This is a genomic window from Pseudomonas paraversuta, from assembly GCF_904063065.1.
Lineage (GTDB): Bacteria > Pseudomonadota > Gammaproteobacteria > Pseudomonadales > Pseudomonadaceae > Aquipseudomonas > Aquipseudomonas paraversuta.
This window is the reverse complement of record NZ_CAJFCL010000005.1, coordinates 112438-170108: the sequence shown is the minus strand read 5'-3', so window position 1 is coordinate 170108 and position 57671 is coordinate 112438. Positions and strand designations below refer to the sequence as shown.

Sequence of the window (57671 nt, the reverse complement as noted above, 5' to 3'; positions counted from 1 at the left end):
AAGGCCTGTGCGGTCAGGTCTAAAGCGACTTTCAAGGTTAAAGCACTCATGGTTGCCGTCCTTATTTTGTTATTGGAAAGCCTTTCGCGCGCCTCTATGGGCGAACTCAATACAACCAATAGAACACAATAAATAATTTATTTGTATACAATTTTTAAATGGAAAACCCTAAATCATTAGGCCTTGCGCCCTATTACAAGGGGGATCGGCTATTACAAACTGATTCTACAAAACCCATTGACCTGCGCACCGGAGCATGAATACACTCGCCAAACAGCCACTTGTATACAATTATAAAACGTAAGAGGCACAAAACGATGAGCAAAATGAGAGCAATCGAAGCCGCCGTTCTGGTGATGCGTCGCGAAGGTGTCGATACCGCATTCGGTATCCCGGGCGCCGCGATCAACCCGCTGTACTCTGCCCTGCAAAAGGTCGGCGGCATCGATCACGTCCTTGCTCGCCACGTCGAAGGCGCCTCGCATATGGCCGAGGGTTATACCCGCACCAAAGCCGGCAACATCGGCGTGTGCATCGGCACCTCCGGCCCCGCCGGGACCGACATGGTGACCGGCCTGTACAGCGCCTCTGCCGACTCGATCCCGATTCTGTGCATCACCGGCCAGGCCCCGCGTGCGCGGATGCATAAAGAAGACTTCCAGGCCGTGGACATCACCAGCATCGTCAAGCCCGTGACCAAGTGGGCAACCACGGTCATGGAGCCGGGCCAGGTGCCTTATGCCTTCCAGAAGGCCTTTTACGAAATGCGCTCCGGGCGTCCCGGACCGGTGCTGATCGATCTGCCGTTTGATGTGCAAATGGCAGAAATCGAATTCGATATCGACGCCTACGAACCGATGCCGCTGTCCAGGCCGACGGCGACCCGGATCCAGGCCGAGAAAGCCTTGCACCTGCTCAACCAGGCCGAGCGCCCGCTGCTGGTCAGTGGCGGTGGCGTGATCAACGCTGACGCCAGTGAACTGCTGGTGGAGTTTGCCGAGCTGACCGGGATCCCGGTCATTCCAACCCTGATGGGCTGGGGCACCATTGCCGACGATCACCCGCTGATGGTGGGCATGGTCGGCCTGCAAACCTCCCATCGCTACGGCAACGCCACCCTGCTCAAATCCGACCTGGTGCTGGGCATCGGCAACCGCTGGGCCAACCGCCACACCGGCTCGATCGATGTCTACACCGAAGGCCGCAAATTCATCCACGTCGACATTGAACCGACCCAGATTGGCCGGGTATTTACTCCCGACCTGGGCATCGTTTCCGACGCCGGCTCGGCGCTCAGGATGTTCCTTGAAGTAGCCCGGGAATGGAAAGCCGCCGGCATCCTGAAAAACCGCAGCGCCTGGCTACAAGACTGCCAGCAGCGCAAAGCCACCCTGCACCGCAAGACCCACTTCGACAACGTGCCGGTCAAACCGCAACGGGTGTACGAAGAGATGAACCAGGTGTTCGGCAAAGACACCTGCTACGTCAGCACCATCGGTTTGTCGCAGATTGCCGGTGCGCAATTCCTGCACGTGTACAAACCGCGCCACTGGATCAACTGCGGTCAGGCCGGCCCGCTGGGCTGGACCATTCCGGCAGCCCTGGGGGTGGTCAAGGCCGATCCGCAGCGCAATGTCGTGGCCCTGTCCGGCGACTACGACTTCCAGTTCATGATCGAAGAGCTGGCCGTCGGCGCACAGTTCAACTTGCCGTACATCCATGTGGTGGTGAACAACTCCTACCTGGGCTTGATTCGCCAGGCACAGCGCGGGTTTGAAATGGACTACTGCGTGCAGCTGTCTTTCGATAACCTCAATGCTCCGGAGCTCAACGGCTATGGCGTCGACCACGTAGCCGTCGCCCAGGGCCTGGGCTGCAAGGCACTGCGGGTCTTCGAACCGAACGACATCCAGCCGGCACTGCGCAAGGCTCAAGAGCTGATCAAGGAGTTCCGCGTACCGGTGGTGGTGGAAATCATTCTGGAGCGTGTGACCAACATTTCGATGGGCACTGAAATCAACGCAGTCAATGAATTTGAAGACCTGGCGCTGGTAGGCAACGACGCGCCGACCGCCATTTCGATGCTTGACTGACTGACTGCGCCCCTCTCACTTCGGGGAGGGGCATCCCCTTTTCACAGGAGTTCACCATGCCGCGTTTTGCCGCCAACCTGTCCATGCTGTTCACCGAACAGGATTTCCTTGTCCGTTTTCAAGCGGCTGCCAATGCTGGTTTCCACGGCGTTGAATACCTGTTTCCTTACGACTACAGCTCCGCCGAGATCAAGGCCCAGCTCGACGCCAACAAACTGACCCAGGTGCTGTTCAACCTGCCGGCCGGTGACTGGGCCAAGGGCGAGCGCGGCATTGCCTGCCACCCGGACCGGGTTGAAGAATTTCGCGCGGGGGTCGATCTGGCCCTCGCTTATGCACAAGTCCTGGGCAACGACCAGATCAACTGCCTGGCCGGAATTCGCCCCCAGGGCGTGGCCGAGGCCGAGGTCGAAAAAACCCTGGTCAGCAACCTCAAGTACGCCGCCGACAAGCTTCAGGCGGCGGGGATCAGGCTGGTGATGGAGTCGATCAACACCCTCGACATCCCGGGCTTCTACCTGAACAACACCAAGCAGGCACTGGCCATTCAGGACAAGGTCGGCAGTGCCAACCTGTTCCTGCAATACGACATCTATCACATGCAAATCATGGAAGGGGATCTGGCCCGCACGATGCAGGCGCACCTGCCGCAGATCAACCACATCCAGCTGGCCGACAACCCGGGGCGCCACGAACCCGGCACCGGCGAGATCAATTATCGCTTCCTGTTCGAGCACCTTGACCGTATTGGCTATCAAGGCTGGGTCGGCTGCGAATACAAGCCGCTGACCAGCACCGAAGCCGGTCTTGCGTGGCTCAAAACCCATAACGCGGTTTAAGCGCGACTACGGGTCTTTTGTGGGAGCCGGCTTGCCAGCGACTGGATCACCCGGCGAAAACGGAAACATCGCATCGCTGGCAAGCCAGCTCCCACGGACCTGCATCAGCTGCAAATAAAAACAAGAGGATTTGTCATGGCTAAAATCGGATTTATCGGCACCGGCATCATGGGCTCACCCATGGCCAGCAACCTGCAAAAGGCCGGGCACAGCCTGTTCCTGTCCACCCACCACGGTGCAGCTCCTGCCGATCTGGTGGCCGCTGGCGCGGTCGCCCTGGCCAGCCCGCAAGAAGTCGCCCAGGAGGCCGAGTTCATCATCGTCATGGTCCCGGACACCCCCCAGGTCGAGGACGTGCTGTTCCGCGAGGACGGCATCGCTGCCGGCCTGAGCCCGAACAAAGTGGTGATCGACATGAGCTCGATCTCCCCCACTGCGACCAAAGCCTTCGCTGCAAAGATCAATGCCAAAGGCGCGCAATACCTGGACGCACCGGTCTCCGGTGGTGAAGTCGGGGCCAAGGCAGGCACCTTGAGCATCATGGTCGGCGGCGACGAAAAGACCTTCGCCCGCGCCCTGTCCCTGCTCCAGAGCATGGGCAAAAACATCACCCTGGTCGGCGGCAACGGCGACGGTCAGACTGCCAAAGTGGCGAACCAGATCATCGTCGCCCTGAACATTCAGGCGGTGGCTGAAGCCTTGGTGTTTGCCGCCAAAAACGGCGCTGACCCGGCCAAGGTTCGCGAGGCCCTGATGGGCGGTTTTGCCTCTTCGAAAATCCTCGAAGTGCACGGCGAGCGCATGATCAAAGGCACTTTCGATCCGGGCTTCCGCATCAGCCTGCACCAGAAAGACCTCAACCTGGCGCTGGCCGGTGCCCGCGAGCTGGGGATCAACCTGCCCAACACCGCCAACGCACAACAAGTGTTCAGCACCTGCGCCGCCCTGGGTGGCAGCAACTGGGATCACTCGGCACTGATCAAGGGCCTGGAGCACATGGCCAACTTCTCGATCCGCGACAAATAAACCTGACGCTGACGAGGCACGAAGGCAGCGATGCGGGCCGCAGGACCGCGCTTGGCGGTTAGCAGTTAACCGCTAACCGCCAAGCGCTCGCAGCCTTCGTGCCCCGGCCGCGACTCCCCCCCCCCTCCGCGTGCCACGGAACTCCTCATGGGCTCAAACCAACTCAGTCCTGCATGCCCTGACTGGGCCACCGCTCTGTGCGCGGGGTTCAGTCAGATCTTCCTCCAGCGCCAGCCGCTGTGCGGGGTTTTGTGCTTGCTGGCAATTCTGGTCAGTGCCCCGGGCCTGCTCAGTGGCGCGTTGCTGGGAGGGATTGCCGGGCTCTTGACTGCGCAACGCCGTGACTATCCCAAGGCCGAACGCCAGGCAGGCCTCTATAGCTACAACGGCATTCTGTTGGGCATGTTGCTGAGCCACCAACTGCAATGGTCGGCCCTGTTGCCGCTGCTGATCATCGCCAGTGCCGGCCTGAGTACCATGCTGATTCACCAGTGGCTCAAACGCGCGGCAGACGGGCAAAGCCTTCTGGCCTATACCGCGCCCTTTGTCGGGCTGGGCTGGATCCTGCTGCACCTGCACAACCCGCCGGCCCAACCCCTGAATCACGACCTGCCACTCAATGGCCTGACCCTGGGTCTGGCCGTGCTCAAAGGCATTGGCCAGGTCATGTTGCTGCAACACCCCGTGGCCGGATTGCTGATTGCGCTCGGGCTGTGGCTGAGCAGTTGGCGGGCCGCAGGCTGGGCATTGGCGGGATCGCTGGCAGGCCTTTTATTCAGTCTGTATCAACAGGACACCAGTGCCGCACTGAGCGGGCTCGGCGGCTACAACCCGGTGCTGGCCGCCCTGGCCCTGAGCCAGCAGCGACGTCGACCCTGGCTGCCATTGATCGGTATCGTCGTGACCCTGATCCTGACCCCCGGATTCATTGCCCTGGGGCTGCCCCTTTTAACCGCTCCATTTATTCTCGCCTGCTGGCTGGTGCATTCCAGTGTGCGGGTACTCAGACCCGCCGCGGCGAAATCCGAAGAGCAATGCAGGTTGCGCATTGAGCGTTAATCCTTGAACCTTCTGTCATTTAAGGCTCGAGCAACCTACATGAATAACAAGGATTGGCGTCAACGCCTGTACGTCATGGTCTTTCAGGCTGACACGCCTGCCGGGCGGCGCTTTGACACCACGCTGTTACTGATCATTCTGTGCAGCCTGGTGGTGGTGGTGCTCGACAGCATCAACAGCATTCACCGCGACTACGCCGATCTGCTGGCTTACATCGAGTGGGGTTTCACCTTTGTCTTTGCCGTGGAGTACGGCCTGCGCCTGTATTGCTCACCCAGGCCCCTGCGCTATGCCTTCAGCTTTTACGGGCTGGTGGACCTGCTGGCGATCGTACCCGGCATTCTGGCGATTTATTACAGTGACGCGCAGTACCTGCTGATCATCCGCATCATCCGCATGCTGCGCATCTTTCGGGTGCTCAAGCTGGTGCCGTACCTCAGCCAGGCCAACTACCTGCTCTCGGCCCTGCGGGGCAGCAAACAGAAAATCATCGTTTTCCTGGTCGGTGTATCGACCCTGGTGACCGTGTTCGGCACCTTGATGTATGTGGTTGAAGGCCCGGAGAACGGCTTTACCAGCATTCCTGTGAGCATCTATTGGGCCATCGTGACCCTGACCACTGTGGGTTATGGTGACATCGTGCCGCAAACCGTCCTCGGGCGAGTCATCTCGGCCATGGTCATGATCACGGGCTACTCGATTATCGCCGTGCCAACCGGTATTTTTACCGCCGAACTGGCCAACGCCATGCGCGGCGAGCAACTGCAGCACGACTGCCCGGCGTGCAAGAAACAACGTCACGAACAGTCCGCCTCATTCTGTTCACGCTGCGGCAATGCTCTATATGCTAAAAATGCATAACCAAAGTGCTTTTTAATCTTTTAAGACCTATGCGGCAGCGACTATAGTCGCTGGCAATTTGCCCCTATTGCTCCCTATAACAAGGAATGCGCAGTGAAAAAACTTTTTAGTGCCTCAATCCTGGCCGCTGGCCTGGCCCTCGGCAGCATTGCCCATGCAGCCACCCCGCCGCCATTGCTAAACGTGTCCTACGATGTGATGCGCGATTTCTACAAGGACTACAATGCCGCGTTCCAGAAACACTGGGAAGCCGAGCATGGCACCAAGCTCAATGTGCAAATGTCCTTTGGCGGTTCGAGCAAACAGGCCCGATCAGTGATTGATGGCCTGCCGGCTGACGTGATCACCATGAACATGGCCACCGACATCAATGCCCTGGCGGATAATGGCCAGCTGGTTCCGCAAAATTGGGTGACCCGCCTGCCGGACAACAGCGCGCCTTTCACTTCGGCCACCGTGTTTATTGTGCGCAAAGGCAACCCCAAAGCCCTGAAAGACTGGCCGGATCTGCTAAAGGATGGCGTGCAAGTGATAGTGCCAAACCCGAAAACCTCGGGTAACGGCCGCTACACCTTCCTTTCGGCCTGGGGCTATGTTCTGAAGAACGGCGGCGATGAAACCAAGGCCAAGGAGTTCGTCGGCAAACTGTTCAAGCAGGCTCCTGTACTGGACACCGGCGGCCGTGCAGCCACCACCACCTTTATGACCAACCAGATCGGCGACGTGCTGGTGACCTTCGAAAACGAAGCGGAAATGATCGCCCGCGAGTTCGGTCGCGACCAGTTCGAAGTGATCTACCCGAGCGTGTCGGCCGAAGCCGAGCCGCCAGTGACCGTAGTCGACAAGGTGGTGGACAAAAAAGGCACCCGCGCAACGGCCGAAGAATATCTGAAGTACCTGTGGTCCCCTGAAGGTCAGGAAATCGCCGCCAAAAACTACCTGCGTCCACGGGACCAGGCAATCCTGGCCAAGTACAACGACCGCTTCCCGAAAGTCGATTTCCTGTCGGTTGAGAAAACCTTCGGCGACTGGCGCGACGTGCAGAAAAAGTACTTCAACGACGGTGGCGTGTTCGACCAGATCTACAACGGTCAATAACCCCCACCCACGAACTTGTCTGTAGGAGCGAGCTTGCTCGCGAGCTTTTTCAACGCCACAACGAAGAGCTCGCTCCTGCAGGTTGGTTCGCAACCACCTCAAGGCTGTACAAAAACACAGTAAAAACAGTTGCCCTTCAGCCATTCTCTGCCATGCTGTGCACCTTCTGTGCGGCATGATGAATGAGTGGAGCTATGCGGCTGTTTCTGTGCGAAAAACCTTCCCAGGCCAAAGATATTGCGGCCGTGCTCGGTGCCAGCCGACGCGGTGATGGCTGCTGGGTGGGCCCCGCTGTCACCGTCACCTGGTGCATCGGTCACTTGCTCGAAACCGCCCCGCCCGATGCCTACGACGAGCGCTACAAGCGCTGGGTGCTGGCCGATCTGCCGATCATTCCCGAAAAGTGGAAAATGCGCGTCAAGCCCAAGACCGCCAGCCAGTTCAAGGCCGTCAAACGCCTGCTCGGCGAAGCCAGCGAACTGGTGATCGCCACCGACGCCGATCGCGAAGGTGAAATGATCGCCCGTGAACTGGTCGAGCACTGCCGCTATCGCGGGCCGATCCAGCGCCTGTGGCTGTCAGCCCTGGATGACGCGTCTATTCGCAAGGCCCTGGCCGCCCTCAAGCCGGGCAGCGAAACCTTTAACCTCTATCACTCGGCCCTGGGCCGCTCGCGGGCCGACTGGCTGATCGGGATGAACATGAGCCGCCTGTTCACCCTGCTCGGGCGCCAGTCCGGCTATCAGGGCGTACTGCCGGTGGGCCGGGTACAAACCCCCACCCTGCGACTGGTGGTCGACCGCGATCGCAGCATCAGCGACTTCGTACCCGTGGCTTACTGGGCCATCGACGTGCAGCTCAAACACGACGGGCAGTTGTTCACCGCTCAGTGGCGGGCCGATCCCGACACCTGCGACGAACAGGATCGCTGCCTCAATCAGGCCCATGCCCAGCAGGCGGCCGACGCCATCAACAGCGCCGGCAGTGCCCGGGTGAGCAAATTGCGCACCGAACGCATGCGGGAAGTCGCGCCACTGCCATTCGACCTCGGCACCCTGCAAGAAGTGTGTTCGAAAAAGCTCGGCCTCGGCGCCCAGGAAACCCTGGACATCGCCCAGGCGCTGTACGAAACCTACAAGGTGGTCACCTACCCGCGCAGTGACTGCGGTTACCTGCCGCAAAGCCAGCACAGCGAAGCAGCATCGATTCTGGCCGCCCTGCAGCAAGCCGACCCGAGCCTGGCACCGCTGGCCGGACACCTCGACCCGCAACGCCGCTCCCGGGCCTGGAACGACGCCAAAGTCAGTGCTCACCACGGCATCATTCCTACGGCAGCGGCGAAAAACCTGGAACGCCTGACGGGCAAACACCGTGCGGTGTATACCCTGATTCGCGCACGCTATCTGGCGCAATTCCTGCCCAACCACGAATACGATCGCACCCAGGCCGACTTCGATTGCGCCGGCCAGGCCCTGCGCGCCGTGGGCAAACAAATTGTCGAAGCCGGCTGGAAACGCGCCCTGCCCGAGGCCCTGGCTCCGGCCAGGGGTCGCGAAGCTGCGGCCCCGCAACCATTGCCGATTTTGCGCGAGGGTCTGGACTGCGCCATTGCCAACGTCCACCTCAAAGACCTGTGGACCCAGCCACCCAAGCCTTTCACCGAAGGCGACCTGATCAAGGCAATGAAAAACGTCGCCAAACTGGTGCAGGACCCGCTGTTAAAACAAAAGCTCAAGGACACCACCGGCATCGGCACCGAGGCCACCCGCGCCAGGATCATTCAGGGGCTGCTGGATCGTGGCTACCTGATCAAAAACGGCAAGGCCCTGGCCGCCACTGCGCCGGCCTTCAGCCTGATCGATGCGGTGCCCCGCGCCATCGCCGACCCCGGCACCACTGCCATCTGGGAACAAGCGCTGGACATGGTGCAAAGCGGTGAAATGACCCTGGAGACCTTCGTCGCCAAACAGGCGGCGTGGATGAGCAAACACATCTCCCGCTGCAGTGGCATGACCATGACCATCAGCGGCCCGGCCAGCCCGGCGGGCATGGCGCCGGCGTGGAAGAAAAAACGTAAGGCAGCGCCCGCCAGGGCAAAGCCGAAGCGGGCGGTGAAAGCTAAAAGCACTTGAGCCGGCGGCTGCCGGTCAAAGCGTCAGCGAGCCGTTGATGCAGGTCACTGCGGCACCGCCGACCCAGATATCGGCGCCGACTTTCTCAATCGATACCCGCCCTTCCCGGCCCATGGCCGTGCCCTGGCTGGCCACATAGCGCGACGGAGCAATACCCTCGCCAATCAACCATTGCGCCAGCCCGGCATTCAGGCTGCCGGTCACCGGATCTTCCGACATGCCGTCACCGGCAACGAAGGCACGGACTTCAAATTGCGCTTCAGTGCCGTCGCGCTCGGGGTTCCACGGGGCGACTACGCCGACCACCCGATTATGCAACTGTGAAAAGTCCGGCTTCAGCGCCAGCACCTGTTCGCGATCGCGCAGCAGCAACCCCAGCCAGCCGGGACCATTGTCGATCCAGCGGGCCTGCACCACCGCCCGGGTGTCGATCCCCAGGCCACTGCAGATGCGCTGCAGCAGGTCGTCATCCAGGGCTTCGTCGCGCAGCAGAGGCGGTGCAGTGAAAGCCAGCTGTCCATTCTGGCGACGAACCCGGATCAGGCCCACGGCGCATTCCTGGATGATTTCTTCACCCCGCGGCTTGCCACCTGCTTCCAGCCAGGCATGGCAACTGCCCAACGTCGGGTGCCCGGCAAAGGGCAGCTCCCTGAGGGTGGTGAAAATCCGCAGGCGATAATCTGCTTCCGGGTTTTGCGGTTTGAGGACGAAAGTGGTTTCACTGAGGTTGGTCCAGCGCGCAAAGTCGGCCATTTGCTGATCGGTCAGACTGTCCGCGTTCAACACCACCGCCACCGGGTTGCCTTTGAGGGCAACCGTGCTGAAAACATCCACTTGTTTGAATTCAAATTGGCTCACTGCGACCTCCTGTTTTCGAATAAATCGCAGCCTACCATGGCCCCCCGCACTGTAGGAGCGGGCTTGCCCGCGAGCTTTTTGTTGCTGCGTTGAAAAAGCTCGCGAGCAAGCTCGCTCCTACAGGGTCAATGGCAAACCGGTATCATCGCTGCAGATTTAACTCAGGAGCACAGCATGACTGCACGTACCTTCCTCATCACTGGTGCCAGCAAAGGTATCGGTCGCGCCCTGGCAACCTGGCTGGCGCAAGCCGGGCATACCGTGGTGGGCATCGCCCGCAATGCCGATGACCCGAGCTTTCCCGGCACGCTGGTGGCGCTGGATCTGGCCGACCGCGAACGTAGCGCCCAGGTGCTCGGGGAACTCAGCGAACGCTTTGCGTTTGACGGGCTGGTGAATAACGTAGGGCTGGTTCGCCCTCAAGCACTGGGTGAGATCGATCTGAATGCGTTTGATGACGTAATGCGGGTCAACCTGCACTCGGCGCTGCAAGCCACCCAGGCTTTGCTGCCGGGGATGCAGGCACGGGGCTGGGGCCGGATTGTCAATATTTCCAGCCTGACGGTGCTGGGCATCGCTCAACGCACCGCCTATGCCGCGGCCAAAGCTGCACTGGTCAGCTTCACCCGTTCGTGGGCACTGGAGCTGGCGCAAAGCGGGATCACCGTGAACGCCGTGGCCCCGGGCCCTACAGAAACCGAACTGTTCCGTGCCAATAACCCGCCGGGTTCGGCAGGCGAAGCCCGCTATCTGGCCGGAGTGCCGATGGCACGTCTGGGACAACCCGAGGAAATTGCCTCGGCAATTGCCTTCCTGCTCTCGGAGAACAGCGGCTTCATCACCGGCCAGACCCTGTTTGTCGACGGCGGTGCCTCGGTAGGCAAGGCCGCGTTTTAATGCGCATGCGGGCAAGCGCACGGCACTTGCCCGCACCACCGAACGATTTACACCAGGTCGGTACCGTCACGTCTGGCCTTGCGCATATCGCGGTACACGCTGACGCACAGGGTGATCATCACGCCCGCCGCTATCACCGGCCAGATCATTACATAAAGGGTTAACGCGTAGCTGGACATGGGGAATCTCCTTGTTCAATTGCAGGTTTATCCGAGGTTTCGGGCACAGGGTTGTAGTGGAAGGCCACCACACGCTCATTGATGCAGTCGAAATCAAAGTTTTCGTTGGACAGCAAACTCACCAGTACACAGACCACGGTGCTGATGCCGTAGGCAGTGAGTGAACTGAGCAAAACCGGGTAGTCGCGCAAGAAGCCAAAGGCAAAGGGTGCAAGCACCAGAAACGCCAAGCCGCCCAAGGTGAATCCGACCTTGCGTCCGAAGAAACCAAAGGCCATCAAACCTATGACTACCCCGCCACCGACCGATGCAAAGAGTTCGAAGAACAGGGCCACCACTCCCTGCAGTTCCAGCAGTTCGAAGCGCGCCACCAGAAACATGACAAAACCGGCAATGGCCGCACTGGTGAAGGCGGCATTGGTGATGCGCCCCCAGTACAGGCTGGCGATTACCGGGAACACGATGGCTCCCCACAGTGCGCCGACAAAAATCAGCATGGTCAGGATGTCCAGCTTGAGACTGGCGAAAACCACCGCGAGCATCGTCGCCACCACCATGGTCATGCGCCCGACGAACAACATGGTTTTAGGATTGGGTTTGCCCTTGGCCATATTTTTGCCATAGACGTCGGTCATCACCAGCGCCGACAACGCTGACAGATCCGAATCGGCAGTGGACGACAGCGAGCCAATCACCATGATGAAAAACAGCCCGACCGCAAAAGGTGGCAAGTAGGTCGAGGCCATCTGCGGGATCAGGTTGTTAAGGTCGCCGTCCACCGGTTGCACACCGGCCAGTAAAGCCAGAAAACCCAGCATGCCAAGACCGATCACGATCGAGGCATAGCCGATGGTAGCCGTGACAAAGGTCGATTTCATCAGGTCTTCACGCACCGCGAACAGCCGCTGGGCGATGGTCTGGTTACCAATGGCATACGCCAGCACCGCGACAAAATAGGGGGCGCCCTGCTCCAGAATCGCGGTTTTCGAGTAAAAACTCGCTTGTTCGGCAGAAATATTCGGCATGCCCCGGGCAAATAATTCCGGGCCGCCGAGCTGGAAGAAAATAATCGGAATAATCACCACGGCCGCGAAGATCATGGCGATCAACTGACCGAAATCCGTCAGCACCGAAGAGCGAAAACCCGACCAGATGGTGTAGCCCAGAATCCCGAAGCCTGCGATCAAGACCCCGTGGATAAAGCTCAAGGGCGAGAGTACGGCCACCAGCGCCCCGGCGGCGGTGAAGTTGACCATCAGGCTGATCATGCTCCCGACAATATTGGAGCCCGCCAGAATCATCTGGCTGGAGCGCCCGTGCCGGGCATGCATGATTTCCGCCAGGGTATGAGCCTTGGGTGCCAGCTCGCGAAAACGCCGGCCGAAGGGGTAGATAAACAGAATCATCAGCGCGCCCCAGAAGCCGTAATGCAGCGCCCCCGAAAGACCGAACTTGTAGCCTGAGCTGGCAGCGGCATAGAACGAGGCCGCCCAGATCCAGGTGGCGGTCATGCTGGCAGCCGCCATGCCGAAGCCAATGGAATTATTGGAGACCATATATCCATCGACGTTTTCGTCCTTGCGCCCGACGCGCAACGACACCAGAAAGGTCAGGCCATAGAAACAGAACAGAAGCAGCAACACGGTGGGGGTGGAAAGTTGAAACATTCCTTTCTCCTTTTTATGTGCGCCACAGTCGTCACAGTCGCAACGAAAGGCCGATAAAGGCAGGCGCAAAACAACCCGGGTTTCCTGACAGGCAGGCAGCGACGGACAGCGGTCCGCTGGGTTGTTTTCATGAAGGCTGACAAGGGACGGGACGCAAAGGGCGACCCAGGTCCAAAGGTAAAGCGTGCGCCAGCACGTTGAACCCTGTGCTTGCAGCAATGGCCGGCAAGAGCCGGAAGATGAGTCGGTATCCAAGGCACAAGGCCTGACACCGACAGCCGGGAATTATAACAGGCTTGGGGCGGGGATTGCCGCTTGCAGTCCCATAAACAAAAACGGCGACCCGAGGGCCGCCGTTACTACATCACTTGAACTGCCGGCTCAACCCCGGCGGAACACCGCTGGTGTCGGTCTCTTCCCACGGGCCATTGGGGCTGACTGCCCGGCTCCAGCCATTGTCCCAACGGTAGTAGGCACGCTGGCGATAGAAGATGTTGGTCTGGTCATCCAGCACATAGACCCCCATGCGCGCATCCCAATGGCTCGGGCCACCGGGTGGCGGCGCGAAGGTGGCCGAAGTCCGCGGCAGCGGCTTGGGCGGCTTGGGGATGGGCATGTCCGGCAACGGCTGACCCGAAGGCTGCGGCGCCGGTTGCGGAGCGGGCGTCGATGGCGCCGAGGGTTCATAGGGCTGATGAACCGCACAGGCACTGAGGCCTAAAACCAGACTGAGCACAGTGATGCGTACAAGGACGGCCATGGATAATTCTCTTGTCATTGATTGCCCTGCAGGAGCGAGCTTGCTGGCGAGCTTTTCGTTGCCGCTTTGAAAAAGCTCGCTCCTGGGGGTTCCCGGTTATTTGTCCGGACTGTCGATGGTCAGCTGTTGCAGCTGCGTGGTGCTGCTGGACAGCGGTTTGCCCCGCCCTATCCACTCGCCGGCTGTTGGCTGGCCGGCGCGGGAGATGCGTGCCATGAGTTGGACTTCAGGAAAGTTGGACAGTTTCAATTGCGGCATCATTGCGTCGACATCACCCAGTTCAACGGTGATCGGCAGGTCGGCCACGGTCACGCGCTTGACCGCCAGGGGTGCCGGCGGGCCTGAGACTGCACGGGCGAAGATGAAGACGCTGTCACCCGGCAGGACCTGGGCCTTGACTGCATCAGCCAGATCGACACTGACCTTGATCGAAGCCCGGGCCTTGGCCGCAGGGGCCTCTTCGACTTTGCCACCACTGGCCAGCAACTGCTGACGAGCACGTTCGATGCCGCCTTCCAGCGCTTCACGGGACTTGTCACCCTGGGGCAGCTCGTTGAGCAGACGCTGCCAATAGGTGATGGCTTCCTGATAACGCTTGCCTTCAAAGGCGGCGATACCCAGCAGACCGAGGCTGGTGACTTCTTTCGGATCGGCCTTCAGGGCTTCATCGGTCAGCGCCTGGGTCTTGTCGCTCCACTGTTTGTCATCGGCAAAGTACTGCGCCTGGGCCCACTGACCCAACAACTCCGGCTGACGGCCGGCCAGGGCCACGGTGCGCTCAAACACTTTGGCGGCGTCGGCCGGGCGGTTTTGCGCCATATAGGCACGCCCCAGGAAATACAGGCCTTCGGCCGAGTCCGGCTGCGCTGCCGCAGCACGCTCCAGGCGCGCGACCATCTCTTCAAGGGATTGCGGCGGTTGCGAGAATTCGCGGGTCAGCTCGACTTTATCGCTGGAGCCATAGTGCAGGTACAGGCCCAGACCCAATACCGGAACCATGATCGCTGCCAGCAGTGGCAAGGCTTTGCCCAGGCTGGAAACCCGCGCCGGGGCCACGCCTTCAGTGTCTGCCAGCAATTCCCGGGCGGCTTCGGCACGCCCGGCTTCCAGCTGCCCGGCGTTCAATACGCCCTCTTCAAGCTGCTGCTGCAATTCAGCCAGACGCTCCTGATACAACGCCACGTTGAGCGCGGTACGGTCTTCTTCACGCTGGGCACGACGCCCGCGCAGTACCGGAATCAATAAAAAACTGAGGGCAATGAGTAGCAGCAAGCCTGCTGCGAGCCAGAAATCAATCATCTTTGGTTTTATCCAGCAAAGTGTCGAGGCGCTGACGCTCTTCGACAGAAAGTGTGTCCGAGCCTGCAGCCTGCGGGGCTCGACGACGGCGACCGACAATCACCCCGATCAGCACCAGGCCACCGAGCAGCAAGGCGAACGGGCCAAACCAGAGCACTGCGGTCTTGCTGGTCAGGGCCGGCTTGTAGAGCACGAAATCGCCGTAGCGCGCGACCATGAAGTCGAGGATTTGCTGGTTGTCCTTGCCCTCGCCCAGCATGCGGTAGATCTCGCGCCGCAGGTCGGTGGCGATCGGTGCATTGGAGTCGGCAATGTCCTGATTCTGACACTTGGGGCAACGCAGTTCCTGGGTCAGCTCACGAAAACGCGCGCGTTCGGCATCATTGGCAAACTCATAGGTGTCGATGGCCCCCTGGGCCACGCCGCTCAGGGCCAGGCCCAGGGCTGCTGCCGCTAACCAGCGCTTCATGGCTTGGCCTCGTCAACCAGCGCCTGATAGCGGCTGGCCAGTTGTTCGCGCCAAACGGTTTCATCGATCACACCGACAAACTTGTGGCGAATGATGCCCTTGCTGTCGATCAGGAAGGTCTCGGGCGCACCGTACACCCCGAGGTTCAGGCCCAGCGAGCCGTCTGCATCGTTGATGTCCAGCTGGTAGGGATTGTGAAAGTCCTTGAGCCATTTTTTGGCGTCGGCATTCACGTCCTTGTAGTTGACGCCGTAAATCACCACACCCTGCTCGGCCAGTTTGGTCAGCACCGGGTGCTCGACCCGGCACGAAATGCACCAGGTGGCCCACACGTTGACCAGCGCCGGCTTGCCCTTGAGGTCGGCCTCGGTCAGGGTCTTGTCGCCCTCGACCGCTGGCAGGCTGAAGGCCGGGAACGGTTTGTCGATCATTGCCGAGGGCAATTCGGTGGGGTCCAGGTACAGGCCTCTGTAGAGAAACCACGCCATGCCCAGAAATACGGCCAGCGGAACCAGCATCAACCAGCGCTTCATACGGTGGCTCCTGTCATGCCCAATGCTTCACGCACGCGGCTTTTAACCTTGACCCGATAACGCCGGTCTATCGCTGCCAGCAAACCGCCAAAGCCTGTGAGCAGGCCGCCGAACCAGATCCAGCGCACGAACGGTTTGACATGCACCCGTACGGCCCAGGCACCGTTATCCAGCGGTTCACCCAGTGCTACATAGAGGTCACGGGTAAAGCCGGCATCGATCCCGGCTTCGGTCATCATCGAGTTCTGCACCGTGTACAAACGTTTTTCCGGGTGCAGCACGCTGACTTCCTTGCCGTTACGGATCACCCGTACCGTGCCTTTGTCCGATGTGAAGTTGGGGCCCTGGTAATGCTTGGCACCTTCAAAAATGAAGTGATAACCACCCAGTTCCATGGACTCGCCCGGCGCCAGACGCAAGTCGCGCTCGGCACTGTTCTGGCTCGACAACACCACGCCCAGCGCGCAGACCGCAATCCCCAGGTGGGCGATCTGCATGCCCCAGTAGCTGCGGGTCAGGCTGCGCATGCCTTTGATCAGGCCTTTGTGACGGGTTTTGTCGCCAATGTCGCGCACCCCGGCCAGCAACACCCAGGCCGCCAGCATAAAGGTGGTGATCACCGCCCAGTTGAAGTCGCCATAGGCTACGCCGGCAATCGCCGCCAGCGCCGCACTGCCCAGCAGCACCGGGGTCAGCATGCTCAGCAGCCATTTGACCGGAGTGTCTTTCCAGCGCACCAGCATGCCGACGGCCATTACCACCATCAGCAAGCCCATCAGTGGAATGAACATGGCGTTGAAATACGGCGGGCCGACCGACATCTTGGCGCCACTGATGGCATCCAGAATCAGCGGATACAAGGTGCCCAGCAGAATCATCGAAGCGGCCACCACCAGCACCAGGTTATTGCCCAGCAGCAAGGTTTCGCGGGACCACAGCTTGAAGCTGACGTGGCTCTTGACCACCGGTGCACGCAACGCAAACAGGGTCAGCGAACCGCCTACGACAAACAGCAGGAAAATCAGGATGAACACCCCGCGCTCGGGGTCGGAGGCAAACGCGTGGACCGACGTCAGCACGCCGGAACGCACCAGGAAGGTCCCCAGCAGGCTCAACGAAAAGGCGGCAATCGCCAGCAACACGGTCCAGCTTTTGAACACTCCGCGTTTTTCGGTCACGGCCAGCGAGTGAATCAGCGCAGTGCCCACCAGCCATGGCATGAACGAGGCGTTTTCTACCGGGTCCCAGAACCACCAGCCGCCCCAGCCAAGCTCGTAATACGCCCACCACGAACCCAGGGTGATACCGATACCGAGAAAGGCCCAGGCAACGATGGTCCACGGACGCGACCAGCGGGCCCAGGCAGCATCCAGCCGACCGCCGAGCAAGGCGGCAATGGCGAAGGCAAAGGCCACCGAGAAACCGACATAGCCCATGTACAGCATCGGCGGGTGAACGATCAGACCGATGTCCTGCAGCAGCGGGTTAAGGTCATTGCCGTTTGCAGGAATTTGCGGAAGCAGACGTACGAACGGATTCGAAGTCATGATCAGAAACAGCAGGAAGCCGATACTGATCATGCCCATGATCGCCAGCACCCGGGCCAGCATCACTTGCGGCAACTGGCGCGAGAAGATCGACACGGCGAAGGTCCAGCCCCCCAGAATCATCGCCCACAACAGCAGCGAACCTTCGTGGGCGCCCCACACGGCGCTGAACTTGTAGTACCAGGGCAGCGCGCTGTTGGAGTTGCTCGCCACGTACGCCACCGAGAAATCATCACTCATAAAGGCGTAGGTCAGGCAACCGAACGAAAACAGCAGGAAGGCAAACTGGCCCCAGGCGGCAGGTTGCGCCAGGCTCATCCACAACTTGTCGCCGCGCCAGGCACCCAGCAGCGGCACGATGGCCTGCACGATGGCAAAGCACAGGGCCAGAATCATGGCCAGCTGGCCCAATTCAGGAACAAACAGTCCAAACGTCATTACTTAACCCTCTTTAGCCGGTACAGGCGCGGACTGGCCACTTTCATTCAACGCTTTGGTCACTTCGGGCGGCATGTATTTTTCGTCGTGCTTGGCCAGCACTTCATCAGCCACCACCACACCCTGGGCGTTGAGCTTGCCCAGCGCGACGAGGCCCTGCCCCTCACGGAACAGATCCGGGAGGATGCCGCGATAAGCGATGGTTACAGACTTGTTGAAATCGGTGACCACGAACTGCACGTCCAGCGAGTCGCCAGAGCGTTTCAGCGAACCGGCTTGCACCATGCCGCCGGCACGAATACGGGTGTCCAGCGGGGCTTCGCCATTGGCGATCTGGGTCGGGGTGTAGAACAGGTTGATGTTCTGCTGCAGGGCACTCAAGGCCAGGGCAACGGCAATGCCTACCCCCACCAGAATTGCCAGGATGATGATCAAACGTTTTTTGCGCAGCGGATTCACTTCGAGTTCTCCCGGCGCAAACGACGCGCCTCTTGTTGCAGATAACGCCGGCGCGCCACAATCGGCAGCGCTACGTTCAACCCCAGCACTGCCAGGCAAATGCCATAGGCCGACCAGACATATACCGCGTGATGGCCCATGGCGATAAAGTCGCCGAAAGACGCAAAGCTCATCGTCCACCCTCCAGCGCTTTCAATACCAGGGCCTTGACCCAGCTACTGCGGGCCTCGCGTTTGAGTACTTCGAGGCGCATGCGCAACAACAGCACGGCGCCAAAGAAGCAATAAAAACCCAGCACCGTCAGCAGCAATGGCAACCACATTTCCATCGGCATGGCCGGTTTTTCGGTCAGGGTGAAGGTCGCGCCCTGGTGCAGGGTGTTCCACCACTCGACCGAGTATTTGATGATCGGGATATTGATCACGCCGACAATCGCCAATACCGCGCAGGCCTTGGCCGCGCTGTCGCGATTGGTGATGGCATTGCCCAGGGCAATGAGGCCGAAGTACAGAAACAACAGGATCAGCATCGAGGTCAGGCGAGCATCCCACACCCACCACGAGCCCCAGGTCGGTTTGCCCCAGATAGCACCGGTGAGCAGCGCCACGGCGGTCATCCAGGCACCGATGGGCGCTGCGCACTGCAGGGCCACGTCGGCGATTTTCATCTTCCAGACCAGGCCAACCACGCCGCACACCGCCAGCATCACATAACAGGACTGGGCCAGCATCGCCGCCGGCACATGGATATAAATGATCCGGAAGCTATTGCCCTGCTGGTAGTCGGGCGGCGCAAATGCCAGACCCCAGACTACCCCGCAGGTAATCAGCAACGCTGCCGCAATGCTTAACCAGGGCAGCAGGCGCCCGCTGATGGCATAGAACCATTTGGGCGAGCCGAGTTTGTGAAACCAAGTCCAGTTCATCACGCTGTTTCCATCACGGTGCTTTGCCACGCCCGAGGGTCGTTGACAAAGCCAGGGTCTTTACTGGCCCCATGGGGCCAGACCTCATTATTCGCCGACGCTGATTTTCAGGCCGGCGGCTATAGCAAAAGGTGTCAGGGTTACTGCCAGGGCGGTCAGGCTTGCAAGCCAAAGCAGATAACCCGTCGCAGGCATGCCTTGCAAGGCCGCCTGCAACGCGCCGCTGCCAAGAATCAGCACCGGGATATATAAAGGCAGAATCAGCAGGGCCAGCAGCAGGCCACCCCGTTTGAGGCCCACGGTCAGCGCCGCGCCAACAGCGCCGAGCAGGCTCAAGACCGGCGTACCCAGCAACAACGACAGCAGCAAGACCGGCAGGCAGGCCACCGGCAACCCCAGCATCAAGGCCAGCAGCGGCGACAGGATGACCAGGGCCAGACCGGAAAACGCCCAGTGTGCCAGCACTTTGGCCAATACCAGTAGAGGCAGGGGGTGCGACGAAAGGACCCACTGCTCCAGTGATCCGTCCTCGAAATCACTGCGGAAAAGCCCGTCCAGCGAGAGCAAAACCGATAACAGGGCAGCTACCCAGAGCAGCCCCGGAGACAAGGTTTGTAACAACTGAGTCTCGGGTCCGACAGCCAACGGGAACATGGCGATCACAATTGCGAAGAACACCAGAGGGTTGGCCAGTTCCGCCGGACGGCGAAACAGCAAACGCGCTTCACGTGCCACCAAGGTTGCGAACACACTCATACAGCCCAATGCCCCAGGTCGATATCGCGGTAACCGGCCGGCATCCGGGTCAGGTTGTGGTGAGTGGTCAGTACCACCATGCCACCGCGTTCGCAGTGACTCGCCAGGTGCTCTTCGAGCTGGGCCACACCCTGTTTATCGAGCGCGGTAAACGGCTCATCGAGAATCCACAACGGCGGGCTGTCCAGATGCAGCCGCGCCAGAGCCACACGCCGCTGCTGACCTGCGGACAAGGTGTGGCACGGTACATCTTCAAAACCCTTGAGCCCCACTGCAGCCAGCGCTGCCCAGATAGCGTCACGGGAGGCCGGGCGATGCAGGGCGCAGAGCCAGGCCAGGTTCTCTTCCGCGGTGAGCAAATCCTTGATACCGGCAGCATGGCCGATCCAGAGCAGATTACCGGCCAATTGCGTTCGCTGACTGCTCAACGGCAGGCCATTGAGCCGGACTTCACCCGCCGTCGGCTGCATCAGGCCCGCCAACAAACGCAACAGGCTGGTCTTGCCGCTGCCGTTGGGCCCGCTGATTTGTAACATGTCGCCGCTGGCGAGTCGCAATTCGAGATTCTCGAACAGCATCCGCCAGTCGCGCTCACAGGCGAGTGCTACGGCTTCTAAAAGAGGGCTGGTCACGTAATTGAGGCCTTCACGGTTCAAGTCGGCTGAGGCGCGGCCGTTAAAATGATGCAGGATAAATGCTTTGGCGACCTGTTTCAGAGAGCTGGGTCAAACAATAGCGATGTTTTCACCCGCTCTGAACGACGGGGCAGCATTATACATGCCATGCCCTACTCTAAATGAGCCAATTTCGACAGGCTGTTACGATGAAAGGCGACATGACAATTCCACCCGTCCTGCCCGCTGCGCCGACCGCCGTACGTCCTGGCATTACGGGCGGTGAAACGCTCAAATTGCTGCAGCCTCTCCCGGGCCTGATCGGCCCCGGCCAAAGTGCACAGGCACAAGTGTTATCACTTAAACAGGGGGATGCGGCCTTCCAGCTGCTGCTCCGATTGACCCTCGATAGCGGGCGCCAGACCAATGTGCAAGTCAGCAGCCTCCAACCCCTGCCCCTGGGCACCCTGCTCGCCGTGAGCCAGCCCGGCCCCGGCAGTCTGGCCATCAGCCTGCAGCAAGCCCTGAGCTTCGGCGTGGCCAGCCTCACCCGGCTTGACCCGCAACAATTGCCGGCGGGCAGCCTGCTGCAGGGCAAAGTGCTGACCACCCAGCTGCTGGCCCAGAGCGCTGGTCAGCCTGCGGTCTATCGCTCAATGGTCACACTGCTCAACAGCGCCCTGAACGGCAGCACCCTGACTGTGGACAGCCCCCAACCCTTGCGCGTGGGCAGCTTGCTGAGTGCACAGGTGCAGGATGCACAGACCCTGAATTTTGTCCCGCTGAGCGGTCGTCAGGATCAACTGGCGGTGGCGCAACAACTGGCCATGCAGCAAGGTCGCCAGGCTTCACTGGAAGGCCTGCTCAGCGCCCTGCAAAAACTCCCGGCCAGCAACAACATGCCCGACGCGTTGCGCGCCTCCATCGACAAGCTGTTGGCAGGCTTGCCTACGCCAGCAGAGTTGAGTAACCCCAAAACATTAGGAGCGGCCCTACTCAACAGCGGCGCTTTTCTGGAAGCCAGACTGCTGAACGGCCAAACCCAGGCCCTGGCTCCAGACATGAAAGCCACATTGCTGCGCCTGATCGCGCAGATCTTGCCGGGCGTACCTGCAAACTCCGCTTTCACCCCCGCCATGGCCGCCAGCAGCCAGGCCCAGGCCATGCCGACCTTTGTCCGCAATGCCCTGGGGATGCTCGGCCAGGTCAGCGCCAAACCCCAGCCTGGCGGCTTTCCGCTGCCCAAACGTGGACTGCCCGGTGGCGAAGACGAAGACAGCCTGGAACATTTGCTGAAACTCGCAGCGGCGGCCATTTCGCGCCTGCAAAGCCATCAACTGTCCAGCCTGGAGCAAAGCGGACGAACCGCTGATGGCAACCTGCTGACCACCTGGCAACTGGAAATACCGATGCGCAACGCCCACGACGTAGTTGCGCTGCAGATCAAGTTTCAGCGTGAAGATCCGGGTGAGAAACAAGCCCAAGACACGGCCGAAAGCCGTGAAGTCAAAGATCAGCTGTGGCGGGTGGAACTGGCCTTCGACCTGAGCCCGCTGGGCCCCTTGCATGTACAGGCGCAATTGCTTCGCGGCAACCTGTCGGGCCAGCTCTGGGCGCAACGGGCCAGTACCGCAGAACTGATCGCCAGCCAGCTGGGCACGTTACGCCAGCGTCTCAACGATGCCGGGCTGAGCGTGACCGATCTCGATTGCCACCAGGGCATCCCGCCGCAAGGTGGCCACACCCCACTGGAACAACGCTGGGTCGACGAAACCGCATGAGCACAGAGCCCGAAACGCGTCAGGCGATTGCCCTCAAATACGACGGCAAACAAGCGCCCACCCTCACCGCCAAGGGTGACGATGAACTGGCCGAAGCCATTCTCAAACTGGCCCGCGAGTACGAAGTGCCAATTTATGAAAATGCCGAGCTGGTGAAATTACTGGCGCGCATGGAACTGGGGGACAGCATCCCGCAGGAGTTGTACCGCACCCTGGCGGAGATCATTGCCTTTGCCTGGCAGCTTAAAGGCAAATTCCCGGAGGGATTCGATCCCGATGCCGGGCCGGTGGAACGGGATATAACCCCGCCGAAATAAGCCAGATCACAAGGCACCTGTAGGAGCGAGCTTGTCTCGCGAGCTTTTCAACCAAACCCCAAGAGCTCGCGAGCAAGCTCGCTCCTACAGGGGTTGTGCTGTGCAGAAATGCGGCAGATCGCAGACTTCACCGTCCAGGCCGTAAGGCACCCCATGCAGGAAGCTGCAACCGCATCTGTAAGAGCGAGCTTGTCTCGCGAGCTTTTCAGCAAAACCGCAAAGAGCTCGCGAGACAAGCTCGCTCCTACAGGGGTTGTGCTGTGCTGAAATGCGGCAGATCGCAGACTTCACCGTCCAGGCCGGCAGGCACCCCATGCAGGAAGCTGCAATTGCACCTGTAGGAGCGAGCTTGTCTCGCGAGCTTTTCAACCAAGCCCCAAGAGCTCGCGAGCAAGCTCGCTCCTACAGGGTATGGCGGTTCAGCCTTTATGCATCTTGCTCATCAATTCGGCCTCGGCCTGGGTCAGGCCGCAGGACTGGGTCAGTTCGTCAACGCTGGCACCCATGCCCACCAGACGCGCTGCCTGGTTGAACGACAGGCTGGTGGGGTCGCGCTGTTCCAGCTGGGTCAGCTTCTCGGGCAGCGGCGCTACCACGGCGCGCAGTTCGTGCAGGTCTTCGCCCATCTGCACGCTGCCGTTCTGGTAGGTGTCCAGCCGCCGGGTCAGTTCCTTGAGGCGCCGGTCACGCAGTTCGTCCGCCCCCGCCTGCTGTGCGGCACTCACGCGCTGGCGGCGGATATAGGTCACCAGCACCCACAGTGTCGCCACCCAGAGCAGGCCCAGGACGATTACCGCCGCCTCAAGGATCAATCAGATGTTCTCCAGGTCCGACCACTCTTCTTCGGTCATCATCTTGTCCAGCTCAACCAGAATCAGCAGCTCGCCGTTCTTGTTGCACACACCCTGGATAAATTTTGCCGACTCGTCATTGCCCACATTGGGCGCCGTTTCGATTTCAGACTGACGCAGGTAAACCACTTCCGCCACGCTGTCGACCAGAATCCCCACCACTTGCTTGTCGGCTTCGATGATGACGATCCGCGAGTTGTCAGTAATCTCGGCACCCTGCAAGCCAAAACGCTGACGCGTGTCTATCACCGTCACCACATTGCCGCGCAGGTTAATGATGCCCAGCACGTAAGACGGCGCACCAGGAACCGGGGCGATTTCGGTATAACGCAGTACTTCCTGCACCTGCATGACGTTGATGCCGTAGGTCTCGTTGTCCAGCTTGAAGGTGACCCACTGCAGGATCGGATCTTCGCTGCTCTGTTGTGCCGCTGCCTTGCTCATACCCAAACCCCTGAAGAAATACCGTCGATGCGGTGTGTACTGTCTGACCGCGGCCAAAGGCCCGGTGGTTTATTTGTCGGTTGCCCCGGCGGCGGCACTGGCCATGTGCTTGACCGCACCACTGCTGATCAACTCTGCCAGCTGCGCCACGTCCAGCAGCGCACACATGTGTTCAATCACAGTGCCCGCCAGCCACGGTCGCTGCCCGCGCCGGGTCCGCCATTTGATCTGTTCGGGGTCCAGGCGCAGTGAGCGGCTGACTTGATGCACGGCCAGCCCCCAGTCATAACCCTGGACCGAAATAACGTATTGCAGGCCCTCGCGAAAATCATCGCGATAGCGGTCGGGCATCACCCAGCGCGCGGTGTCCAGCACATTGAGGTTGCCACTGTGGCTCGGCAGAATGCCCAGGAACCACTCCGGCTGACCGAACAGGGGAGTCAATTCCCGCCCCTGCAGTGAATAAATCGAGCCCAGGCACACCAGCGGCACCGCCAGCGTCAGCCCGGCCACGTCAAACAGCAGACATTCGAAAGGCTCGTCGGCCCAGGCCGGGCGGCCGTCGGTCTGCGCCGGCAATGGAGCCGCCGCGGCGCGCGGCCGGTGCACCTGCACCAGAGGGTGGGCGAACGCTTCGGTGGCCACCCCCACGTCTGCCAGCTCCAGCGGCATGGCAACCGCCGGTTCTTCAGCCTGCACCTGCCCGTCAAGGGCAACTGCGGACAGCTCGTCCGGCTGTGGTTCAACCTGCTGCAACCCTTCTGTGGCATCGAACAGCAAGTCGTCGAGATAGGACTGCAAAGCCAATTGCGGGCCGTGGGAAAGCGCTGTCGCCTGTTTCATAAAGTGCCCCACTCAACTGCCTCGCGACTGAGGCCTTGAGACGTTATCGGCCGCACCCGGCGGCTACTTGAATGCACGCGCACCTCAGACCGCCTGCGGCGCGAGCTGGCGGGTCAATACATGCTTGAGCAAGGCGCGATAGGCGATCACCCCACGGCTTTTTTCATCGAACTGCGAGGGCGTCTGCCCTGCCCGGCTGGCATCACGCAAACGCGTGTCCACCGGGACAAAGCCCTGCCACAGGGTGTCGGGGTACACATCGCGCAAAACCCGCAAGGTGCTCATCGAGGCCTGGGTACGGCGGTCGAACAAGGTCGGCACGATGCAGAACGGCAGTTCCTGCTGGCGCGAGCGGTTGATCATGCGCAGGGTGTGAACCATGCGTTCCAGGCCCTTGAGGGCCAGATGCTCGGTTTGCACCGGGATGATCAACTGCTGGCTGGCCGCCAATGCATTGACCATCAGCACCCCCAGGATCGGCGGGCTGTCGATGATGGCGTAGTCATAATCCTGCCACAGCTGCGCCAGACTGCGGGCGATGACCAGACCCAGGCCGCTCTGCCCCGGCGCCTGACGCTCCAGGGTTGCCAGCGCAGTGGTGGCTGGCAACAAGGCAATGTTCGGATGGCTGGTGGACAGCAGTAATTGCGCAGCCAGGCCTTGCGGCACCTGGCCCTGGTGCAAAAACAAGTCGTAAACGCTGTGCTCGAGGGCGTCCGGGTCGTAACCGAAATAGCTGGTCATGGAACCGTGCGGGTCGAGGTCGACCACCACCACGCGCTTGCCCGCCTCAGCCAGCAAACCGGCCAGAGCGATGGATGTGGTGGTCTTACCGACTCCACCTTTTTGATTGGCTACTGCCCAGACTCTCATTTTGTTGTTCCTCCCGGCTGCGGACGTGCCGGCCGAGAATTGACATGCACTTATAGGAGCGGTGACGGGGAATTGACGGCATTCCCACGAACCGGCGGCTTTGTTGGAGGCGGTGCAGTTTGTGTGCCAGCCCGCTTCAGGGCGGCATCCGGTGTTGCGTGAGCGGTGCCCACGCCGGTCAGGCTGCGCCTTACTTCCAGATTGCGCGACACCACCAGTACCACCCGGCGATTGAGGGCGCGCCCCTCAGGCGTGGCGTTATTGGCCACCGGTTGAAACTCGCCGTAGCCCACCGACGCCATGCGCCCGGGGTTGACCCCCTGCATCGCCAGCATGCGCACGATGCTCGCCGAGCGTGCCGACGACAGCTCCCAGTTGGTCGGATACTGCGCGGTACGTATCGGCAAATCGTCGGTAAAGCCCTCGACGTGAATCGGGTTGTCGAAGGGTTTGAGGATCGCCGCCACCTTGTCGATGATACTGAACGCCATATTGCTGGGCATGGCGTCGCCGCTGCCGAACAACAGGCTGGAATTGAGTTCGATCTCGACCCACAACTCATTACCGCGCACCGTCAATTGTCTGGACGCGATCAAGTCGCCGAAGGCGGTGGTGATGTCATCGGCAATGGTTTTAAGCGGATCATCAGGAGACTGCCCCAGACCGGCGTCGGTGTGTTCGCTGTCTTTGATCAACGGCTCTGCCGGGGTCGTCGTCAGTGGCCGCTCATCGCCGACGGGGATTGGCTTGACGCTACGCTCGCTGTCATTGAAAACCCCGACCAGGGCCTGGGAAATCACCTTGTACTTGCCTTCGTTGATCGACGAAATCGAGTACATGACCACAAAAAAGGCAAACAGCAGCGTAATGAAATCCGCGTAGGACACCAGCCAGCGTTCATGATTGACGTGCTCATCGGCGGAGCGGCGACGGCGACTCATAGTTAACCCACAAAGCCCTGGAGCTTGAGTTCGATGGAGCGCGGGTTTTCGCCTTCGGCAATCGACAGGATGCCTTCGAGCATCATCTCGCGGTACAGCGACTGGCGCAGGGCAATCGCCTTGAGTTTGCTGGCAATGGGCAACAGCAACAGGTTGGCACTGGCCACCCCGTAAATGGTCGCCACAAACGCCACGGCAATGCCGCTGCCCAGTTGCGCCGGGTCGGCCAGATTGCCCATCACGTGGATCAGGCCCATCACTGCACCGATGATGCCGATGGTCGGCGCATAGCCGCCCATGCTTTCAAAGACTTTGGCGGCCTCGATATCGCGACTTTCCCGGGTCATGTAATCGACCTCCAGCACGCTGCGAATGGCTTCGGGCTCAGCGCCGTCCACCAGCAATTGCAGGCCTTTGCGCGAATAGCTGTCGGGCTCGGCATCGGCCACGCTTTCAAGGCCCAGCAGGCCCTCCTTGCGCGCGGTAAGGCTCCAGTTGACGACCTGGTCGATGCCGGCAGCCATATCGATGCGCGGCGGAAAGATAATCCAGACCAGGGTTTGCATCGCCCGCTTGAACGCACTCACGGGCGACTGCAGCAACGCCGCGCCCACTGTACCGCCCACCACAATCAAGGCCGCCGGGCCATTGACCAGGGCGCCCAGATGGCCCCCTTCCAGGTAGTTGCCGCCGATAATCGCGACAAAGGCCATGATGATGCCGATCAGACTGAGCACATCCATCAGTGACAGGCCTCCACCAGGTACCGGCCGACATCATCGAGGCTGTACACCGCATCCGCCAGGTTGGCTTTGACGATGGCCATGGGCATGCCGTAAATCACACAGCTGGCCTCGTCCTGGGCCCACACCGTACTGCCGCTCTGCTTGAGCAAACGAGCACCTTCACGGCCATCCGCGCCCATGCCGGTCAATACCACCGCCAAAACTTTGTCGCCGTAGGACTTGGCAGCTGAACCGAAGGTGATATCCACGCACGGTTTGTAGTTCAGACGTTCATCGCCTGGCAGGATTCTTACCGCACCACGCCCGTCAATCATCATCTGCTTGCCGCCCGGAGCCAGCAACGCCAGGCCGGGGCGCAAGATATCGCCGTCTTCGGCTTCCTTGACGCTGATCCGGCACAGCTTGTCCAGACGCTCGGCAAAGGCTTTGGTAAAAGCCGCTGGCATATGCTGGACCAGTACGATCGGCGCCGGGAAATTACCCGGCAACTGGGTCAGGACCCGTTGCAAGGCCACCGGACCGCCAGTTGAGGTGCCGATGGCCACCAGTTTGTAGGCTTTGCGCTTTGGCCCGGGGGACGTCGCTGGCGCGGCCGTACGACTGGCAATCGGCGTGGTGCGTGCCGGAGCCGGGATGGCTGCAGGCGGCGCAAAACCGCCCGCTGCCGGCCGGCTGACAACAGGCGCCGGTATGCCGGGGGCTGGTGCGCTGTAGCCGGACAAGCGACGGTTGCTGCGGGAGATGCTGTGCACCTTTTCGCACAGCAATTGTTTGACCTTGTCCGGATTACGCGAGATGTCTTCAAAGTTTTTCGGCAGAAAATCCACCGCCCCGGCGTCCAGCGCATCCAGGGTGACCCGGGCGCCTTCGTGGGTCAGCGAAGAGAACATCAGTACCGGAGTCGGACAGCGCTGCATGATATGGCGCACCGCCGTAATGCCATCCATCAACGGCATCTCGTAGTCCATGGTGATCACATCGGGCTTGAGCGCCAGCGTCTGATCAATCGCCTCCTTGCCGTTGGTGGCGGTACCGATCACTTGAATTGTTGGATCAGCCGACAGAATTTCCGAGACGCGGCGGCGGAAAAAACCGGAATCATCCACCACCAGGACCTTGACTACCATAAACACTCCGTTAGGCGGTATGAGGTGCAACCGCCGGTGCCACCAGAATCAAATACGCCGCGAGGCGTAGTGCTTGAGCATGCTCGGAACATCCAGGATCAGGGCAATACGGCCGTCACCGGTGATGGTGGCGCCCGACATGCCTGGCGTGCCCTGGAGCATTTTGCCCAACGGCTTGATCACCACTTCTTCCTGGCCCACCAGTTGATCGACCACAAAGCCGATGCGCTGGGTGCCCACCGAAAGAATCACCACATGCCCTTCGCGCTGCTCTTCATGGGCCGCCGAGGCCACCAGCCAGCGCTTGAGGTAGAACAATGGCAACGCCTTGTCCCGCACGATCACCACTTCCTGGCCGTCGACCACATTGGTGCGCGACAGGTCGAGGTGGAAAATTTCGTTGACGTTGACCAGCGGGAACGCAAACGCCTGATTGCCCAGCATCACCATCAGGGTCGGCATGATGGCCAGGGTCAGCGGCACCTTGATCACGATTTTCGAACCGCGACCCAGGGTCGACTCAATGCTCAGCGAGCCATTGAGCTGGGCGATCTTGGTTTTCACCACATCCATGCCCACGCCACGCCCGGACACATCGGAAATCTCGGTTTTGGTGGAGAAGCCCGGGGCAAAAATCAGGTTGTAGCAATCGTTTTCGCTCAGGCGATCGGCTGCATCCTTGTCCATCAGCCCTTTTTTCACTGCAATGGCGCGCAGCACATTGGCGTCCATGCCTTTGCCGTCATCGGAGATCGACAGCAGGATATGGTCGCCTTCTTGCTCGGCCGACAGAATTACCCTGCCGCAGCGCGGTTTACCGGCTGCTTCGCGCTCTTCGGGGGTTTCACACCCGTGGTCAACCGCGTTGCGCACCAAGTGCACCAGCGGATCGGCCAGTGCCTCGACCAGATTCTTGTCGAGGTCGGTTTCTTCGCCCACCAGCTCCAGGCTGATTTCTTTTTTCAACTGGCGCGCCAGATCGCGCACCAGACGCGGAAAACGGCCGAAGACTTTTTTGATCGGCTGCATCCGGGTCTTCATGACCGCGGTCTGCAGGTCGGCGGTCACCACGTCGAGGTTGGACAATGCCTTGGCCATCGCTTCGTCGTGGCTGTTGAGGCCCAGGCGCACCAGACGGTTACGCACCAGCACCAGCTCGCCGACCATGTTCATGATGTCGTCCAGCCGCGCAGTATCGACCCGCACCGTGGTCTCGGCTTCAGAAGCCTGGGGCTTGTCGGCGCTGGCAGCCGGGGCCCGGGGGGCCACTGCACGGGCGGCCTCGGGCGCACTGGCTACCGGAGCTGGAGCCGGGGCCGCAACAACGGCTGCAACCGCAGGACTCTGGACAGAAAACTGGCCCTTGCCGTGCAGCTCATCGAGCAGTGCTTCAAATTCGTGATCGCTGATGTGATCCGGGCTGACAGGCTCGCCAGCCTGGTCTGCCGGCACAACCGGGGCTGCGCCCAGCGCATCGGTATTGAATGAACCTTTGCCATGCAACTGATCAAGCAAGGCTTCGAATTCGTCGTCGGTGATTTCATTGCTCACCGCCTCTGTCATCACAGGTGCCGACTCTGGCGCCACGCTGGAGGCCGTGTCGGGGCGAAACTGCCCCTTGCCGTGCAACTGGTCGAGCAGCGACTCGAATTCGGCATCGCTGATTTCATCACTGCCTGCAGGCGCTGCAACTGCCTGCACGGGCTCGGCAGCAGCAGCCTTGACTGCATTCAGGGAGTCCAGCAGCAGTTCAAATTCGTCATCGGTGATATCGCTGCTGTCGCCGGCCACAGGTTCGGCGACCGCCACCGCAGCGGCGACTGTCGGCACCGAAGCTGGCTCGGCCAGACGTGCCAGCGCCGCCAGCAGCTGCGGGGTTGCCGGCGTAACCGGGCGGCGCTCGCGCACCTGGGTAAACATGGCGTTGACCGCGTCCAGGGCCTCAAGAACCACGTCCATCAATTCCGAGTCGACGCCACGCTCACCCTTGCGCAGGATGTCGAAAACGTTCTCGGCGATGTGGCAGCACTCCACCAGCTCGTGGAGCTGGAGGAAGCCGGCGCCCCCTTTTACAGTGTGAAAACCGCGAAAAATTGCATTGAGCAAGTCCGCATCATCCGGTCGGCTTTCAAGCTCGACCAGCTGTTCGGACAGCAGCTCTAGAATCTCGCCGGCTTCAACCAGGAAATCCTGAAGGATTTCTTCATCGGCGCCGAAGCTCATGTACGTGCTCCTTGAAGTAGGACCTTTCGACGCCGGGACGGGTAACCCTTACCGCGCGCCTACTCAGTACCTAGAAACCTAAACTGGAAAGCAAATCGTCTACATCATCCTGGCCGGACACGACATCATCACGTTTATCGGCATGAATCTGCGGACCTTCACCCTTAGTCAGGTTTTTTTGCGAATTATTTTCTGCGAGCAGTGCCGCACGGTCGTGTTCGATCCCGGCAAAGCGATCGACCTGACTGGCCATCAGCACCAGCTTGAGCAAATTGCTTTCCACATCGGTCACCAACTGGGTGACACGCTTGATCACCTGACCGGTGAGGTCCTGGTAATCCTGGGCGAGCAATATGTCAGTGAGGTTGGCAGACACCACATGGTTGTCGGCTTCGCTGCGCGTCAAAAAACTGTCAACCCGCCGCGCCAGTTCGCGAAACTCCTCGGCGCCTACTTCGCGCCGCATAAAGCGGCCCCAGTCTGCGCTCAGGGCTTTAGCCTCGCTGCCCAGGCCATTGACCAGCGGCGTGCTGTTTTCTACCAGATCCATGGTTCGATTCGCCGCAGCTTCCGTGAGCTTCACAACATAAGCCAAACGCTCGGCTGCATCGGTGATCTGCGACACTTCTTCAGCGCGCGGCATGTTCGGATCGATGTGAAAGTTGACAATCGAGCTGTGCAACTCACGGGTCAGCTTGCCGACTTCCTGGTACAGGCCGCGATCGCGAGTCTGGTTCAGTTCATGAATCAGTTGCACGGCGTCGCCAAACTTGCCTTTCTCAAGGCTGTCGACCAATTCGCGGGCATGTTTTTTCAGGGTCGACTCAAACTCGCCCTGTGTCGCTTCTTGATGCTCCATAGCGCCCCCCGGGAAACCGTTCAACCGATGCGATCAAAGATTTTTTCGATCTTGTCTTTGAGTGCAAGGGCCGTGAACGGCTTGACCACATAGCCGTTGACCCCGGCCTGGGCCGCCTCGATGATTTGTTCGCGCTTGGCTTCAGCGGTCACCATCAGCACGGGCAGGTGCTTGAGTTTTTCGTCGGCACGCACATGGCGCAACAACTCGATACCGGTCATGCCCGGCATGTTCCAGTCCGTCACCAGAAAGTCGATGTGCCCCTGGTTGAGGATCGGCAACGCCGTGGTGCCGTCGTCCGCCTCCACCGTGTTGGTGAACCCGAGGTCACGCAACAGATTTTTAATGATCCGTCGCATCGTTGAGAAATCATCAACGATGAGGATCTTCATGTTCTTGTCCAATTCGACCTCCAAGCAGTCTTAAACGCGTTCAGTCTCTGGACGCGCCATTCAATCAATTCGATTTCGCACACGCCATAAATCAACTGTGGGAGCGGGCCTGACGCGATGCAGGCAACGCCGGTTAACTGATCCACCGCGTCGCGCCCATCGCGGGCAAGCCCGCTCCCACAATGAATCAGCGATTGCCCGCTGTTTTCAGTTCGCCCGCCACTGCCCCAGGCGTGCCCGCAGGCGGGCGGCGCACTGGCTGTGCAGCTGGCTGACACGGGATTCGCTGACCCCCAGCACCTCGCCGATTTCCTTGAGGTTCAGTTCTTCGTCGTAATACAGCGCCAGGACCAGTCGCTCACGCTCCGGCAACAGGCTGATCGCGTCGGCCAGTGCTGTCTGGAAGCGTTCATCTTCCAGGTCCCGCGAGGGTTCCGGGTGAGCACTGGCACCATCCTCATGCAACCCTTCGTGCTCGCCGTCCTGCAACAGGTCGTCGAAACTGAACAGGCGGCTGCCCAGGGTGTCATTCAAAATGGCGTAATAATCATCAAGGCTTAACTGGAGTTCGGCCGCAACCTCGTGATCTTTAGCGTCACAACCGGTTTTTGCTTCAATTACCCGAATTGCGTCACTGACCATGCGGGTATTGCGGTGCACCGAGCGCGGTGCCCAGTCGCCCTTGCGCACTTCATCGAGCATCGCACCACGAATGCGGATACCGGCGTAGGTCTCGAAACTCGCGCCCTTGGTCGCGTCGTATTTGGTCGACACTTCGAGCAGGCCGATCATCCCGGCCTGGATCAGGTCGTCCACCTGCACGCTGGCGGGCAAACGCGCCAACAGGTGATAGGCGATACGCTTGACCAACGGTGCGTAGCGTTCGATCAGCTCATACTGGCTGTCACGCGACGCTTTGCTGTACATGCGATAGCCGCTGGCGGTCATCAGGGACGCCCTCCGCCTGCCTGTTGCACCAGGCGCTCGACAAAGAACTCCAGATGCCCCCGGGGATTGGCCGGCAGCGGCCAGGTGTCAACTTTCTGGGCGATGGCCTTGAACGCCAGGGAGCACTTGGAACGCGGAAATGCCTCGTACACGGCGCGCTGTTTTTGCACCGCCTTGCGCACACTCTCGTCGTAGGGCACGGCGCCCACGTATTGCAGGGCGACATCCAGAAAACGGTCGGTAACCTTGGTCAGTTTGGCGAACAGATTGCGCCCTTCCTGCGGGCTCTGGGCCATGTTGGCCAGCACCCGGAACCGGTTCATCCCGAAATCGCGGTTCAGCAGCTTGATCAGCGCGTAGGCATCGGTGATCGAAGTCGGTTCGTCACACACCACCAGCAGGACTTCCTGGGCGGCGCGCACAAAACTCACCACTGAGTCGCCGATCCCGGCTGCGGTATCGATCACCAGCACGTCGAGGTTATCGCCCAGGTCACTGAAGGCCTGGATCAAACCGGCATGCTGGGCCGGGCTCAGGTTGACCATGCTCTGGGTGCCCGACGCCGCCGGTACGATCCTGATCCCGCCAGGGCCCTGGAGCAGTACGTCGCGCAGCTCGCAACGCCCCTCGACCACATCGGCCAGGGTGTACTTGGGGGTCAGCCCGAGCAGCACATCGACGTTTGCCAGGCCCAGGTCGGCATCCATCAACATGACGCGTCTGCCCATTTCGGCAAGCGCGATAGACAAGTTGACTGACACGTTAGTTTTACCGACGCCACCCTTGCCGCCGGTCACTGCGATCACCTGTACGGGATGCATGCTGCCCATGATCATTTTTTACCTTGTCTTTCTTAGACGCGGCTACAAAGGTTGGCTGCACGTGCCCCACTGGCACAACACCTTGCAGACCATCGATGTAGGTACATTGCTACGTAACCTTGAGTACCTCAGCCGACCTGTTTGGGAGGGCTTTGATAGATATCAGCGAACATGTCGGCCATGGCCTCTTCACTGGGTTCTTCCTGCATTTGCACACTCACGGCCCGGCTCACCAACTGGTGACGACGGGGCAAGTGAAGATCATCGGGGATCCGCGGACCATCCGTGAGGTAAGCCACCGGCAGCCCGTGCTGGATCGCCAGGCTCAGCACCTCCCCCAGACTCGCGGTTTCATCCAGCTTGGTCAGAATGCAACCGGCCAGCCCGCATCGTTTGTAACTGAGGTAAGCCGCCGTCAACACCTGTTTCTGACTGGTGGTCGCCAGTACCAGATAGTTGCGTGCCTTGATCCCGCGCCCCGCAAGACTTTCAAGCTGCAGGCGCAGTGCCGGATCGCTGGCCTGCAGGCCGGCGGTATCCACCAGCACCACGCGCTTGCGTACCAGCGGCTCAAGGGTCTGGCCCAACGACTGGCCAGGCGCAACGTGGGTCACGGGTACATTGAGAATTCGGCCCAGGGTCTTCAGTTGTTCCTGGGCACCGATACGAAAGCTGTCCATGCTCACCAGGGCAATATTTTGCGCGCCGTACTTGAGGACGTAACGCGCTGCCAGCTTGGCCAGGGTAGTGGTTTTGCCCATGCCCGCAGGCCCCACCATGGCAATCACACCGCCCTCTTCCAGGGGTTCAAGCTCCGGGGTCGCGATCATTCGCGCCAGATGGGCCAGCAACATCCGCCACGCCTGACGCGGTTCTTCAATTCCAGCCACTTGCGCCAGCAGATCCCGCGACAGCGGCCCGGACAAGCCAATGCGCTGTAAACGGCGCCACAAATTGGCTTGTGCAGGCTTGGCAGCCTGCAACTGGTTCCAGGCCAGCGAACCCAACTGCACTTCGAGCAGTTCGCGCAGCACATTGAGTTCCGAGCGCATGTTGTCAAAGGCGCGCTGGTCCATCGACGGCGCGGCCACAGGAGCAGGACGCGCCGGTTCCTGCGGCGCCGGCTCGGTCAACGGCTCGGCGGCGGTCAGCGGCAGACCGGCAAACAACTGGCGGCTGACATCGGCATCGCCATCCCCGCGCAAACTCAGTTCGGCCCGGGCCGAAACAATGCTGGACTGGGTTTTGCGCAGCTCTTCTTCCAGTTCCATATTCGGCACCCGCGGTGCCAGCGCCGACAGCTTGTAGTCCAGGGCGGCAGTCAGCTCCACCCCACCGGCGATCCGGCGGTTACCGATAATGGCGGCGTCGGCCCCCAATTCATCACGAATCAGCTTCATGGCCTGACGCATGTCGGCGGCGAAAAATCGCTTCACTTGCATAAATCAAACCCTCAGCCGTTAGGGCCTACTGTCGCAACAATCGTGACTTGCTTGTTATCAGGAATTTCCTGGTACGAGAGCACATGCAGGTTAGGCACCGCCAGGCGTCCAAACCGCGAAAGCATTGCACGTACCGGGCCTGCCACCAGCAAGATCACCGGGTTGCCTTGCATCTCCTGACGCTGGGCGGCGTCGATCAGCGAGCGCTGGAGTTTTTCCGCCATGCTTGGCTCCAGCAACACGCCCTCTTCCTGGCCTTGTCCGGCCTTTTGCAAACTATTGAGCAATATTTGTTCCAACCTTGGTTCCAAGGTGATCACAGGCAGCTCGGAGTCAACGCCTACAATGCTTTGCACGATTGCGCGGGACAGTCCGACCCGGACCGCAGCAACCAGCGCGGCAGTATCTTGACTCTTATGGGCATTGTTCGCGACGGCTTCGGCAATGCTTCGAATGTCGCGTACCGGTACCTGTTCTGCCAACAAGGCCTGCAACACCTTGAGCAACTGCGACAGGCTCAACACCCCCGGCACCAGCTCTTCGGCCAATTTGGGCGAGGCCTTGGCCAGCAGCTGCATCAACTGCTGCACTTCTTCATGACCGATCAGTTCATGGGAGTGCTTGTACAGAATCTGGTTCAAGTGGGTCGCAACTACAGTGCTGGCATCCACTACGGTATAGCCCAGCGATTGCGCCTGACTGCGCTGACTGATCTCGATCCACACGGCTTCCAGACCGAAGGCCGGATCTTTGGTGGTAATACCGTTAAGTGTGCCGAACACCTGCCCCGGATTGATCGCCAGTTCGCGATCGGGGTAAATCTCGGCCTCGGCCAGAATCACCCCCATCAAGGTCAGGCGATAGGCGCTGGGGGCCAGATCGAGGTTGTCGCGGATATGCACGGTGGGCATCAGAAAGCCCAGGTCCTGGGACAGTTTTTTGCGCACGCCCTTGATCCGTGCCAGCAGCTGGCCGCCCTGATTGCGGTCCACCAGCGGGATCAGGCGATAGCCGACTTCCAGCCCGATCATGTCGATGGGCGTTACGTCATCCCAGCCCAGCTCTTTGCTCTCCTGGGCACGGGCCGGCGATGGCAGCAACTCTTGCTGACGCTGCACCTCTTGCAGGGCCTGGACCTTGACCACATTCTGCTTTTTCCACATCAGATAGGCCACGCCACCCGCAACGGCGGCCAGACTCAGGAAGGAGAAGTGCGGCATGCCCGGCACGATCCCCATGACCGCCATCAAACCGGCCGACACCGCCAGCGCCTTGGGCGAGGCAAACATCTGGCGATTGATCTGCTTGCCCATGTCTTCGGAGCCGGACGCGCGGGTCACCATGATCGCGGCAGCGGTGGACAGCAACAGCGATGGCAACTGCGCCACCAAACCGTCACCGATGGTGAGCAAGGCGTAGACCTTGCCGGCCTCGCCAAACGTCATGCCGTGCTGGAAAATACCGACGGCCATGCCACCGATCAGGTTGATGAACAGAATCAGCAAGCCGGCGATGGCATCACCGCGCACGAACTTGCTGGCGCCGTCCATCGAGCCGTAGAACTCTGCCTCCTGGGCAACTTCCTGACGGCGCTGCTTGGCCTGGGGCTGATCGATAAGACCGGCATTGAGATCGGCGTCAATTGCCATTTGCTTGCCGGGCATGGCGTCGAGGGTGAAACGGGCGCTCACTTCGGAAATACGTCCGGCACCCTTGGTCACCACCACGAAGTTGATGATCATCAAAATCGCGAACACCACGATACCGACTACGTAGTTACCGCCGATCACCACTTCACCGAAGGCCTGAATCACCTTGCCGGCGGCCCCGTGGCCTTCCTGGCCGTGAAGCATGACCACCCGGGTCGAAGCCACGTTGAGCGCCAGACGCATTAACGTGGCGACCAGCAAAATGGTGGGGAACACGGCAAAATCCAGCGGCCGCAGGGCATAGACACAGACCAGCAACACCACAATCGACAGCGCGATATTGAAGGTGAAAAACACGTCCAGCAGAAAGGCCGGGATTGGCAGCATCATCATTGCCAGCATCACCAGCAATAACAACGGCACGCCCAACTGTCCATGCCCCAAACCGGCCAGACCGTTGCGTGCGGTGTTGATTAACTGAGAGCGATCCAATGACATTGCGACAAACCTTTAGCAAACTTTTGACGCCATATGCGCCGTAAAGCCTGCCTGTGCAAGAAGCCTTCCAACTTTGGCAAATGGCCATGTCTATATTTCGGGGCTGCCGGGCGGCAGCCATATATACATACCCCTGCAGGAGCTAGCTTGCTCGCGAGCTGTTTGTCTGCAGATTGAAAAGCTCGCTCCTACGGTCAAACGGGGCGCCGGTACTCAGTTCCAGCGCCACTCCCCAAGGTCGATCACCAGACACGCGCTGCTGCTGGAGCGGAACACCACATCCAGCTTGCGATTGGGCTCGTAGCGCTCAGATCCGCGACCACCGATCAAAATTGCACCACAGCGCCCATCGCCGATGTGCGGGCGCTCTTCCCACACCGGCACGCTGTCCAGCTGCAACTGGCGTATCAGCTTGTAGAGGATGAAACTGCGCACGCAGCGGCCATTGATGCCTTCGAAACTCAACGACTTGCGCAGAAAAGACATGATGGAGTCCCGCTCTTTGTAGCAGCGCTCCATGATCCCGGCGTAGTACTGCTCCCGGCCCAGGCCGTGGGGCACGGTGGGCAACGAGATCACCGCCAGCAAGTTCGAGCCCGCGGTACTGAAGCCGACAATATGCCGCCCCTGCAATTGTTCCAGCCAGAAAATGGCAAAGGTGCCGTCCAGAGCAGGGAATTTCGGAAACAACCCTTCGAGATCGACGTGAGCAATGTCACTCGAATCACTTAGCGCATAGGTTCTGATCGAACTTTCAGGAATAAGGGTTAACTCAATCGGCATAGCACTCTCCATTGCCTGCGCGCGAACTAAAAAGACATCGCATTCCAAGTTAAGCAGGTTTGGGGCAAGCCTCTACTGATCACGCCGTAAATCCGCCGGAATCGGCAAATCCTTGAGCGGATCCGGGCGCTTGCCCCGGCCCGCCTGATACTGGCGTATCTGGTACACATAGGCCAGAACCTGGGCCACGGCCAGATACAACCCGGCAGGAATCTCCTGATCCAGCTCCGTGGAGTGGTAGATCGAGCGCGCCAGGGCCGGAGACTCCAGCAGCAAAATATTATGCTTGGCACCAATCTCGCGAATCTTGAGTGCCAGAAAATCGCTGCCCTTGGCCAGCAGCATGGGCGCCGCGCCCTTCTCCGGATCGTATTTCAACGCCACGGCGTAGTGCGTCGGGTTGGTGATAATCACGTCGGCGTCGGGAATGGCACTCATCATGCGCCGCTGGCTCATTTCCCGTTGCAGTTGGCGAATCCGCTGTTTGACCTCGGGCCGACCTTCCTGATCCTTGTGCTCATCACGCACTTCCTGCTTGGTCATGAGCAGTTTTTTGTGGCTTTCCCACAGCTGCACCGGAACGTCCACCGCCGCAATCAGGATCAACCCGCAGGCCATCCACAGCGCACTCCAGGCAACCACTTGCACACTGTGGATTACCGCCAGCTCCAAAGGCTCATGGGCGATTCGCAGCAGGTCGTCGATGTCGGACTGCAACACCAGCAAGGCCACGATCAGGATGATGAAGAATTTGGCCAGCGCCTTCAGCAGTTCCACCAGCGCCTTGGCCGAGAACATGCGCTTGATCCCGGCAGCGGGGTTCATGCGGCTGAACTTGGGCGCCAGGCTGCCGGCAGCGAACAGCCAGCCGCCCAGGGCAATGGGCCCGACCAGGGCAGCAATCAGCAAGATCACCAGAACCGGCTGCACGGCAATCAGCGCAACCTTGCCCGAGTGCAGCAAAAAAAGGCCCATGGAATCGGGATTGAGCAGGGTTTCGCGACTGATGCTGAAGTTGTAGCGCATCAGATCCATCATGTCCCGCGCCAGCGCGCCGCCAAAAATCAGCAGTCCGATAGAACCCGCCAGCATGATGGCCAGGGTATTCAGCTCTTTGGAGCGTGCGATCTCGCCCTTTTCCCTGGAGTCCTTTTTTCGTTTCTCCGTGGGGTCTTCTGTTTTATCGGCACCGCTCTCGCTTTCTGCCATGGCTATCGCGCCTGTGCCAGCTCACGTAAAAACTGCAAGGCCTCGGAGGCCAGCGGTTGATACTGATTGAGAATATCCGCCAGGCCGATCCACAGGATCACCATGCCCAGCACCAGAGTCAGCGGAAAACCGATCGAGAAGATATTGAGTTGCGGCGCCGCCCGGGTCATCACACCAAAGGCGATGTTGACCACCAGCAATGCAGTAATGGCCGGCAGCACCAGCAACAATGCGGCACCCAGCACCCAGCCCAGCTTGTTGGCGATTTCCCAGTAGTGATTGGTCAACAAGCCACCGCCCACCGGCAAGGTAGTGAAGCTCTCGGTGAGCACCTCGAAGACCACCAGATGGCCGTTCATGGACAGAAACAACAAAGTCACGAGCATGGTGAAGAACTGCCCGATGACCGCCACGTTGACCCCGTTGGCCGGGTCGACCATGGACGCGAAGCCCATGCCCATCTGGATCGCGACAATTTGCCCGGCCACCACGAACGCCTGGAAAAACAGTTGCAGCGAGAAGCCCAGCAATGCGCCGATGATGATTTGCTCGGCAATCAGCATCAGGCCACTGAGGTCCAGCGGGTTGACGGCCGGCAGCGGCGGCAGGCTGGGCAGGATTGCCAGGGTGATGGCCAGCGACAGAAACAGCTTGATGCGCTTGGGCACCAGGGTCGTGCCGATGATCGGCATGGTGGTCAGCAACGCGCCCACCCGGAACAGCGGCAGCATGAAGCTGGCGACCCAGGTGCTGATCTGCGCGTCCGTCAAAGCGAGCAGCGACATTTAGCCGATCAACTGCGGAATGCTGCCGTACAACTGCAGGATGTATTCCATAAAGGTCTGCACCAGCCAGGGCCCGGCAACGATCAGGGTGACCAGCATCACCAGCAACCGCGGAAGGAAGCTCAGGGTCTGCTCGTTGATCTGGGTAGCCGCCTGAAACATGGCCACCAACAGCCCGACCAGCAAACTGGGCACGACCAGCACCGCGACCATCACCGTGGTCAGCCACAGCGCGCTGCGAAACAGGTCAACCGCGACTTCTGGGGTCATTGCGCATTACTCCCGGTCATGGGGTCAAACTCCGCCGAAACTGCTGGCCAGGGTGCCGATAATCAACGCCCAGCCATCCACCAGCACGAACAGCATGATTTTGAACGGCAACGAAATGATCAGCGGCGAGAGCATCATCATGCCCATGGCCATCAGCACACTGGCCACCACCAGGTCGATGATCAAAAACGGGATGAAGATCATGAAGCCGATCTGGAATGCGGTTTTCAGCTCCGAGGTGACGAAGGCCGGCACCAGAATGGTCAGGGGCGCGGCATCCGGAGTGGCGATGTCGGTGCGCTTGGACAGGCGCATGAACAGTTCAAGGTCGCTGGTGCGGGTTTGCGCCAGCATGAAGTCCTTGAGCGGCACTTGCGCCTTGAGAATGGCGTCCTGGGCCGAGAGTTTTTCTGCAAGGTAAGGCTGCAAGGCGTCCTGGTTCACCTTGTCGAATACCGGCGCCATGATGAACATGGTGAGGAACAGCGCCATGCCGGTGAGAATCTGGTTCGACGGCGTTTGCTGCAACCCCAGGGCCTGGCGCAGGATCGAAAACACAATGATGATCCGCGTGAAGCTGGTCATCAGCATGACGAACGCCGGAATAAAGCTCAGCGCGGTCATGATCAGCAAAATTTGCAGGCTGACCGAGTACTCTTGCTGGCCGTTGGCCCCGGTGCCCAGGGTGATCGCCGGAATCGACAGCGGATCGGCCCCGAACGCTACTGGTGCGAGCAACGTCAACAACAGCGCGACGACTAAACGCATTACGGCTTGTCCTTTTGCTGACCCAATACTTCCATCAATCGTTTGGCAAACTCGGGGGTCGCCGACTGCGTGGTACCCGGCACCTGCACCGGCTCCTTGAGCACGTGCAAGGGGGTGATACGCCCGGGCGTCAGGCCAAGCAGAATCTGCTCCTCGCCCACTTGCACCAGCACCAGCCGGTCGCGGGCACCCAGGGCCCGCGAACTGATCAACTCAATCACCTGCCCCTGTCGCGACCCGGTTTGCTGTACCCGGCGCAGCAGCCAGGCCAGGGCAAAGATCAGCCCCAGCACCAGCAACAAACCCAGCACCAGCTGTGTCAGCTGCCCGCCGATGCCACTGCCGATCACAGGTGCAGCGACAGGGGTGGCGCTGGCCAGCGGCTCGGCCGCCAGCACGCTCAGGGGTAAAGCCAGTAAACCGCCGAGAAGCCGCTTCACTTAACGCAGCTTCTTGATGCGTTCGCTTGGACTGATCACGTCAGTCAGGCGGATGCCGAACTTTTCGTTGACCACCACCACTTCACCATGGGCAATCAGGGTGCCGTTGACCAGCACGTCCAGCGGCTCGCCGGCCAGACGATCAAGCTCGATGACCGAACCCTGATTGAGTTGCAACAGGTTGCGGATGTTGATGTCGGTGCTGCCCACTTCCATGGAGATGGAAACCGGAATATCCAGAATCACATCCAGGTTGGGACCATCCAGGGTGACCGGTTCGTTATTGCGCGGCACGCTGCCGAACTCTTCCATTGGCAAGCGGCTGGAGGCCGGCTTGGTGGCTGCATCGGCCGCCAGCAAGGCGTCGATATCCGCCTGCCCGACGTCGCCGGTTTCTTCCAGGGCCGCAGCCCATTCATCAGCCAGGGCCTGGTCTGCAGCACTTGTATCGTGTTCGGTAGCCATCGGGGAGTCCTCGGCGAGCAGTCAATCATTAACACAGCAATTTGGGGTGGACCGACGCCTAGCGCCGTCCGATGGGCTCGATCACTTGCAAGGCCAGATTGCCTTTGTGCGAGCCCAGTTTGACCTTGAACGCAGGCACGCCGTTGGCGCGCATCACCAGTTCGTCTTGTAGTTCGACGGGAATCACATCACCCGGCTGCATGTGCAAAATGTCCCGCAGACGCAATTGCCGGCGGGCCACGGTGGCGCTCAGTGGCACGCTGACATCCAGCACGTCCTCGCGCAAAGCCTTGCTCCAGCGTTCGTCCTGATCGTCGAGGTCGGACTGAAAACCGGCATCGAGCATCTCGCGTACCGGCTCGATCATCGAGTACGGCATGGTGACGTGCAGGTCTCCGCCACCGCCATCGAGCTCGATGTGAAAGGTTGACACCACGATCGCTTCGCTGGGGCCGACGATATTGGCCATTGCCGGGTTCACTTCCGAGTTGATGTACTCGAAATTGACTTCCATGATCGCCTGCCAGGCCTCCTTCAAATCGATGAAGGCCTGCTCCAGCACCATGCGCACCACCCGCAGTTCGGTGGGGGTGAATTCACGGCCTTCGATCTTGGCGTGACGGCCGTCACCGCCGAAGAAGTTGTCCACCAGCTTGAACACCAGCTTGGCATCGAGGATAAACAGCGCAGTGCCGCGCAACGGCTTGATCTTGACCAGGTTGAGACTGGTGGGCACGTACAGCGAGTGCACGTATTCACCGAATTTCATGACCTGTACCCCGCCCACCGCGACGTCCGCAGAGCGGCGCAGCATGTTGAACATGCTGATGCGGGTGTAACGGGCGAAACGCTCGTTGATCATTTCCAGGGTCGGCATGCGGCCCCGGACAATCCGGTCCTGACTGGTCAGGTCGTAACTTTTGACACTGCCGGGTTCGGCAGCTGCTTCGGCCTGTACCAGGCCATCATCGACACCATGCAACAGCGCGTCGATTTCATCCTGGGACAGCAGGTCTTGCACGGCCATGTCGTGATCCTACTGCAATACAAAGTTAGTAAAGAGCACCTGATCGACAACCACTTTTCCGAGTTCTTTCTGCGCCACTTCCTGAACGCTGGCAGTAGCTTTCTGACGAAGTATTTCCTGCCCCACCGGCGTCGCCAGGTCATCGAAGGTTTGCCCGGAGAACAGCATCACCAGATTGTTGCGGATCACTGGCATATGCACCTTGAGGGCGTTGAGGTCATTCTGGTCGCGCGCCTGCAAGGTCATGCTCACTTGCATATAGCGCTGGCGGCCATTGGCGTTGAAATTGACCACGAAGGCCGGCGCCATGGGTTCATAAATCGCCGGGAGCTTGATGTTTGCGTCAACCACAGGTGCGGACTCGCTCTTGGGGCCGCTCAGGAAATACCAGGTGGCGCCCACAGACAGGCCGATCGCCAGCAACACTGCCACTGCGACCAGGATGATCAGCTTCAATTTGCCTTTCTCGGCAGGGTCCTTCACTACGTCGCTCGTCGCCATGCCAATAATCCGTCGCTTTTCGGTTTTCACAGATGCTTGGGTAGGCAGAGCAAGTGTTATGCCAGAAGTGTCGGGATGTGGCAGAACACTGTAAGAGCACACCTGTGCAGGCGTGAGCCTGTTCGCCTGCACATTGAAAAAACCCGCGAGCAAGCTCGCCCCTAGAGGGGGAGCGAGGCTGTGGCTCAGGCGTAGTAATCCACCGCGCTGGAGCCGATAACCACGCTCGGCGCTACGCTGCCGGTGGTCGCGATTGCCGGCTCATCTTCGCCGGCACCTTCAAGCCGGTGACCACCTGAGGGGTTCTGCGCCTGCTGCTCCTGGCCCTGCCCCTGCCAGTTGCGCGACTGGTCCGACACGTTGACGTCGACCTGCCCCATGCCCTGCTGGGCGAACATTTCACGCAAGCGGTGCATCTGGTTGTCCAGCGCCTCGCGCACCCCGGCGTGGGCACTGACGAAGTTGACCTGCGCGCTCTGGTCGGGGGCGATGTTGACCCGGATATCCAGCCGCCCCAACTCCGCCGGCTGCAACTGGATATCTGCCGATTTCAGGTTGGCGCTGGACAGGTACATCACACGATTGACCACCTCTTCGGTCCAGCCGCTCTGATGCATGGCCAAAGGCTGGTTGACCGGCAATGCATTGGCGGTTTTGGGTACCGCCGCCTGGGTGAGTGCAGCCAGGCGACTGGCGAAGTCATCCACCCGGGTATCGCTGGACGCGCTCTTCAGGTCTTTGAGACCATCATCGAGCAGCCCCTTGAATGCCTCCTCCCCCCCCTCGCCGGACGCTGAACCGTCGGCTTTCGGGTCGATCAGCATGGCAACCGCAGCAGTTTGCCCCTGAACAGTGGCCGGGGAATTCTCCAGTGCCGCATTTTTCCCCGGCGTCTGGCTACCGGCCGAGACATGCCCGCCCTGCTCCATGGCCAGGCGCACCGCAGGCATATCGTCCAGGGGATCGGCCTCAGGATCGAAACTGTCATCCTCCACCGGTAGCGGCTGCAGCTGTGCTTGCGCCGCAGCGGCCAGTTGCGCGGCTTGCACCTCGGGCTGCGCCGGCTCTACCGGCACTGCAGCTTCAGCCGCAGGCGGCGCTACCACTGCCTGCACCGGCACAGTCGCCTCGTCGCGCACCCCGTCAGCGGCATCTTGCTGACTTGCGCTGCCGGTGTCTTTGGTCTTGCCAGCAGGCAAGGTCTTGCCGCTATCGGCAACCGCCGGCGGTCTTTCAGACGCCTGATCGCTGCCCTGATTACGCCTGGCGAGCGCTCCCGCAGAGGGTTCCCGCACATGACTCAAGGGCTTGGTTTCAGACGCTTTCGCATACACCCTGGAAAAGGGTTCAGCTCCGGATTTAGCGGGCTCGGTGCCAGACAGGGGAGTTTTGACCGCAGGCGTTTTGGACGCAGCAGTACCGGAGGTCTGAAGAAAGGGATTGGCGGCAAGGGGCATTAACAGGTCTCCACTGTACGGCTGGCATAGGTACAGGTGGATGAGTCAGAGCAAGGTTCGGGCCAGCTTTGGCCGAATCAGCCGGAGGCAAAGTTCGACGGGTTGAAACGCTGGCGCTCGGCACGATAAAGACGACGCACCATCTGGTATTCATCGTCGATTTTGACGACCAGCTCCTTGATGCCGGCCAGCGGCTTCTTTTGCGCCCGTTCTTCAAGCAGGCCGCACAGATGCGCCAAACGAATGGCACCCATGTTGCTGCTGCTGCCTTTGAAGCTGTGGGCGACCAGACTCAGGTCGTGGGCTTCGTGTGTGCTGCGCAGTTGATCCAGGCGCTCTTCGGAATCAGAAAGAAAGGTGTCGAGCAAATCCTCAAACCCGCCTTCCATTACGTCCCGCAACGCACTGACTACCTTTGGATCCATATGAATGTCGGACACTTGTTCACTCCTTGATCAAGAATGATCGGATTATGCCAGAGCCTCCCATGAAAACTCTACGGTCGCACTGCGACCATCGGCGGACCATTGCGCTGCAGGGCACAGTTGGCGTACCAAACTCACCCCACGCCCCGACAGACGGTTCAGGTCCAGCGGTCTGGACAGCACTGTTGCAACATCAAAACCCTCACCACTGTCGTCTACCTGCAGCAATAAGCGCCCGCCCCGTGGCACAGGTTCGACCTGCACCCGCACCCGCACAAACCCGCTTCGCAGCGCTGCCAGACGTTCATTACGCAACTGGTAATAGCGGGCAAACCCCCGGGCATCTCGCTTGAGCCGTGAATCAAGACCCAGAACGCCGTGCTCCAGAGCATTGCTGTAAAGCTCGGACAGTACCGCATGAATCACTGCACCCCGGGCCCGCAAGCCGTGAACCTCCATCAGCAGTTGCAACAGATAGGGCAGCGGATTGAACCGTTGCAGCGTGGCCCCGCGGAATTCAAAGCTGGCCGACCAGTCCAGCGGGCTGCACTGGTCACTGTCGGAATAAGGCATGACCGGCACATCCAGAGGCTGCGGCAACTGTGACGTGATCTGCACCATGCTCACATCATCACGGGAATGGCCCTGGAAATCGTGCAGGGCCTGTTCGACCTCGGCAATCAGCATGTGCGGCTGGCGATTGGCATCCAGTACCTGCTGCAAGCGCTCAACTCCGAACAGCTGCTCATCCGGGCCGCTGGTGTCGATCACACCATCGGTCAGTAAAAACAGTTGGTCACCGGGCAGCATTGGCCATACACGGGTGGAGTGATCGAAGGCTTCGGCACGCAATATGCCCAACGGCAGGTGCTGCGAGGTCAATGCCCTGCGCTGCCCCGTGGCCCGGGCTTGCAGATAGCCATCGGGCATGCCGCCGTTCCAGACTTCGACACTGCGCCGCTGGGCACTGACGCACAGCACCGTGGCGCAGCAAAACATGTCGACGGGCAGGATGCCCTGGAGCTTGGCGTTCATTTCCCGGAGCATTTCGGCCAGCCCGTAGCCTTTGGCCGTCATGCTGTAAAACACTTCTGCCAAAGGCATGGCACCAATCGCAGCCGGCAGGCCGTGCCCGGTAAAGTCGGCCAAAAGAAGATGGGTATCTCCGGTCGGGGTGTAGGCCGCCAGCAATAAATCACCATTGAACAAGGCATAGGGCGATTGCAGGTAACTGATATTCGGCGCACTCAGACAGCCCGCGTGTGCCACCCGGTCAAACACGGCCTTGGCCACCCGCTGCTCGTTGAGCAAGTAATCGTTATGCCGAGCGATCTGGTCACGCTGTTGCAGCACGGTTTCCTGCAGACGCCGCATCCGGTCCATCACGGTGATTTTCGCCGCCAGCAGCATGGGGTTGTAAGGCTTGCTCAGCACGTCGTCGCCGCCGACCTCGAGACTGCGGGCCAGGGCATCGGCCTGATTCAGGGACGTGAGAAAAATGATCGGTACCAGCACCTCGCCCGCCAATGCTTTGATCTGGCGCGCGGCCTCGAATCCGTCCATCACTGGCATCACAGCATCCATCAACACCAGCTGTGGACGCTCCCGGGCAAACAGCGCTACGGCTTCAGCACCATTGGCTGCCAGCAGCACGTTATGCCCCTGAAGCTGCACAATGCTCGACAACAGCAGGCGATCAGCGCTGCTGTCCTCGGCAATCAACACGGTCAGGGAGGTGTTCACGTGATATCGAACAGTTTGTCGAAGTTGGAAATATTGAAAATCTTGAGCACATCCGGGTTGCTGTTGATCACCCTGATTTCTGCGTTGTCGCCGCCGGCATGGTCGCGCAGCAACAACAGCATGCCCAGCGCCGAACTGTCGACGTAGGTCGCTTCCTTCAGATCCACCACGCATTCGGTATCAGAGTCGAGCTTTTCGTAAGCCTCACGAAATTGCTGATGCTTGGCAAAGTCGAACCGGCCTTTGATCGCGATCGTCAGCTTGCGGCCATCTGCGGAGATTTCAGACGTCACTGCCATGGGGGAGCTCCCGTGTCGGGTTTCGGGTTGACCCGCAAACTATAGACGCTCTGAAACCCAGGGAGTGACGCCGCACAAACTCTGTAGGAGCGAGCCTGCTCGCGAGCAAGCCCGCTCCTACAGGAGAGGGGGGATTTCAGTAAGGATTGTTACGCGGTAAACGCTGGGACAGCTCGTCCATCAGTTTTTGCTCGCGCTTGTCTTCCAGCTGGCGGGCTTCTTCGGCGTAACGCTGGACCAGTTTGCGCAGCCCTTCCACCCGGGCATAGGCCTGTTGCCAGGTTTCGCGGGCCTTGTTGAGGTTGTTCTCATGCCAGACCAGGCTTTGGCGCTGCTGCCCGACGGCGGTTTCAAGCTGGTTGAGGAAGTATTGATAGTTGCGCAACCATTGCCCGGTGACGCCCTGGCTGCCGCGCTCAATCCATTGCGACTGGTATTCCCCGCGGAAGTTTTCCAGGTCGCCGAGTTTGCTGTTGGCCAGATTGACCTGGCCCTGGAAATGCCCCAGCCGCTGCGCTGCGGCCTTCTCGGTTTTTTCGGCCATGTCCACCACCGGCGCCAGACGCGCTGCCCTTCCATCACTGGCCATGGTCGATTAACCGCCCGCGGCCGGAGCGAAGATTGTCCCCAGATGACCAGCACTTTCACCCAGGCTGATATTGTCGTTCAGCCCCTGGCGCAGGTACGCCACCATCGCTGGCTGCAAGGCAATCGCGGTATCGGTTTCGCGATCGCCGCCGGGCACGTATGCCCCCACGCTGATCAAGTCCCGGGCCTGCTGGAAGCGCGACCACAACTGCTTGAACTGCTGGGCACGACGCATGTGTTCCGGGGTAACCACTGACGGCATCACCCGGCTGATGGACGCTTCAATGTCGATCGCCGGGTAATGACCCTCTTCGGCCAGACGCCGGGACAGCACAATGTGCCCGTCAAGCACGCCCCGCGCCGAGTCAGCGATGGGGTCCTGCTGGTCATCGCCTTCGGACAGCACGGTGTAAAACGCAGTGATCGAGCCGCCCCCGGCTTCGGCGTTACCGGCCCGCTCCACCAGCTTGGGCAATTTGGCAAAAACCGAAGGCGGATAGCCCTTGGTGGCCGGAGGCTCGCCAATGGCCAGGGCAATTTCACGCTGGGCCTGGGCAAATCGGGTGAGCGAGTCCATCAACAGCAACACGTTCTTGCCCTTGTCACGAAAGTATTCGGCAATACGCGTGCAGTACATGGCCGCGCGCAGACGCATCAGCGGCGCATCGTCAGCCGGGGATGCCACCACCACTGAACGCTTGAGGCCCTCCTCGCCGAGGATGTGCTCGATGAATTCCTTCACCTCGCGACCCCGTTCGCCGATCAGCCCGACCACGATGATGTCGGCCTCGGTAAAGCGGGTCATCATGCCCAGCAGCACACTCTTGCCCACGCCGGTACCGGCAAACAGGCCCAGACGCTGTCCACGGCCGACCGTCAATAAACCGTTGATGCTGCGAATGCCCACGTCCAGCGGCACGCTGATGGGATCACGCTTGAGCGGGTTGATGGCCGGGCCATCCATCGGCACCCAGTCTTCGGCCTTCATCCCGCCCTTGCCGTCCAGCGGCCGCCCCGCACCATCGAGTACACGACCGAGCATGCTCATGCCCATTGGCAAGCGACCGTTATCGGCCAGGGGCACCACCCGGGCACCCGGGGCGATTCCGGCGACACTGCCAACGGGCATCAAAAAAATCTTGCTGCCCGAAAACCCCATCACCTCGGCTTCGACTTGCACCGGGTGAAAACTGTCATCGTTGATCACCAGACAGCGACTGCCCATGGCCGCGCGCAGGCCTTCGGCTTCCAGGGTCAGGCCGACCATGCGCAACAGGCGGCCTTCGACTACCGGCTGCGCGGGCAATGCGACCACCGGGGCATAGGCGCCCAGGCGCCTGGCGAAGCTGGTGCGCTTAAGGTGCATCGGGCTGGTCCAGATCGACGTCGATGTCCGGCGGCGCCGGGTGCAATGCCTGCTCGTGAAGCTGATCGAACAGCTGACTCATTGCCTGTTTGATCCGGGTTTCGATACTGGCATCGATACGGCTGTGTTCGGTTTCGATACGGCAGCCGCCCGCTTGCAGGCTGTCGTCTTCGACGATTTTCCAGCGTTCGTCGTGACGCTCGCGCAAGGCCTTGATCTGATCGAAGTCTTGGGGATTGATAAACAGGCGAATGTTATCGGCACCCATGGGCAACAGCTTCAGGCCCTCGCGCAATACCTGTTCGATCTGCCTGGAATCGGTTTTAAGTTCGCGCTGGATCACTTGGCGGGTCATGTGCTCGACCAGACCGACCATGGCTTTTTCCAGCTGCTGGTCCTGCTCGGTCAGCGGCGCCATCAGGCTGCTCATCAAGCGTTCAAGGCTGGCCACCCTGGCCGCCAGAGCGACCTCGGCTTCCTGGCGCACCTTGAGCTGAGTGCTGTGAAAGCCTTCCTTTTCGCCCGTGGCAAAGCCTTCGTTGTAGGCTTCCTGGCGGATGCTTTCGAGCTCCTCAAGGGTCAGCGGCTGGACTTCATCCAGCGGCACCTCCTGCATCTCGACCGGCGGCTCCTCGACCACCTCGGGCTCAACCTCGAGCGGCTCGCGCCACGGGTCAAAGCTGGGCAGGCCCCATACGTCGAAGGCCCCCACATCCTTGGCGCGAATCACATCTCCGGGCGACTCACCATTGCTCACTTAGATCATCTCTTCGCCGCCCTTCCCGCCGAGAACGATTTCTCCGGCTTCGGCCATTCGGCGGGCGATGGTGAGGATTTCTTTCTGTGCGGTTTCGACATCGCTGACCCGTACCGGGCCTTTGGCTTCCAGGTCGTCGCGCAGCAATTCGGCGGCACGCTTGGACATGTTCTTGAAGATTTTTTCCTGCACGTTCTCGTCGGAGCCCTTGAGGGCCAGTACCAGCACGTCCGAGGACACTTCGCGCAGCAGCGCCTGAATGCCGCGGTCGTCGACATCCGCCAGGTTGTTGAAGACAAACATGAGGTCTTCGATCTGCCCTGACAGGTCTTCGTCGATGTCGCGAATCGAATCCATCAGTTGAGATTCCATCGAGCTGTCGAGGAAGTTCATGATGTCGGCAGCCCGCTTGATGCCGCCCAAAGAGGTGCGCGCAGCGTTGGAGTTGCCGGAGAACTGCTTTTCGAGGATCTGGTTCAGCTCTTTAAGTGCCGCCGGCTGCACGGTGTTGAGCGAGGAAACACGCAGGATGATGTCCAGCCGCGCCTTTTGATCAAAGTGGCCGAGCACTTCGCCCGCCTGATCGGGGTCAAGATAGGCCACCACAATGGCCTGAATCTGCGGGTGTTCGAAACGGATCACGTCCGCCACGGCACGGGGTTCCATCCACTTCAGGCTGTCGAGGCCGCTGGTGTTGCCACCCAGCAGGATGCGATCGATCAGGCCGTTGGCTTTGTCTTCGCCCAGGGCCGAGGTGAGCATTTTGCGAATGTAACTGTCGGAGCCGACCCCCAGGCTGGTCTGGTCACCGACGATCTCGACGAACTCGCTCATCACCTGTTCAACCTGCTCGCGGTGCACGTTGCGCATTTGCGCCATCGCCACACCCACCCGCTGGACTTCTTTGGGCCCCATATGGCGCAGTACCTGGGCCGCATCAGACTCGCCGAGGGACAGCAGCAAAATGGCTGCCTTGTCGACCCGGGTCAGCTTGGCGTTGGCAGCAGCTCGGTTATCACTCATCAGCGTTGATCCACTCTTTTACCACCTGAGCCACACGGCCCGGGTCTTCAGCCACCAGACTCTTGATGGCGTTCAACTGCGCGTCATAGCCTTCGCTCGGGCTCGGCAGCATGATGCTCTGCGGGCCCCCAAGGCTGACGCGATCGTTGGCCAGTTCGCCATCCAGGCTGCCCATCTCGGCATCACTGCCAATACCCGCCACCTGCTTGTTGCGGCCATGGCCGGTGATGTTGTTCAGCACCGGACGCAACACCCCGAACACCAGCACCAGAATGAACAGCACACCCAGCACTTGCTTGAGCACATCCCAGAACCAGGGCTGGGAATAGAACGGAATATCGGCAACCACTTCCGCGCGTTCGGTGGAGAACGGCACGTTGATCACGCTGACACTGTCGCCACGACTGGCATCAAAACCCACCGCGTCCTGCACCAGCCGGGTAAAACGTGCCAGTTGATCGCTGGTCCATGGCACCTGGGTAACTTCACCGTTGGCCGGGTTGATGTTGACCTTGTCGTCGATCACCACCGCCACGGACAGGCGATTGACCCGACCCTGCTGCTGCTTGGTGTGGCTGATGGAGCGGTCCAGTTCAAAGTTGCGGGTCGATTGCGAGCGCTTGTCTGCCGGGTACGGGGCCAGCATCGGCTGGCCGGTCGCCGGGTCCATGATTTGTTGACCATTGGCATCCAGCAGCGGTTGGCCAGGCTGAATCATGCCCGCGCCTGCTGCACCGCCCTGGGCGGTTTGTTGCGGCGCCGACGCCGGGCTCGGGGGCTGATTGCTCAGTGCCCCGGGAACGCCCTGGGGGCCATTGCTGGCGGTGCGCTGCTCGCTGGTGGATTGCTCGCTGCGCAGGGCCGGCTGATCCGGGTTGAACTGCTCGGAGGTGGACTCGACTGCGCTGAAATCAACATCGGCAGACACTTCCGCCTTGTAGCGGTCATTGCCCAGCACCGGCTGCAGGATGTTGTGCACCCGCTGGGTCAGCATGCTTTCCATGCGTCGGCTGTAGTCGAACTGCTTGCCGGCCATGGTCAGCTCGGAGTTTTGCGCCTGATCGGACAACAGGTTGCCTTTCTGGTCGACAACCGTGATCTGCGACTTGTTCAGCTCCGGAACGCTGGTGGCCACCAGATTGATGATCGCCTGCACCTGGCCCGGCTCCAGCGAACGGCCGCCGTACAGCTCGACCAGCACCGAGGCGCTGGGCTTGCGCTCATCGCGCACGAACACCGAGCTCTTGGGGATCGCCAGGTGCACCCGGGCGCCCTTGACGTTGTTGAGGCTGGAAATGGTGCGCGCCAGTTCGCCTTCCAGGCCACGGCGATAGCGGGTGGCTTCCATGAACTGGCTAGTACCCAGGCCCTGGTCTTTATCCAGGATTTCAAAGCCGATATTGCTGTCGGTAGGCGTGACGCCGGCGGCGGCGAGTTTTAGCCGGGCACGGGAGACGTCATCGGCCTTGACCAGCAAGGCGCCAGAGTTGGGCTCAACGGTGTAGGCAATGTCGGCGGCGGCCAGGGTTTCCATGACCTGCTTGGCATCCATACCGGCCAGGCTGCCGTACAGCGGCCGGTAATCGGGTTGTTGCGACCACAGCACCACGGCAAAGCCAATCGCCACGCTCGCAGCCAGACCGACCATAAGGCCGACCTGACGCAACATGGTCATTTCGGCCAGGTTGTCCAGAAAAGACAACCCGAACAGCGGCGCTTTGCCGCCGGCCGGGCCTGGATTGGCCGGAACGTTATCCGGGAGTGCATCAGCCATGACTTAATATCGTCCTTAAACCGGCATCTGCATGATGTCTTGGTACGCCTGAACCAGCTTGTTACGCACTTGGGTCAATGCCTGAAAGGAGACGCTGGCTTTTTGCGACGCAATCATCACGTCAGTCAGATCAACGCCGGTTTTGCCGATTTCGAACGCGTTCGACAACTGACTCGACGCCTGCTGCGTCTCACTGACCTTGTTGATCGCATTGCCGAGCATGTCGGAGAAGCTGCTGGCACCCGCTTCGGGAACGGCCTGCACAGCCGATTTCGGTTGGGCCATGGCGTCCATTTGCATGGCCCGCATGTCCAACATCAATCGATTAAATTCAATACCTTGGCTCATGGACGACTGCCTCCGACGACCCGCAATTTTTTGACACTTTCACAACGCATCCTGGGGTGTAGCAACAAGGGTGCCAGCTCTTTGTCGTTTTCGAAGAATTAACGTTACCAATCGTCGCAGGCAGAAACCCCCGTTGTCGCTGAAGAGGTACCAGGCTGCGACAGGATGCGCAGCGGCCGCGAAGCCAGCACAACGCCATCGCAGCCTCGTCAGCGACTACAGCCACGGCCCCGGTTACGTCGCGGCAAACAGGCAGGCCTCGACATCCATCCCGGCATCGCGCATTTGCGCCAGCTTGTAGCGCAATGTGCGCGGGCTGATGCCCAGGCGCTCGGCGGCCTCTTTGCGACGGCCGCGCTCGGCGCGCAAGGTCTCGATGATCATCTCGAACTCGCGGCGACGCAGATCATCACCCAGCGCTCCCGACGACTCGGCCGTATCAAGCGGCAAGGATTCGACCAAAACCGGCAATGGCGCGCACGCCACCGGACCTGCCAGGCAGAAGTCCGGCGCTTCAATCAAACCGCCCTGCTGCAGGATCAGCGCCCGCTGAATCGCGTTGTCCAGCTCCCGTACATTGCCCGGCCACGCATAGGTGGTCAGACAGACTCTGGCCTGGGGCGAAAAGCGCACCGCGGTGTGCTTCATTTTGCTGATGTACTTGGCCAACAAGCGCTCGGCCAACGGCAGGATGTCCGCGGTGCGCTCGCGTAACGGGCGCCAGGCCAGAGGAAAGACCGAAAGCCGGTAGTACAGGTCCTCGCGAAAACGCCCCGCTGCCACCTCCCCCGCCAGATCACGGTTGGTGGTGGCGACTACGCGGATATCCAGCGCAATCGGCTTGCGCCCACCGACCCGCTCGACTTCGCGCTCTTGCAGCACCCGCAACAATTTGGCCTGCAACCCCAGGGGCATTTCGCTGATTTCGTCGAGCAGCAAGGTGCCGCCGTCCGCCTGTTCGAACTTGCCCGCCTGCGCCGCAATGGCCCCGGTGAACGAGCCTTTTTCATGGCCGAACAAGGTGGCTTCGAGCATGTTGTCGGGGATTGCCGCGCAGTTGATTGCCACAAACGGCTGACTGCTGCGGTGCGAATGCTGGTGGATGTAGCGCGCGAGCACTTCTTTGCCGGTGCCCGACTCGCCCGAGATAAGCACCGTGGAGTCGCTGCGGGCCACTCGCGCCGCCAGATCGAGCAATTGCAGGCTGGCCGGCTCAACCGCCACCGGTCCCTGGCTGTCTGCCGCCCCAAGGCTACCCAGCGCATGCCGGGCGACCAGATCCAGCAGCGCCCGGGGCTCAAACGGCTTCACCAGATAGTCCGCCGCACCCTGGCGCATGGCATCCACGGCGCGCTCGACGGCGCCATGGGCGGTCATCAGCAACACCGGCAATTGCGGCTGGCTGACACGCAACCGGCCAAGCAATTGGTGCCCGTCCATACCAGGCATATTGACGTCGCTGATCACCAGGCTGAATGACTCGCCAGCAACTGCCTCCAGCGCTTCTTCGGCCGATGCCACCGCGCGAAAACCGTGCCCGGCCAGCAACAGGGTGTCCGCCAGGGCTTCACGCAGAGCGCGATCGTCTTCGACCAGTAAAACCTTGATTGCCATCGCCATCAGTTTTCCTGCGCCTCGCCTGGAATCAGCGGCAAGCTGAGCAAGGCACAAGTGCCGCGCCCCGGCCGCGAGTGTAAAAGCAGCTGACCCTGATGGGCCCGGGCCACTGCATTGACCACCGCCAGGCCCAGCCCGGTACCGGTGGCCCTGGTGGTGAAAAACGGCTCGCCCAGACGCTCCAGCACCTTGGGCTCGATGCCGCTGCCGCTGTCACTGACGCACAGGCGCAAGGTGTTGTCACGGGCGTACAGATGAACCTTGAGCCGCACCTGAGGTGTACCGGCTTGCAGGGCATTTTCGATCAGGTTGAGCAATGCACCGACCAGGGTGTCACGGTTACACAACACAAGACCGCCATAAGCGTCGCACTGCCAGCGCATCGACACGCCCTGAACATGGGTCTGGGCTGCGGCTTGCAGGGCCTGCATCAAGGCCTTGGGGGCAACTTTATCGGTCAGCGGCAGCTCGCCACGGGCAAACACCAGCATGTCGCGCACCTGGTGCTCCAGCTCATGCAGACGTTCCTTGAGACGCCCGGCAAAGCGCTGCTGGGTTTCGACGGGAAGCACCTGTTCAGTCAGATGGCTGGCGTAGATCAGTGCCGCCGACAGCGGCGTGCGGATCTGATGGGCGAGCGAAGCGACCATGCGCCCCAACGAAGACAAACGCTCATGGCGGGCGAGTTGATCTTGCAGGCGCCGGGTTTCTGTCAGGTCGTTGAGCAATACCAGTTGCCCGGGCTCTGCATCCAGCGATCGGGTGGCAATCGACAGGCGCCGCCCGTCTTTGAGCGATACCTCGTGCCCGTCATCTTCACGGGGGGCAAAGCAGCGGGCGATCACGTGGCGCCACAGCTCGCCCTCCAGGGGCAAGCCAAGCAGCTCGCTGGCCGCAGGATTGGCCTCGCGCACAAGGCCGCGGTCATCAATCACGATGACCCCGCCCGGTAATAGATCGAGGAGGTTTTGCAGGCGGTTGGCCAGCCGTTCTTTCTCTGCAAGTTCCGCCATGCGTTGGGCGCTGACAAATGCCAGTTCGCCTTTAAGCTCGGTGACCCGGGCTTCGAGCAGACTGTAGGAATCGGTCAACTGGGTCGACATTTGATTGAACAGCGAGAACGCGTGCTCCAGCTGCGCCGGAGTAGACGGCGTAGCCCCCAGCGACATGGCTTGCCCTGCGAGATCAGGGCCAGAGGACTGTTGGGCTATGTGCGGCATGGGGCGTTCTCGCTTGGCTGACCGTCATAAAACGGTTCGTTGACCCAAGCGGTGCAATACCCGTGCCTAAAGAAGCGGCTTGAAACTGTACCGGCGCAAGCCCGCGGGTGATGGCGGCTTCCGGGCATCCTGGAGCAACAGGCTCGCGAGCTGGCTCGCTGCTACAGAGTCAAAAGCAGTAGCAGGCGTCAATCCTCCGCCGGCTCTTCCCCGTCGCGACGGCTCATGCCGTATTTGCGCATTTTCTCGACCAGGGTGGTACGGCGAATGCGCAGGCGCTCGGCGGCACGGGCGACAATGCCATTGGCGTCATCCAGCGCTTGCTGGATCAAGCCTTGCTCCAGACCACCGAGGTAGTCCTTGAGGTCCAGGCCTTCAGGGGGCAGCATCGCCGTGGCGCTGAAGTCCTGGGTGCTGTTGTTGATCGCCACCCGCTCTTCCATGTCGCTGAACAGGGTGTCGACCAGGTTCTCGTCTTCGTCGTCCACGTAGCGAAATTTCTTCGGCAGTTCGGCGACGCCAATCACCCCGTACGGATGCATGATCGCCATGCGCTCAACCATATTGGCCAGCTCGCGGACATTGCCCGGCCATGCATGACGGCAGAGCGACATGATGGCGCCGGAGTTGAAGCGGATGGAGCCGCGTTTTTCGTGCTCCATGCGCGAAATCAGCTCGTTCATCAGCAACGGGATATCTTCGACCCGCTCGCGCAGGGGCGCCATTTCGATCGGGAAGACGTTGAGGCGGTAGTACAGGTCTTCGCGAAAAGCGCCGACTTCAATCATGCTTTCGAGGTTTTTATGGGTGGCGGCGATGATCCGCACATCAGCGCTTTGGGTCTTGTTGCTGCCCACACGCTCAAAGGTTCTTTCCTGCAGGACGCGTAGCAGTTTGACCTGCATCGGCAACGGCATATCGCCGATTTCATCGAGGAACAGCGTGCCGCCATTGGCCAGTTCAAAACGCCCGGCGCGGCTGGTGATTGCGCCGGTGAAGGCGCCCTTCTCATGGCCGAACAACTCGCTTTCAAGCAACTCTGCGGGAATCGCCCCGCAGTTAACCGGCACAAATGGCGCGTCGCGGCGTTTGGAGTGGTAATGCAGATTGCGCGCGACCACTTCCTTGCCGGTTCCGGACTCGCCGAGGATCAACACGCTGGCGTCGGTATCGGCCACTTGCTGCATCATTTGCCGCACATGCTGAATCGCCCGGCTGGTGCCCACCAGGCTGCGGAACAAGTTGGGTTCGCGATGACGGCCGCGCTCGCGGGCCTGGTCATACATCTCGCGATAGACCTGGGCACGGTGCAGGGAATCGAGGAGTTTGCTGTAGCTGGGGGGCATTTCGAGGCTGGATAAAACGCGGCGGCGCTGGTCTTCCGGCAGGTCGACCGCAGAAATTTCACCTAAAAGCATGATCGGCAGGAACTCATCCCACCCGGCCAGTGTCTTAAGCAAGCTGGAAACACCGCCAGCGATGCTGACAGTACCTACCAGCACGCAGAGCACTTCGCGACTGGACGACAAACAGCTGACAGCC

60 protein-coding genes (2 of these 60 only partly in view) are annotated in these 57671 nt (G+C 60.5%); 10 read left to right on the top strand and 50 right to left on the bottom strand.

What is annotated here, in order from left to right; genetic code table 11:
- On the bottom strand, positions 1-50 hold the 5' portion of the coding sequence (locus JQ845_RS12115) for a GlcG/HbpS family heme-binding protein (RefSeq protein ID WP_003441948.1). Its footprint begins 391 nt before the window's first position; the window shows 50 of its 441 coding nt (coding positions 1-50); it begins with the start codon at positions 48-50; its stop codon lies off the left edge, out of view.
- 267 nt (positions 51-317) lie between these two features.
- On the opposite strand from JQ845_RS12115, the gene gcl reads away from it, so the two are divergent.
- The 7 genes from gcl to JQ845_RS12080 all read left to right on the top strand — a co-directional run bounded on the left by gcl (position 318) and on the right by JQ845_RS12080 (position 9108).
- A complete protein-coding gene (gene gcl, locus JQ845_RS12110) occupies positions 318-2093 on the top strand; it encodes a glyoxylate carboligase (protein ID WP_010656420.1) in 1776 nt (591 codons plus the stop codon).
- 56 nt (positions 2094-2149) lie between these two features.
- A complete protein-coding gene (gene hyi / locus JQ845_RS12105) occupies positions 2150-2932 on the top strand; it encodes a hydroxypyruvate isomerase (protein WP_003441941.1) in 783 nt (260 codons plus the stop codon).
- A 135-nt stretch (positions 2933-3067) separates the two neighbouring features.
- On the top strand, positions 3068-3958 hold the full coding sequence (locus tag JQ845_RS12100; protein ID WP_003441938.1) for a 2-hydroxy-3-oxopropionate reductase: 891 nt from the start codon (positions 3068-3070) through the stop codon (positions 3956-3958).
- Positions 3959-4105: 147 nt separating this feature from the next.
- Entirely contained in the window at positions 4106-5017 is a 912-nt protein-coding gene (locus JQ845_RS12095; protein ID WP_010656421.1) for an urea transporter, read from the top strand.
- A gap of 39 nt (positions 5018-5056) precedes the next feature.
- Positions 5057-5878, top strand: coding sequence for an ion transporter (locus JQ845_RS12090; RefSeq protein ID WP_003441923.1), 822 nt, complete (start codon positions 5057-5059; stop codon positions 5876-5878).
- Between the two features lie 93 nt (positions 5879-5971).
- Positions 5972-6976, top strand: coding sequence for a sulfate ABC transporter substrate-binding protein (locus JQ845_RS12085; protein WP_003441920.1), 1005 nt, complete (start codon positions 5972-5974; stop codon positions 6974-6976).
- A gap of 194 nt (positions 6977-7170) precedes the next feature.
- A complete protein-coding gene (locus JQ845_RS12080) occupies positions 7171-9108 on the top strand; it encodes a DNA topoisomerase III (RefSeq protein WP_203009030.1) in 1938 nt (645 codons plus the stop codon).
- Positions 9109-9123: 15 nt separating this feature from the next.
- Here the strand turns inward: JQ845_RS12080 and JQ845_RS12075 are convergent, their stop codons facing one another.
- A complete protein-coding gene (locus JQ845_RS12075; protein ID WP_161718840.1) occupies positions 9124-9966 on the bottom strand; it encodes a PhzF family phenazine biosynthesis protein in 843 nt (280 codons plus the stop codon).
- A gap of 174 nt (positions 9967-10140) precedes the next feature.
- On the opposite strand from JQ845_RS12075, the gene JQ845_RS12070 reads away from it, so the two are divergent.
- Positions 10141-10863 carry an SDR family oxidoreductase gene (locus tag JQ845_RS12070; RefSeq protein WP_203009029.1) on the top strand — a complete coding sequence of 241 codons (723 nt, stop codon included), beginning with the start codon at positions 10141-10143 and terminating at the stop codon, positions 10861-10863.
- Between the two features lie 47 nt (positions 10864-10910).
- On the opposite strand, the gene JQ845_RS22980 is transcribed toward JQ845_RS12070, so the two are convergent.
- The 12 genes from JQ845_RS22980 to ccmA form a co-directional block, all read right to left on the bottom strand.
- The gene (locus JQ845_RS22980; protein ID WP_003441916.1) at positions 10911-11042 is read right to left on the bottom strand and encodes a putative transporter small subunit; all 132 of its coding nucleotides are present in this window, start codon (positions 11040-11042) and stop codon (positions 10911-10913) included.
- Positions 11024-12709: a sodium:solute symporter family protein gene (locus tag JQ845_RS12065; RefSeq protein ID WP_003441915.1), complete on the bottom strand. Its 1686-nt coding sequence runs from the start codon at positions 12707-12709 to the stop codon at positions 11024-11026. The genes JQ845_RS22980 and JQ845_RS12065 overlap by 19 nt, the downstream gene beginning before the upstream one ends.
- A gap of 364 nt (positions 12710-13073) precedes the next feature.
- On the bottom strand, positions 13074-13469 hold the full coding sequence (locus tag JQ845_RS12060; RefSeq protein ID WP_003441914.1) for a hypothetical protein: 396 nt from the start codon (positions 13467-13469) through the stop codon (positions 13074-13076).
- Positions 13470-13565: 96 nt separating this feature from the next.
- Positions 13566-14768: a c-type cytochrome biogenesis protein CcmI gene (gene ccmI, locus JQ845_RS12055; protein WP_003441913.1), complete on the bottom strand. Its 1203-nt coding sequence runs from the start codon at positions 14766-14768 to the stop codon at positions 13566-13568.
- A complete protein-coding gene (locus JQ845_RS12050; RefSeq protein ID WP_003441910.1) occupies positions 14761-15237 on the bottom strand; it encodes a cytochrome c-type biogenesis protein in 477 nt (158 codons plus the stop codon). Before JQ845_RS12050 ends, ccmI begins: the two co-directional genes overlap by 8 nt.
- A complete protein-coding gene (locus tag JQ845_RS12045; protein WP_003441908.1) occupies positions 15234-15770 on the bottom strand; it encodes a DsbE family thiol:disulfide interchange protein in 537 nt (178 codons plus the stop codon). Before JQ845_RS12045 ends, JQ845_RS12050 begins: the two co-directional genes overlap by 4 nt.
- A complete protein-coding gene (locus tag JQ845_RS12040; RefSeq protein WP_203009028.1) occupies positions 15767-17755 on the bottom strand; it encodes a heme lyase CcmF/NrfE family subunit in 1989 nt (662 codons plus the stop codon). Before JQ845_RS12040 ends, JQ845_RS12045 begins: the two co-directional genes overlap by 4 nt.
- Positions 17756-17758: 3 nt before the next feature.
- Entirely contained in the window at positions 17759-18214 is a 456-nt protein-coding gene (gene ccmE, locus JQ845_RS12035; protein ID WP_203009027.1) for a cytochrome c maturation protein CcmE, read from the bottom strand.
- Positions 18211-18387 carry a heme exporter protein CcmD gene (gene ccmD, locus JQ845_RS12030; protein WP_003441903.1) on the bottom strand — a complete coding sequence of 59 codons (177 nt, stop codon included), beginning with the start codon at positions 18385-18387 and terminating at the stop codon, positions 18211-18213. Before ccmD ends, ccmE begins: the two co-directional genes overlap by 4 nt.
- Positions 18384-19142: a heme ABC transporter permease gene (locus JQ845_RS12025; RefSeq protein ID WP_177412974.1), complete on the bottom strand. Its 759-nt coding sequence runs from the start codon at positions 19140-19142 to the stop codon at positions 18384-18386. The genes ccmD and JQ845_RS12025 overlap by 4 nt, the downstream gene beginning before the upstream one ends.
- A gap of 84 nt (positions 19143-19226) precedes the next feature.
- Entirely contained in the window at positions 19227-19895 is a 669-nt protein-coding gene (ccmB, locus tag JQ845_RS12020; protein ID WP_003441898.1) for a heme exporter protein CcmB, read from the bottom strand.
- Positions 19892-20527: a cytochrome c biogenesis heme-transporting ATPase CcmA gene (gene ccmA / locus JQ845_RS12015; protein ID WP_003441897.1), complete on the bottom strand. Its 636-nt coding sequence runs from the start codon at positions 20525-20527 to the stop codon at positions 19892-19894. The genes ccmB and ccmA overlap by 4 nt, the downstream gene beginning before the upstream one ends.
- 191 nt (positions 20528-20718) lie before the next feature.
- Between ccmA and fliK the strand changes: the two genes are divergently transcribed.
- Both fliK and JQ845_RS12005 read left to right on the top strand, forming a co-directional pair.
- A complete protein-coding gene (gene fliK, locus JQ845_RS12010) occupies positions 20719-22290 on the top strand; it encodes a flagellar hook-length control protein FliK (protein ID WP_202210898.1) in 1572 nt (523 codons plus the stop codon).
- A complete protein-coding gene (locus JQ845_RS12005; protein ID WP_003441895.1) occupies positions 22287-22607 on the top strand; it encodes an EscU/YscU/HrcU family type III secretion system export apparatus switch protein in 321 nt (106 codons plus the stop codon). The genes fliK and JQ845_RS12005 overlap by 4 nt, the downstream gene beginning before the upstream one ends.
- 419 nt (positions 22608-23026) lie before the next feature.
- Here JQ845_RS12005 and JQ845_RS12000 read toward each other — a convergent pair whose 3' ends face one another.
- From JQ845_RS12000 to JQ845_RS11825, 36 genes are all read right to left on the bottom strand, one after another.
- Positions 23027-23419 carry a DUF2802 domain-containing protein gene (locus JQ845_RS12000; protein WP_003441894.1) on the bottom strand — a complete coding sequence of 131 codons (393 nt, stop codon included), beginning with the start codon at positions 23417-23419 and terminating at the stop codon, positions 23027-23029.
- Entirely contained in the window at positions 23420-23902 is a 483-nt protein-coding gene (locus tag JQ845_RS11995) for a chemotaxis protein CheW (RefSeq protein WP_003441893.1), read from the bottom strand. It abuts the gene before it with no gap.
- A gap of 69 nt (positions 23903-23971) precedes the next feature.
- Positions 23972-24745 carry a CheW domain-containing protein gene (locus JQ845_RS11990; RefSeq protein ID WP_010656430.1) on the bottom strand — a complete coding sequence of 258 codons (774 nt, stop codon included), beginning with the start codon at positions 24743-24745 and terminating at the stop codon, positions 23972-23974.
- A gap of 84 nt (positions 24746-24829) precedes the next feature.
- On the bottom strand, positions 24830-25618 hold the full coding sequence (locus tag JQ845_RS11985; RefSeq protein ID WP_003441891.1) for a ParA family protein: 789 nt from the start codon (positions 25616-25618) through the stop codon (positions 24830-24832).
- Between the two features lie 50 nt (positions 25619-25668).
- Positions 25669-26559 carry a flagellar motor protein MotD gene (gene motD / locus JQ845_RS11980; protein ID WP_003441890.1) on the bottom strand — a complete coding sequence of 297 codons (891 nt, stop codon included), beginning with the start codon at positions 26557-26559 and terminating at the stop codon, positions 25669-25671.
- A gap of 2 nt (positions 26560-26561) precedes the next feature.
- Complete coding sequence (locus JQ845_RS11975) at positions 26562-27302, bottom strand: flagellar motor protein (RefSeq protein ID WP_010656431.1); 741 nt, start codon at positions 27300-27302, stop codon at positions 26562-26564.
- Complete coding sequence (locus JQ845_RS11970; RefSeq protein ID WP_010656432.1) at positions 27302-28432, bottom strand: protein-glutamate methylesterase/protein-glutamine glutaminase; 1131 nt, start codon at positions 28430-28432, stop codon at positions 27302-27304. Before JQ845_RS11970 ends, JQ845_RS11975 begins: the two co-directional genes overlap by 1 nt.
- Before the next feature lie 48 nt (positions 28433-28480).
- Positions 28481-30655, bottom strand: a complete 2175-nt coding sequence (locus JQ845_RS11965) for a chemotaxis protein CheA (protein ID WP_010656433.1) — start codon at positions 30653-30655, stop codon at positions 28481-28483.
- 70 nt (positions 30656-30725) lie between these two features.
- Positions 30726-31514 carry a protein phosphatase CheZ gene (locus JQ845_RS11960; RefSeq protein WP_003441885.1) on the bottom strand — a complete coding sequence of 263 codons (789 nt, stop codon included), beginning with the start codon at positions 31512-31514 and terminating at the stop codon, positions 30726-30728.
- A gap of 20 nt (positions 31515-31534) precedes the next feature.
- Positions 31535-31906 carry a chemotaxis response regulator CheY gene (locus JQ845_RS11955; RefSeq protein WP_165439717.1) on the bottom strand — a complete coding sequence of 124 codons (372 nt, stop codon included), beginning with the start codon at positions 31904-31906 and terminating at the stop codon, positions 31535-31537.
- 207 nt (positions 31907-32113) lie between these two features.
- Complete coding sequence (gene fliA / locus JQ845_RS11950) at positions 32114-32857, bottom strand: RNA polymerase sigma factor FliA (RefSeq protein ID WP_232286857.1); 744 nt, start codon at positions 32855-32857, stop codon at positions 32114-32116.
- Positions 32854-33684: a flagellar synthesis regulator FleN gene (gene fleN / locus JQ845_RS11945; protein WP_003441882.1), complete on the bottom strand. Its 831-nt coding sequence runs from the start codon at positions 33682-33684 to the stop codon at positions 32854-32856. The genes fliA and fleN overlap by 4 nt, the downstream gene beginning before the upstream one ends.
- 119 nt (positions 33685-33803) lie before the next feature.
- Positions 33804-35117 (bottom strand): flagellar biosynthesis protein FlhF, encoded by a 1314-nt coding sequence (gene flhF, locus JQ845_RS11940; RefSeq protein WP_003441881.1) that lies wholly within the window; start codon positions 35115-35117, stop codon positions 33804-33806.
- Between the two features lie 11 nt (positions 35118-35128).
- Positions 35129-37258, bottom strand: a complete 2130-nt coding sequence (gene flhA, locus JQ845_RS11935) for a flagellar biosynthesis protein FlhA (protein WP_003441880.1) — start codon at positions 37256-37258, stop codon at positions 35129-35131.
- 219 nt (positions 37259-37477) lie between these two features.
- A complete protein-coding gene (locus JQ845_RS11930; protein WP_161718830.1) occupies positions 37478-38047 on the bottom strand; it encodes a hypothetical protein in 570 nt (189 codons plus the stop codon).
- 72 nt (positions 38048-38119) lie between these two features.
- On the bottom strand, positions 38120-39256 hold the full coding sequence (flhB, locus tag JQ845_RS11925; RefSeq protein ID WP_203009026.1) for a flagellar biosynthesis protein FlhB: 1137 nt from the start codon (positions 39254-39256) through the stop codon (positions 38120-38122).
- 2 nt (positions 39257-39258) lie between these two features.
- Positions 39259-40041, bottom strand: coding sequence for a flagellar biosynthetic protein FliR (gene fliR, locus JQ845_RS11920; RefSeq protein WP_003441877.1), 783 nt, complete (start codon positions 40039-40041; stop codon positions 39259-39261).
- Complete coding sequence (gene fliQ, locus JQ845_RS11915) at positions 40042-40311, bottom strand: flagellar biosynthesis protein FliQ (protein WP_003441876.1); 270 nt, start codon at positions 40309-40311, stop codon at positions 40042-40044.
- 24 nt (positions 40312-40335) lie between these two features.
- Positions 40336-41079 (bottom strand): flagellar type III secretion system pore protein FliP, encoded by a 744-nt coding sequence (fliP, locus tag JQ845_RS11910; protein ID WP_003441875.1) that lies wholly within the window; start codon positions 41077-41079, stop codon positions 40336-40338.
- Positions 41079-41519, bottom strand: a complete 441-nt coding sequence (gene fliO / locus JQ845_RS11905; protein ID WP_003441874.1) for a flagellar biosynthetic protein FliO — start codon at positions 41517-41519, stop codon at positions 41079-41081. The genes fliP and fliO overlap by 1 nt, the downstream gene beginning before the upstream one ends.
- On the bottom strand, positions 41520-41984 hold the full coding sequence (fliN, locus tag JQ845_RS11900) for a flagellar motor switch protein FliN (protein ID WP_003441873.1): 465 nt from the start codon (positions 41982-41984) through the stop codon (positions 41520-41522).
- Positions 41985-42042: 58 nt separating this feature from the next.
- Positions 42043-43011: a flagellar motor switch protein FliM gene (fliM, locus tag JQ845_RS11895; protein ID WP_003441872.1), complete on the bottom strand. Its 969-nt coding sequence runs from the start codon at positions 43009-43011 to the stop codon at positions 42043-42045.
- Between the two features lie 9 nt (positions 43012-43020).
- On the bottom strand, positions 43021-43512 hold the full coding sequence (gene fliL / locus JQ845_RS11890; protein ID WP_003441871.1) for a flagellar basal body-associated protein FliL: 492 nt from the start codon (positions 43510-43512) through the stop codon (positions 43021-43023).
- 185 nt (positions 43513-43697) lie between these two features.
- Positions 43698-44969 carry a flagellar hook-length control protein FliK gene (locus tag JQ845_RS11885; protein ID WP_203009025.1) on the bottom strand — a complete coding sequence of 424 codons (1272 nt, stop codon included), beginning with the start codon at positions 44967-44969 and terminating at the stop codon, positions 43698-43700.
- A gap of 77 nt (positions 44970-45046) precedes the next feature.
- Positions 45047-45409, bottom strand: coding sequence for an Hpt domain-containing protein (locus tag JQ845_RS11880; protein ID WP_003441860.1), 363 nt, complete (start codon positions 45407-45409; stop codon positions 45047-45049).
- 30 nt (positions 45410-45439) lie between these two features.
- A complete protein-coding gene (locus JQ845_RS11875; protein WP_010656436.1) occupies positions 45440-47137 on the bottom strand; it encodes an ATP-binding SpoIIE family protein phosphatase in 1698 nt (565 codons plus the stop codon).
- Positions 47134-47436 carry an STAS domain-containing protein gene (locus tag JQ845_RS11870; protein WP_003441855.1) on the bottom strand — a complete coding sequence of 101 codons (303 nt, stop codon included), beginning with the start codon at positions 47434-47436 and terminating at the stop codon, positions 47134-47136. Before JQ845_RS11870 ends, JQ845_RS11875 begins: the two co-directional genes overlap by 4 nt.
- A 136-nt stretch (positions 47437-47572) precedes the next feature.
- Entirely contained in the window at positions 47573-48025 is a 453-nt protein-coding gene (gene fliJ / locus JQ845_RS11865; protein ID WP_003441852.1) for a flagellar export protein FliJ, read from the bottom strand.
- Between the two features lie 6 nt (positions 48026-48031).
- A complete protein-coding gene (gene fliI / locus JQ845_RS11860) occupies positions 48032-49390 on the bottom strand; it encodes a flagellar protein export ATPase FliI (protein ID WP_003441848.1) in 1359 nt (452 codons plus the stop codon).
- The gene (fliH, locus tag JQ845_RS11855) at positions 49380-50147 is read right to left on the bottom strand and encodes a flagellar assembly protein FliH (protein WP_203009024.1); all 768 of its coding nucleotides are present in this window, start codon (positions 50145-50147) and stop codon (positions 49380-49382) included. Before fliH ends, fliI begins: the two co-directional genes overlap by 11 nt.
- A complete protein-coding gene (fliG, locus tag JQ845_RS11850; protein ID WP_003441844.1) occupies positions 50148-51170 on the bottom strand; it encodes a flagellar motor switch protein FliG in 1023 nt (340 codons plus the stop codon).
- The gene (gene fliF / locus JQ845_RS11845; RefSeq protein WP_003441841.1) at positions 51163-52944 is read right to left on the bottom strand and encodes a flagellar basal-body MS-ring/collar protein FliF; all 1782 of its coding nucleotides are present in this window, start codon (positions 52942-52944) and stop codon (positions 51163-51165) included. Before fliF ends, fliG begins: the two co-directional genes overlap by 8 nt.
- A gap of 15 nt (positions 52945-52959) precedes the next feature.
- A complete protein-coding gene (fliE, locus tag JQ845_RS11840; RefSeq protein ID WP_003441837.1) occupies positions 52960-53292 on the bottom strand; it encodes a flagellar hook-basal body complex protein FliE in 333 nt (110 codons plus the stop codon).
- Positions 53293-53526: 234 nt separating this feature from the next.
- Positions 53527-54906 carry a sigma-54-dependent transcriptional regulator gene (locus tag JQ845_RS11835; RefSeq protein WP_203009130.1) on the bottom strand — a complete coding sequence of 460 codons (1380 nt, stop codon included), beginning with the start codon at positions 54904-54906 and terminating at the stop codon, positions 53527-53529.
- Between the two features lie 5 nt (positions 54907-54911).
- A complete protein-coding gene (locus tag JQ845_RS11830) occupies positions 54912-56078 on the bottom strand; it encodes a sensor histidine kinase (protein ID WP_003441830.1) in 1167 nt (388 codons plus the stop codon).
- Between the two features lie 239 nt (positions 56079-56317).
- On the bottom strand, positions 56318-57671 hold the 3' portion of the coding sequence (locus tag JQ845_RS11825) for a sigma-54 dependent transcriptional regulator (protein ID WP_003441828.1). It continues 122 nt past the right edge of the window; the window shows 1354 of its 1476 coding nt (coding positions 123-1476); its start codon lies off the right edge, out of view; it ends in the stop codon at positions 56318-56320.

Bases quoted from the DNA above. Each gene is read 5' to 3' on its own strand.
- gcl (WP_010656420.1), top strand. From the start codon at position 318: ATGAGCAAAATGAGAGCAATCGAAGCCGCCGTTCTGGTGATGCGTCGC.
- hyi (WP_003441941.1), top strand. From the start codon at position 2,150: ATGCCGCGTTTTGCCGCCAACCTGTCCATGCTGTTCACCGAACAGGAT.
- JQ845_RS12100 (WP_003441938.1), top strand. From the start codon at position 3,068: ATGGCTAAAATCGGATTTATCGGCACCGGCATCATGGGCTCACCCATG.
- JQ845_RS12095 (WP_010656421.1), top strand. From the start codon at position 4,106: ATGGGCTCAAACCAACTCAGTCCTGCATGCCCTGACTGGGCCACCGCT.
- JQ845_RS12090 (WP_003441923.1), top strand. From the start codon at position 5,057: ATGAATAACAAGGATTGGCGTCAACGCCTGTACGTCATGGTCTTTCAG.
- JQ845_RS12080 (WP_203009030.1), top strand. From the start codon at position 7,171: ATGCGGCTGTTTCTGTGCGAAAAACCTTCCCAGGCCAAAGATATTGCG.
- JQ845_RS12070 (WP_203009029.1), top strand. From the start codon at position 10,141: ATGACTGCACGTACCTTCCTCATCACTGGTGCCAGCAAAGGTATCGGT.
- JQ845_RS22980 (WP_003441916.1), bottom strand. From the start codon at position 11,042: ATGTCCAGCTACGCGTTAACCCTTTATGTAATGATCTGGCCGGTGATA.
- JQ845_RS12065 (WP_003441915.1), bottom strand. From the start codon at position 12,709: ATGTTTCAACTTTCCACCCCCACCGTGTTGCTGCTTCTGTTCTGTTTC.
- JQ845_RS12060 (WP_003441914.1), bottom strand. From the start codon at position 13,469: ATGGCCGTCCTTGTACGCATCACTGTGCTCAGTCTGGTTTTAGGCCTC.
- ccmI (WP_003441913.1), bottom strand. From the start codon at position 14,768: ATGATTGATTTCTGGCTCGCAGCAGGCTTGCTGCTACTCATTGCCCTC.
- JQ845_RS12050 (WP_003441910.1), bottom strand. From the start codon at position 15,237: ATGAAGCGCTGGTTAGCGGCAGCAGCCCTGGGCCTGGCCCTGAGCGGC.
- JQ845_RS12045 (WP_003441908.1), bottom strand. From the start codon at position 15,770: ATGAAGCGCTGGTTGATGCTGGTTCCGCTGGCCGTATTTCTGGGCATG.
- JQ845_RS12040 (WP_203009028.1), bottom strand. From the start codon at position 17,755: ATGACGTTTGGACTGTTTGTTCCTGAATTGGGCCAGCTGGCCATGATT.
- ccmD (WP_003441903.1), bottom strand. From the start codon at position 18,387: ATGAGCTTTGCGTCTTTCGGCGACTTTATCGCCATGGGCCATCACGCG.
- ccmB (WP_003441898.1), bottom strand. From the start codon at position 19,895: ATGAGTGTGTTCGCAACCTTGGTGGCACGTGAAGCGCGTTTGCTGTTT.
- fliK (WP_202210898.1), top strand. From the start codon at position 20,719: ATGAAAGGCGACATGACAATTCCACCCGTCCTGCCCGCTGCGCCGACC.
- JQ845_RS12005 (WP_003441895.1), top strand. From the start codon at position 22,287: ATGAGCACAGAGCCCGAAACGCGTCAGGCGATTGCCCTCAAATACGAC.
- JQ845_RS11995 (WP_003441893.1), bottom strand. From the start codon at position 23,902: ATGAGCAAGGCAGCGGCACAACAGAGCAGCGAAGATCCGATCCTGCAG.
- JQ845_RS11990 (WP_010656430.1), bottom strand. From the start codon at position 24,745: ATGAAACAGGCGACAGCGCTTTCCCACGGCCCGCAATTGGCTTTGCAG.
- JQ845_RS11985 (WP_003441891.1), bottom strand. From the start codon at position 25,618: ATGAGAGTCTGGGCAGTAGCCAATCAAAAAGGTGGAGTCGGTAAGACC.
- motD (WP_003441890.1), bottom strand. From the start codon at position 26,559: ATGAGTCGCCGTCGCCGCTCCGCCGATGAGCACGTCAATCATGAACGC.
- JQ845_RS11975 (WP_010656431.1), bottom strand. From the start codon at position 27,302: ATGGATGTGCTCAGTCTGATCGGCATCATCATGGCCTTTGTCGCGATT.
- JQ845_RS11970 (WP_010656432.1), bottom strand. From the start codon at position 28,432: ATGGTAGTCAAGGTCCTGGTGGTGGATGATTCCGGTTTTTTCCGCCGC.
- JQ845_RS11965 (WP_010656433.1), bottom strand. From the start codon at position 30,655: ATGAGCTTCGGCGCCGATGAAGAAATCCTTCAGGATTTCCTGGTTGAA.
- JQ845_RS11960 (WP_003441885.1), bottom strand. From the start codon at position 31,514: ATGGAGCATCAAGAAGCGACACAGGGCGAGTTTGAGTCGACCCTGAAA.
- JQ845_RS11955 (WP_165439717.1), bottom strand. From the start codon at position 31,906: ATGAAGATCCTCATCGTTGATGATTTCTCAACGATGCGACGGATCATT.
- fleN (WP_003441882.1), bottom strand. From the start codon at position 33,684: ATGGGCAGCATGCATCCCGTACAGGTGATCGCAGTGACCGGCGGCAAG.
- flhF (WP_003441881.1), bottom strand. From the start codon at position 35,117: ATGCAAGTGAAGCGATTTTTCGCCGCCGACATGCGTCAGGCCATGAAG.
- JQ845_RS11930 (WP_161718830.1), bottom strand. From the start codon at position 38,047: ATGCCGATTGAGTTAACCCTTATTCCTGAAAGTTCGATCAGAACCTAT.
- flhB (WP_203009026.1), bottom strand. From the start codon at position 39,256: ATGGCAGAAAGCGAGAGCGGTGCCGATAAAACAGAAGACCCCACGGAG.
- fliR (WP_003441877.1), bottom strand. From the start codon at position 40,041: ATGTCGCTGCTCGCTTTGACGGACGCGCAGATCAGCACCTGGGTCGCC.
- fliQ (WP_003441876.1), bottom strand. From the start codon at position 40,311: ATGACCCCAGAAGTCGCGGTTGACCTGTTTCGCAGCGCGCTGTGGCTG.
- fliP (WP_003441875.1), bottom strand. From the start codon at position 41,079: ATGCGTTTAGTCGTCGCGCTGTTGTTGACGTTGCTCGCACCAGTAGCG.
- fliN (WP_003441873.1), bottom strand. From the start codon at position 41,984: ATGGCTACCGAACACGATACAAGTGCTGCAGACCAGGCCCTGGCTGAT.
- fliM (WP_003441872.1), bottom strand. From the start codon at position 43,011: ATGGCCGTGCAAGACCTGCTGTCCCAGGATGAAATCGACGCGCTGTTG.
- fliL (WP_003441871.1), bottom strand. From the start codon at position 43,512: ATGGCGACGAGCGACGTAGTGAAGGACCCTGCCGAGAAAGGCAAATTG.
- JQ845_RS11885 (WP_203009025.1), bottom strand. From the start codon at position 44,969: ATGCCCCTTGCCGCCAATCCCTTTCTTCAGACCTCCGGTACTGCTGCG.
- JQ845_RS11870 (WP_003441855.1), bottom strand. From the start codon at position 47,436: ATGGCAGTGACGTCTGAAATCTCCGCAGATGGCCGCAAGCTGACGATC.
- fliJ (WP_003441852.1), bottom strand. From the start codon at position 48,025: ATGGCCAGTGATGGAAGGGCAGCGCGTCTGGCGCCGGTGGTGGACATG.
- fliI (WP_003441848.1), bottom strand. From the start codon at position 49,390: ATGCACCTTAAGCGCACCAGCTTCGCCAGGCGCCTGGGCGCCTATGCC.
- fliG (WP_003441844.1), bottom strand. From the start codon at position 51,170: ATGAGTGATAACCGAGCTGCTGCCAACGCCAAGCTGACCCGGGTCGAC.
- fliF (WP_003441841.1), bottom strand. From the start codon at position 52,944: ATGGCTGATGCACTCCCGGATAACGTTCCGGCCAATCCAGGCCCGGCC.
- fliE (WP_003441837.1), bottom strand. From the start codon at position 53,292: ATGAGCCAAGGTATTGAATTTAATCGATTGATGTTGGACATGCGGGCC.
- JQ845_RS11835 (WP_203009130.1), bottom strand. From the start codon at position 54,906: ATGGCAATCAAGGTTTTACTGGTCGAAGACGATCGCGCTCTGCGTGAA.
- JQ845_RS11830 (WP_003441830.1), bottom strand. From the start codon at position 56,078: ATGTCGCTGGGGGCTACGCCGTCTACTCCGGCGCAGCTGGAGCACGCG.